50 protein-coding genes and 1 pseudogene (1 of these 51 cut by a window edge) are annotated in these 57,325 nt (G+C 67.3%); 27 read left to right on the top strand and 24 right to left on the bottom strand.

Annotation, left to right across the window (positions count from 1 at the left end):
• From DIE03_RS32900 to DIE03_RS32885, 3 genes are all read left to right on the top strand, one after another.
• Positions 1–297 carry the end of a class II aldolase and adducin N-terminal domain-containing protein gene (locus DIE03_RS32900; protein WP_124456330.1) on the top strand. 426 nt of this gene lie to the left of the window's left edge, so only the last 297 of its 723 coding nucleotides appear in the window; its start codon lies beyond the left edge, outside the window; its stop codon occupies positions 295–297.
• A 552-nt stretch (positions 298–849) separates the two neighbouring features.
• A complete protein-coding gene (locus DIE03_RS32890) occupies positions 850–1,314 on the top strand; it encodes an STM2901 family protein (protein ID WP_124456329.1) in 465 nt (154 codons plus the stop codon).
• Positions 1,314–1,664, top strand: coding sequence for a DUF1493 family protein (locus DIE03_RS32885; RefSeq protein WP_124456328.1), 351 nt, complete (start codon positions 1,314–1,316; stop codon positions 1,662–1,664). Before DIE03_RS32890 ends, DIE03_RS32885 begins: the two co-directional genes overlap by 1 nt.
• Positions 1,665–1,692: 28 nt before the next feature.
• On the opposite strand, the gene DIE03_RS32880 is transcribed toward DIE03_RS32885, so the two are convergent.
• The 4 genes from DIE03_RS32880 to DIE03_RS32865 all read right to left on the bottom strand — a co-directional run bounded on the left by DIE03_RS32880 (position 1,693) and on the right by DIE03_RS32865 (position 5,692).
• Positions 1,693–2,100 carry a VOC family protein gene (locus DIE03_RS32880; RefSeq protein ID WP_124456327.1) on the bottom strand — a complete coding sequence of 136 codons (408 nt, stop codon included), beginning with the start codon at positions 2,098–2,100 and terminating at the stop codon, positions 1,693–1,695.
• A gap of 93 nt (positions 2,101–2,193) precedes the next feature.
• On the bottom strand, positions 2,194–3,114 hold the full coding sequence (locus DIE03_RS32875; protein WP_124456326.1) for a bestrophin family protein: 921 nt from the start codon (positions 3,112–3,114) through the stop codon (positions 2,194–2,196).
• 166 nt (positions 3,115–3,280) lie between these two features.
• Entirely contained in the window at positions 3,281–4,288 is a 1,008-nt protein-coding gene (cydB, locus tag DIE03_RS32870) for a cytochrome d ubiquinol oxidase subunit II (protein WP_124456325.1), read from the bottom strand.
• Between the two features lie 3 nt (positions 4,289–4,291).
• Positions 4,292–5,692, bottom strand: a complete 1,401-nt coding sequence (locus DIE03_RS32865; protein ID WP_124456324.1) for a cytochrome ubiquinol oxidase subunit I — start codon at positions 5,690–5,692, stop codon at positions 4,292–4,294.
• Between the two features lie 407 nt (positions 5,693–6,099).
• On the opposite strand from DIE03_RS32865, the gene fdhD reads away from it, so the two are divergent.
• From fdhD to moaD, 5 genes are all read left to right on the top strand, one after another.
• Positions 6,100–6,972: a formate dehydrogenase accessory sulfurtransferase FdhD gene (gene fdhD, locus DIE03_RS32860; protein ID WP_124456323.1), complete on the top strand. Its 873-nt coding sequence runs from the start codon at positions 6,100–6,102 to the stop codon at positions 6,970–6,972.
• Positions 6,969–8,183, top strand: coding sequence for a gephyrin-like molybdotransferase Glp (gene glp, locus DIE03_RS32855; protein WP_124456322.1), 1,215 nt, complete (start codon positions 6,969–6,971; stop codon positions 8,181–8,183). Before fdhD ends, glp begins: the two co-directional genes overlap by 4 nt.
• A gap of 199 nt (positions 8,184–8,382) precedes the next feature.
• Complete coding sequence (gene moaA / locus DIE03_RS32845; RefSeq protein ID WP_124456321.1) at positions 8,383–9,507, top strand: GTP 3',8-cyclase MoaA; 1,125 nt, start codon at positions 8,383–8,385, stop codon at positions 9,505–9,507.
• A 47-nt stretch (positions 9,508–9,554) separates the two neighbouring features.
• On the top strand, positions 9,555–10,127 hold the full coding sequence (locus tag DIE03_RS32840; RefSeq protein ID WP_124456320.1) for a molybdenum cofactor biosynthesis protein MoaE: 573 nt from the start codon (positions 9,555–9,557) through the stop codon (positions 10,125–10,127).
• Between the two features lie 59 nt (positions 10,128–10,186).
• Complete coding sequence (gene moaD, locus DIE03_RS32835; RefSeq protein WP_124456359.1) at positions 10,187–10,444, top strand: molybdopterin converting factor subunit 1; 258 nt, start codon at positions 10,187–10,189, stop codon at positions 10,442–10,444.
• Positions 10,445–10,520: 76 nt separating this feature from the next.
• On the opposite strand, the gene DIE03_RS32830 is transcribed toward moaD, so the two are convergent.
• Positions 10,521–11,867: an aminotransferase class III-fold pyridoxal phosphate-dependent enzyme gene (locus DIE03_RS32830; RefSeq protein WP_124456319.1), complete on the bottom strand. Its 1,347-nt coding sequence runs from the start codon at positions 11,865–11,867 to the stop codon at positions 10,521–10,523.
• Between the two features lie 125 nt (positions 11,868–11,992).
• Here DIE03_RS32830 and DIE03_RS32825 point away from each other — a divergent pair, with 125 nt between their 5' ends.
• The gene (locus DIE03_RS32825) at positions 11,993–13,039 is read left to right on the top strand and encodes a LysR substrate-binding domain-containing protein (protein WP_260434991.1); all 1,047 of its coding nucleotides are present in this window, start codon (positions 11,993–11,995) and stop codon (positions 13,037–13,039) included.
• Here the strand turns inward: DIE03_RS32825 and DIE03_RS32820 are convergent.
• Positions 12,961–14,385, bottom strand: coding sequence for a PLP-dependent aminotransferase family protein (locus tag DIE03_RS32820; protein WP_124456318.1), 1,425 nt, complete (start codon positions 14,383–14,385; stop codon positions 12,961–12,963). The genes DIE03_RS32825 and DIE03_RS32820 overlap by 79 nt on opposite strands.
• Before the next feature lie 580 nt (positions 14,386–14,965).
• On the opposite strand from DIE03_RS32820, the gene DIE03_RS32815 reads away from it, so the two are divergent.
• A complete protein-coding gene (locus DIE03_RS32815) occupies positions 14,966–17,140 on the top strand; it encodes a DUF4132 domain-containing protein (protein ID WP_124456317.1) in 2,175 nt (724 codons plus the stop codon).
• Positions 17,141–17,150: 10 nt separating this feature from the next.
• On the opposite strand, the gene DIE03_RS32810 is transcribed toward DIE03_RS32815, so the two are convergent.
• Entirely contained in the window at positions 17,151–18,563 is a 1,413-nt protein-coding gene (locus DIE03_RS32810) for a PLP-dependent aminotransferase family protein (RefSeq protein ID WP_124456316.1), read from the bottom strand.
• 231 nt (positions 18,564–18,794) lie between these two features.
• On the opposite strand from DIE03_RS32810, the gene DIE03_RS32805 reads away from it, so the two are divergent.
• Together DIE03_RS32805 and DIE03_RS32800 are read left to right on the top strand one after the other, a co-directional pair.
• A complete protein-coding gene (locus DIE03_RS32805; RefSeq protein ID WP_124456315.1) occupies positions 18,795–20,024 on the top strand; it encodes an FAD-binding oxidoreductase in 1,230 nt (409 codons plus the stop codon).
• Positions 20,025–20,062: 38 nt separating this feature from the next.
• Positions 20,063–21,214, top strand: a complete 1,152-nt coding sequence (locus tag DIE03_RS32800) for a branched-chain amino acid ABC transporter substrate-binding protein (RefSeq protein ID WP_124456314.1) — start codon at positions 20,063–20,065, stop codon at positions 21,212–21,214.
• A 30-nt stretch (positions 21,215–21,244) separates the two neighbouring features.
• On the opposite strand, the gene DIE03_RS32795 is transcribed toward DIE03_RS32800, so the two are convergent.
• Together DIE03_RS32795 and DIE03_RS32790 are read right to left on the bottom strand one after the other, a co-directional pair.
• Positions 21,245–22,162: a hypothetical protein gene (locus tag DIE03_RS32795; protein WP_124456313.1), complete on the bottom strand. Its 918-nt coding sequence runs from the start codon at positions 22,160–22,162 to the stop codon at positions 21,245–21,247.
• 69 nt (positions 22,163–22,231) lie between these two features.
• On the bottom strand, positions 22,232–22,555 hold the full coding sequence (locus tag DIE03_RS32790) for a TfoX/Sxy family protein (protein WP_124456312.1): 324 nt from the start codon (positions 22,553–22,555) through the stop codon (positions 22,232–22,234).
• Positions 22,556–22,765: 210 nt separating this feature from the next.
• Between DIE03_RS32790 and DIE03_RS32785 the strand changes: the two genes are divergently transcribed.
• Positions 22,766–24,796, top strand: a complete 2,031-nt coding sequence (locus DIE03_RS32785; protein WP_124456311.1) for an SMI1/KNR4 family protein — start codon at positions 22,766–22,768, stop codon at positions 24,794–24,796.
• Positions 24,797–24,847: 51 nt separating this feature from the next.
• On the opposite strand, the gene DIE03_RS32780 is transcribed toward DIE03_RS32785, so the two are convergent.
• The 3 genes from DIE03_RS32780 to DIE03_RS32770 form a co-directional block, all read right to left on the bottom strand.
• The gene (locus DIE03_RS32780) at positions 24,848–26,584 is read right to left on the bottom strand and encodes a phage integrase family protein (protein ID WP_124456310.1); all 1,737 of its coding nucleotides are present in this window, start codon (positions 26,582–26,584) and stop codon (positions 24,848–24,850) included.
• Positions 26,585–26,681: 97 nt separating this feature from the next.
• A complete protein-coding gene (locus DIE03_RS32775) occupies positions 26,682–26,873 on the bottom strand; it encodes a DUF2964 family protein (protein ID WP_059242109.1) in 192 nt (63 codons plus the stop codon).
• A 14-nt stretch (positions 26,874–26,887) separates the two neighbouring features.
• The gene (locus DIE03_RS32770) at positions 26,888–27,367 is read right to left on the bottom strand and encodes a universal stress protein (protein ID WP_124456309.1); all 480 of its coding nucleotides are present in this window, start codon (positions 27,365–27,367) and stop codon (positions 26,888–26,890) included.
• A gap of 297 nt (positions 27,368–27,664) precedes the next feature.
• On the opposite strand from DIE03_RS32770, the gene DIE03_RS32765 reads away from it, so the two are divergent.
• Both DIE03_RS32765 and DIE03_RS32760 read left to right on the top strand, forming a co-directional pair.
• On the top strand, positions 27,665–28,426 hold the full coding sequence (locus DIE03_RS32765; RefSeq protein WP_124456308.1) for a 2-keto-4-pentenoate hydratase: 762 nt from the start codon (positions 27,665–27,667) through the stop codon (positions 28,424–28,426).
• Positions 28,427–28,695: 269 nt separating this feature from the next.
• Positions 28,696–30,108, top strand: a complete 1,413-nt coding sequence (locus DIE03_RS32760; RefSeq protein ID WP_124456307.1) for a 3-deoxy-D-arabino-heptulosonate 7-phosphate synthase — start codon at positions 28,696–28,698, stop codon at positions 30,106–30,108.
• 5 nt (positions 30,109–30,113) lie between these two features.
• Here DIE03_RS32760 and DIE03_RS32755 read toward each other — a convergent pair whose 3' ends face one another.
• The 3 genes from DIE03_RS32755 to DIE03_RS32745 all read right to left on the bottom strand — a co-directional run bounded on the left by DIE03_RS32755 (position 30,114) and on the right by DIE03_RS32745 (position 33,190).
• Positions 30,114–31,166 carry an AraC family transcriptional regulator gene (locus DIE03_RS32755; protein WP_124456306.1) on the bottom strand — a complete coding sequence of 351 codons (1,053 nt, stop codon included), beginning with the start codon at positions 31,164–31,166 and terminating at the stop codon, positions 30,114–30,116.
• Between the two features lie 146 nt (positions 31,167–31,312).
• The gene (locus DIE03_RS32750; protein ID WP_124456305.1) at positions 31,313–31,639 is read right to left on the bottom strand and encodes a hypothetical protein; all 327 of its coding nucleotides are present in this window, start codon (positions 31,637–31,639) and stop codon (positions 31,313–31,315) included.
• Between the two features lie 33 nt (positions 31,640–31,672).
• A complete protein-coding gene (locus DIE03_RS32745; RefSeq protein ID WP_124456304.1) occupies positions 31,673–33,190 on the bottom strand; it encodes a hypothetical protein in 1,518 nt (505 codons plus the stop codon).
• Positions 33,191–33,642: 452 nt separating this feature from the next.
• Between DIE03_RS32745 and DIE03_RS32740 the strand changes: the two genes are divergently transcribed.
• Entirely contained in the window at positions 33,643–35,814 is a 2,172-nt protein-coding gene (locus DIE03_RS32740) for a hypothetical protein (protein ID WP_124456303.1), read from the top strand.
• A 7-nt stretch (positions 35,815–35,821) separates the two neighbouring features.
• Complete coding sequence (locus tag DIE03_RS32735) at positions 35,822–36,529, top strand: DUF3142 domain-containing protein (protein ID WP_124456302.1); 708 nt, start codon at positions 35,822–35,824, stop codon at positions 36,527–36,529.
• A gap of 153 nt (positions 36,530–36,682) precedes the next feature.
• On the opposite strand, the gene DIE03_RS32730 is transcribed toward DIE03_RS32735, so the two are convergent.
• Positions 36,683–37,519 carry an alpha/beta fold hydrolase gene (locus tag DIE03_RS32730; protein ID WP_124456301.1) on the bottom strand — a complete coding sequence of 279 codons (837 nt, stop codon included), beginning with the start codon at positions 37,517–37,519 and terminating at the stop codon, positions 36,683–36,685.
• A 134-nt stretch (positions 37,520–37,653) separates the two neighbouring features.
• Complete coding sequence (locus DIE03_RS32725) at positions 37,654–38,487, bottom strand: oxidoreductase (RefSeq protein WP_124456300.1); 834 nt, start codon at positions 38,485–38,487, stop codon at positions 37,654–37,656.
• A gap of 94 nt (positions 38,488–38,581) precedes the next feature.
• Here DIE03_RS32725 and DIE03_RS32720 point away from each other — a divergent pair, with 94 nt between their 5' ends.
• On the top strand, positions 38,582–39,553 hold the full coding sequence (locus DIE03_RS32720) for an AraC family transcriptional regulator (RefSeq protein ID WP_124456299.1): 972 nt from the start codon (positions 38,582–38,584) through the stop codon (positions 39,551–39,553).
• A 36-nt stretch (positions 39,554–39,589) separates the two neighbouring features.
• Here DIE03_RS32720 and DIE03_RS32715 read toward each other — a convergent pair whose 3' ends face one another.
• Positions 39,590–40,225: a CoA pyrophosphatase gene (locus tag DIE03_RS32715; RefSeq protein WP_124456298.1), complete on the bottom strand. Its 636-nt coding sequence runs from the start codon at positions 40,223–40,225 to the stop codon at positions 39,590–39,592.
• Between the two features lie 397 nt (positions 40,226–40,622).
• On the opposite strand from DIE03_RS32715, the gene DIE03_RS32710 reads away from it, so the two are divergent.
• Positions 40,623–41,483: a PhzF family phenazine biosynthesis protein gene (locus DIE03_RS32710; RefSeq protein ID WP_124456297.1), complete on the top strand. Its 861-nt coding sequence runs from the start codon at positions 40,623–40,625 to the stop codon at positions 41,481–41,483.
• Positions 41,484–41,559: 76 nt separating this feature from the next.
• Here the strand turns inward: DIE03_RS32710 and DIE03_RS32705 are convergent, their stop codons facing one another.
• Positions 41,560–45,339 carry a hypothetical protein gene (locus tag DIE03_RS32705; protein WP_124456296.1) on the bottom strand — a complete coding sequence of 1,260 codons (3,780 nt, stop codon included), beginning with the start codon at positions 45,337–45,339 and terminating at the stop codon, positions 41,560–41,562.
• 476 nt (positions 45,340–45,815) lie between these two features.
• Here DIE03_RS32705 and rbsK point away from each other — a divergent pair, with 476 nt between their 5' ends.
• The 3 genes from rbsK to DIE03_RS32690 are packed head-to-tail and all read left to right on the top strand — an operon-like array spanning position 45,816 to position 49,211.
• Positions 45,816–46,742 carry a ribokinase gene (gene rbsK / locus DIE03_RS32700; protein WP_124456295.1) on the top strand — a complete coding sequence of 309 codons (927 nt, stop codon included), beginning with the start codon at positions 45,816–45,818 and terminating at the stop codon, positions 46,740–46,742.
• A 40-nt stretch (positions 46,743–46,782) separates the two neighbouring features.
• A complete protein-coding gene (fucP, locus tag DIE03_RS32695; RefSeq protein ID WP_124456294.1) occupies positions 46,783–48,156 on the top strand; it encodes an L-fucose:H+ symporter permease in 1,374 nt (457 codons plus the stop codon).
• 2 nt (positions 48,157–48,158) lie between these two features.
• Positions 48,159–49,211, top strand: coding sequence for an aldose 1-epimerase family protein (locus DIE03_RS32690; RefSeq protein ID WP_124456293.1), 1,053 nt, complete (start codon positions 48,159–48,161; stop codon positions 49,209–49,211).
• A 34-nt stretch (positions 49,212–49,245) separates the two neighbouring features.
• Here the strand turns inward: DIE03_RS32690 and deoR are convergent, their stop codons facing one another.
• A complete protein-coding gene (gene deoR / locus DIE03_RS32685) occupies positions 49,246–50,016 on the bottom strand; it encodes a DNA-binding transcriptional repressor DeoR (protein ID WP_059242175.1) in 771 nt (256 codons plus the stop codon).
• 146 nt (positions 50,017–50,162) lie between these two features.
• Between deoR and deoC the strand changes: the two genes are divergently transcribed.
• The 5 genes and pseudogenes from deoC to DIE03_RS32660 form a co-directional block, all read left to right on the top strand.
• On the top strand, positions 50,163–50,843 hold the full coding sequence (gene deoC / locus DIE03_RS32680; protein WP_124456292.1) for a deoxyribose-phosphate aldolase: 681 nt from the start codon (positions 50,163–50,165) through the stop codon (positions 50,841–50,843).
• A 165-nt stretch (positions 50,844–51,008) separates the two neighbouring features.
• A complete protein-coding gene (locus tag DIE03_RS32675; RefSeq protein WP_124456291.1) occupies positions 51,009–51,920 on the top strand; it encodes a phytanoyl-CoA dioxygenase family protein in 912 nt (303 codons plus the stop codon).
• Between the two features lie 186 nt (positions 51,921–52,106).
• Positions 52,107–52,313 (top strand): hypothetical protein, encoded by a 207-nt coding sequence (locus DIE03_RS38470; RefSeq protein WP_185658270.1) that lies wholly within the window; start codon positions 52,107–52,109, stop codon positions 52,311–52,313.
• A 115-nt stretch (positions 52,314–52,428) separates the two neighbouring features.
• Positions 52,429–52,818, top strand: coding sequence for a hypothetical protein (locus tag DIE03_RS32665; protein WP_124456289.1), 390 nt, complete (start codon positions 52,429–52,431; stop codon positions 52,816–52,818).
• Positions 52,703–52,966 (top strand): annotated as a pseudogene (locus DIE03_RS32660) (integrase core domain-containing protein); the annotation flags it as partial. The gene DIE03_RS32665 and the pseudogene DIE03_RS32660, both read left to right, overlap by 116 nt.
• A 45-nt stretch (positions 52,967–53,011) precedes the next feature.
• Here DIE03_RS32660 and DIE03_RS32655 read toward each other — a convergent pair.
• The 4 genes from DIE03_RS32655 to DIE03_RS32640 form a co-directional block, all read right to left on the bottom strand.
• Positions 53,012–53,317 carry an H-NS family nucleoid-associated regulatory protein gene (locus DIE03_RS32655; RefSeq protein ID WP_124456288.1) on the bottom strand — a complete coding sequence of 102 codons (306 nt, stop codon included), beginning with the start codon at positions 53,315–53,317 and terminating at the stop codon, positions 53,012–53,014.
• A gap of 173 nt (positions 53,318–53,490) precedes the next feature.
• On the bottom strand, positions 53,491–53,859 hold the full coding sequence (locus tag DIE03_RS32650) for a hypothetical protein (RefSeq protein ID WP_124456287.1): 369 nt from the start codon (positions 53,857–53,859) through the stop codon (positions 53,491–53,493).
• 259 nt (positions 53,860–54,118) lie between these two features.
• Positions 54,119–54,796 carry an OmpA family protein gene (locus DIE03_RS32645; protein WP_124456286.1) on the bottom strand — a complete coding sequence of 226 codons (678 nt, stop codon included), beginning with the start codon at positions 54,794–54,796 and terminating at the stop codon, positions 54,119–54,121.
• A 119-nt stretch (positions 54,797–54,915) separates the two neighbouring features.
• A partial coding sequence (locus tag DIE03_RS32640; RefSeq protein WP_185658266.1) for a YadA family autotransporter adhesin occupies positions 54,916–57,325 on the bottom strand: 2,410 nt, incomplete at its 5' end.

Genomic DNA, 57,325 nt, shown 5'->3' with positions numbered 1-57,325 from the left:
GAAGGCGCCCGCCTCGTGTCGCTGCTCAAGGACAAGTCCCGTTTGCTGATGGGCAATCACGGCGTACTGGTGACCGCGCCGACAGTCGGCGAGGCGTTCGACGACATGTACACGCTCGAACGCGCGTGCCGGATCCTCGTCAACGCGTACGCGACCGGCAAGCCGATCAATGTGCTGTCCGACGAAGTGGCCGAGAAGACCGCGCGTGACTGGGAAGGATTCCGTGACTTCTCGATCGCGCATTTCGACGAGATGAAGCGCATCCTGGACGTCGAGGAGCCGTCGTATCGGGATTGATGCGTTCGGCCACTCCTCGTCAGATCCGTCTCGTCGATTCCGGGCAGGGGCTCGGCGGCCAGCGACCGCGTCGTCAAGCGTGCGCTGATCGGGCCGGTCCGCGCGCGCCGCCGCCGGGGCAAGGCCGACGAGGCCGAAGTTAAGGCGATCGCGAAGCGCGGCACGTTGCATGCACGGGAAGTGGCAAGCGCGACGCTCGTGGCCGTGAAGAGTGCGATGGGGTTCACGTATTTCGATTGAGCGGCGACGGCGACTTGCATTGGATCCACCACACAATGCACGCTCGACATGAACGTCGACGTGGAGCGTAATCGGCAACAATTCGACAACCTTCCGTCCCCGGCATCACAACGAAGAAAATGATCGTCCGCGCGAGCGTCCCGTGCCGCTCTTCCGTCACCACACGGCGAGCAACGGCCTTCGTGTCGTTTTTGCGTGAATCGCTCGTCAGCGCCACCGCAGCAGCCGGCCTCCCTCCGATATTGCCCCGCAAAGACCACTTCGCTAACGTAGCCCGCCAACGACAACGACGGCGAACGGGACGTGCAGCGAATGCGGCCTGTGTCGCCGGCATCCCGAGGGCACCGCGTGAATACTTACCACTACCGGAACGAACCAGACCTGACTCCGATCGAGTTGTTCTTCCTGATTGCCGCAGACGAAACCTGCAAGCAGATCGGCATCGACGATGTCGAAGCGGTTGTTCTGATACTGTCGGGTCTTCCCATTCTTCCAACCCGAGCCAAGCCGGCCGGCACGACCCGCGGCACGTCCGTCGCATCGGTCATGTCGAGGTCGATATTTCGGTATGAATTCAAGCGCAAGGTATTGCCGACCGTTACGCTGAAAAGCATCAAGAGATTGCGGGTAATCCTGACCCATCGACTGGCAGTGTTCGTCGGACGAACCATACCGGGTGTCGGATGGGTGGTACTTGGGACGGATGTATTCCATATTGTCCGGAACACCGTTTACCAGTACAACCGGATTGTGAAACCAGAGGACAGGATTCTCTAATGGACGACCGACACAATTGGGAAGCGCTGGAAGCGTTCGTTCGCAAGGAAGCCGCTGCCTCGGACAAGCACCGCATTACGGAGCGCACCTCGATCTCGGACGACCTGGGACAGACCGGGGACGACGCCGACATCTTCATGGAACGCTTTTTCGACCGATTCGGCGTCGACCGAGGAGACTACGATTTTGGGCGTTACTTCCTGATGGAGGGCGAGGGGCTGCTATATCACGTCTTGCGAAAATACCTGCTCGGAAAACCCCATACGTTCCAGCGACATGCATTGACCGTCGGCATGCTGAGCAAAGCGATATCCCTCGGGACGTGGGACTCCGAAGCAGTCGAAAACTAACGACCGCCGGACCTCACCACCGTTACGGCTACTCGTGCTCCGCCACCGCTGCGTGACACACGGCCTCGACCTGGTTGCCGGCCGGATCGACGAGAAACGCCGCGTAGTAATCGCCGTGGTAGTGCGGCCGCAAGCCGGGGTCGCCGTTGGACCGGCCGCCCGTAGACAGGCCGGCCTCGAAAAACGCATGCACCTGCTCGCGGGAAGCGGCCTTGAAACACCAGTGCCGCTTGTTCGTCCCGATTTCGGCGGGATCCAGATACACCGCGAGGAAGGTCGATGCAGGGTCGTTCGCGCTGCAGCGTTCGCCATAACCGAGCGCGGTGGCCCGGTCATAGACCTTGGTCGCGCCCAGCGCGGTCATGACGGCATCGTAGAAGGGGCGTGCCTGGTCGATATCCGGCACGCCGATCGACACGTGATCAAGCAGTTGCATGGTGTGGGCTCCATTGAACGAGCCCGAGTCTACACAACCTCTCCCGATCCGACCGATCAACCTTACCGGCGACTACACTACCGAACCGGCGCCCTACGTGATCTGATACGTCGACGCCGGCGCGAACTCCTCCGGCATCGGCCGATCGCCGAGTTCGAGCACCGACCGCTCGATCGTGCGCGTCATCGCATTGAGCGCGAGCGCATTCGGCGCGAGGCCGAACGGCTCGGCCACTTCGTTCGCGATCGCCTCGAGCGCGATCAGCGTGTACGAGATGAACACGCAGATCAGCGGCGTGAAGAACTCCGTCGAGTCGACGAGCCCGAACGGCAGCAGCACGCAATACGCATACACGGTGCGATGGAGCAGCACGCTGTATGAAAACGGGATCGGCGTCGACAGGATGCGCTCGCAACCCCCGACCGACTTGCCGAGCTCGTCGAGCTGCGTCTCGAACATCCAGCAGGTCGCGTCGCTGCCGTGCGCTCGGCCCAGCGCACGGACGATGCCGCCGCGCAGTTCGTCGAGGATCGCGACCGGCTTGTAGCATTTGCCGCCGAGCGCGGCCGTGCGCTCCGCGCCGAGAATGCGCAGCAGGTCTTCGGTCGGATCGGTATGGCGCAGCTGGTGCTTCAGCGCATACGCGAGCGCGATCAGCAGATCGGCGAGCCGGTTGCGCTCGGCGTCGCTCACGCTGTCGGGCAGGTAGCGATGCAGTTGCGACGTCACCGCGCGCGCCGCAATCAGCAGGTTGCCCCACAGGTGCCGCGCCTCCTTGAAGCGCTCGAAGCTCGCGTTGTTGCGAAACCCGAGGAAGATCGCGAGCGCGAGCCCGAACAGCGTGAACGGCGCGGTGTTGAGCGGAATCTTCTCGCCGAAGATGCGCCCGTTCGTGAAGACCGCCAGCGTGCTGACGATCGCCATGAACACGAGCTGCGGAATGATCGATTGCAGCACGGAGCCGTTCCATACGAACAGCATCCTGAGCCAGTTTTGTCGTGGTCTGACGATCATGGTGTTTTCTCGACTGCCAAAGGAATACGCAACGCAACCCGTTGCGCCCGCACCCGATGCGCAGCGGCCCGCGCGTGGCGGGCCGCTTTCGCATCGGGTGCCGTGCCGGGCGCCGCGCTGTGCGTGATGATACGCGCACGCCGCGCCCCGTCACTTCGCATGCCGCTCAGTGATAGCCGATGTCGCCCTCGCGCACCTTGCCGCGGAACACGCGGTACTGCATCGCGTTGTACACGAGGATGATCGGCAGCACGATCACGGTGCCGACGAGCGCGAACAGCTGGCTCGAATGGCTCGACGATGCATCCCAGATCGTCAGCGAAGGCGGCACGATGTTCGGCCAGATGCTGATCACGAGCCCCGTATAGCCGAGGAACACGAGCGCGAGCGTCAGCAGGAACGGCGTGGCTTCGTGCGTGCGCTTCACCGAGTGGAAGATGCCCCACACGCATGCGACGACGAGGATCGGCACCGGCAGGAACCAGCCGAGGTTGCCGCTGCCGAACCAGCGGTGCGCGACGGCCGGCAGCCCGATCACGGTCCACAGGCTCACGACACCCATCACGGCGAGCAGCACGCCCGCGAGCGGCTTCATCAGCAGCCGCATCTTGCGCTGCAGTTCGCCATCGACCTTCAGGATCAGCCAGCCGCAGCCGAGCGTCGCATACGTGACGAGCACGCCGATCCCGCAGAGCAGGCTGAACGGCGACAGCCAGTCGAACGGGCCGCCCGCGAACTGGTTGTTCTCGATCTTGATGCCCTGCAGCAGCGAACCGAGCACGATCCCCTGGCAGAACGCCGCGAGCGCGGAGCCGCCGATGAACGCGAGATCCCACATGTGTTGCGTGCGGGTAGCCTTGGCGCGCAGCTCGAACGCCGCGCCGCGGAAGATCAGTCCGACCAGCATCAGCACCAGCGGCAGGTAGTTCGCGGGCAGCAGCGTCGAATACACGACCGGGAACGCGCCATAGAGGCCCGCGCCGCCGAGCACGAGGAACGTCTCGTTGCCGTCCCACACCGGTGCGACGGTGTCGAGCATCACCTGGCGCTCGGCTTTCGCGTCGAAGAACGGAAACAACAGGCCGATACCGAGATCGAAGCCGTCCAGCATCACGTAGATGAATACGCCGAGGCCGATGATCGCGGCCCATACGACAGGAAGATCGATGTGCATGGCTTACTCCGCTTCGGTGACGTTCAGCGGCGTGGACAGCGCGCTCTTGCGCAGCCCCGGATGCCGGTGCAGCTCGATGTACCCGGCCTGGGCAGCCGGCCCGCGCCTCATCAGTTTCATCATGTAGTAGATACCCGTCCCGAACACCAGGAAATAGACGACCACGAAGATCAGCAGCGACACGCCGACCTGTTGCGCACTGAGCGGCGCGACCGAATCGATGGTGCGCAGCACGCCGTAGACGGTCCACGGCTGCCGCCCGACCTCGGTCGTGATCCAGCCGGCGAGCAGCGCGACGATGCCGGACGGCCCCATGCAGACCACGAACCACTGGAACCAGCGCGTTTCATAGAGGCGTCCGCCCTTTCTCAGCAGCAGCCCGAGCAGCGCGGTCAGCAGCATCAGCATCCCGAGGCCGGCCATGATCCGGAACGTCCAGAAGATGATCGGCGAATACGGGCGATCCTGCGGCGGGAATTCCTTCAGCCCGCGAATCTCGCCGTCCCAGCTGTGCGTGAGGATCAGGCTGCCGAGGTGCGGCACCTGGATCGCATAGCGCGTGGTTTCGGCCTGCATGTCGGGCAGCCCGAAGAGGTTCAGCGCGGTGCCGCCCTTCTCGGTTTCCCACAACCCCTCGATCGCCGCAATCTTCGCCGGCTGGTATTCGCGCGTGTTCAGCCCGTGCGCGTCGCCGACGACGATCTGGATCGGCGCGAGCACCAGCAGCATCCACAGCGCCATCGAGAAGCTGCGCTTCACCGGCTCGTCGCGGCGCCCCTTCAGCAGGTGCCAGGCGCCGCACGCGGCGACGATGAAGCCTGCGACGATGAACGCCGCGATCGTCATGTGGACGAGGCGGTACGGGAACGACGGATTGAAGACGATCTTGAACCAGTCGACCGGTACGACGAGGCCGTTCTCGATCTTGTAGCCCTGCGGCGTCTGCATGAAGCTGTTCGACGCGAGGATCCAGAACGTCGAGATCAGCGTGCCGACCGCAACCATCAGCGTCGCGAAGAAGTGCGCCCGCGGGCTGACGCGCTGCCAGCCGAACAGCATCACGCCGAGGAAGCCGGCCTCGAGGAAGAACGCCGTCAGGACTTCATACGTCAGCAGCGGCCCGGTGATGTTGCCCGCGACGCGCGAGAAGCCGGCCCAGTTGGTGCCGAACTCGTACGCCATCACGACGCCGGAGACCACCCCCATCCCGAAGCCGATCGCGAAGATCTTCGACCAGAACTGGAACATGGATTTGTAGGCGGCGTCGCCGGTGACGAGATAGCGCCACTCCAGGACCGCCAGGAAGCTCGCCATGCCGATGCTGATCGCGGGAAACACGATGTGGAACGACACCGTGAATGCGAATTGCAACCGGGCGAGATGGAACGCATCGAAGATTTCCATGACCGTAATTTGCTCGTGGTTGTGAGGACGTACGCCCGAAGCAGGAAATCGCGCGACGGCTTGGCGACAACACATGCGAACACAAACAGTCACTCGCATGGCATCGAAGCGTGAATGACGATATCGCGTTTGCAACGATACTCGCAATCACTCGAACGCGCGCTGAAACTGTGCTGCTCCCGTCGCCGAAGATGTGTGCACGGAAAACACATTTCGTGCCTGCGGGGTGGTCAGCTGTACTGCTTTCCGCGTCGCGGCGCTGTGCCTGCGGCGCGCTGTTCACTCCACTTAACATGTTATGCAACGCCTGCCCGTGGCGGTAGTGCGCCGCCCCCGGCACCCGCCCGGCAGCATCGATTCCCGTCGTCCGGCGTACGCGCCGGCCGATCCGCCTGGAGAAAAACCGCATGGAGTCCTGCACCCGCGTCGACGATCCGACCGGCAGCACCGCGTGCCACGTGACGCGCCATCGCGCCGGCGAAGCGCGCGACACCGTCGATCGCGTCGTCGACGAAACGCCGGTTGCACTCGTGTTCAACGGCATCTCGCACACGGTCATGATGGCGACGCCGATCGACCTCGACGCGTTCGGCCTCGGCTTCGCGCTGAGCGAAGGCATCGTCGAGCGTGCATCTGACGTATTCGACATCGAAAGCGAATGCCGGCCCGGCAGCGCCGAAGTGCGGCTCACCGTGTCGCAACAGGCGTTCACGGCGCTAAAGGCGCACCGGCGCGCGCTGGCCGGCCGCACCGGCTGCGGCGTCTGCGGGATCGAAAGCATCGCGCAGCTCGACCTGCACCCGCCGCGCATCGCGGCCGCCGGCGCGGCGGCCGGCATCGGCGCCGACGCGATTGCCCATGCCGCGCGCGCGCTGCCGGCCCGCCAGACGCTGATGCGCGAGACGGGCGGCATCCACGCGGCCGCGTGGTGCGACCGCGACGGCGCCGTGCTCGACGTGTTCGAGGACGTCGGCCGCCACAACGCACTCGACAAGCTGATCGGGCATCTCGCGCGGCGCCGCGCCGACCTGCGTGCGGGCTTCGTGTTCCTGTCGAGCCGCGCGAGCTACGAACTGGTGCGCAAGGCCGCGCGGGTCGGCATCCCGATGATCGCGACGATCTCGGCGCCGACGTCGCTGGCGATCGACGTCGCCCGCGAAGCCGGCGTGCGGCTGCTCGGCTTCTGCCGCAACGACGGGTTCGTCGAATATGTGTCGCCGGCCGCCGTTCACCCCGACCAACCGGCGCTTGCGCCCGCGCACCCGGCCCGCTCGTCATGAAACACCTGTTCGATTTCGATACCGCGCAGCAGCAATTCGCCGGCGCGTTTGCGCCGCTTGCCGCCACCGCTTCCCTGCCGGTCGCCGCAGCAGCCGGCCACGTGCTGGCCGCGCCGCTGACCGCCGTGCTCGACCAGCCGCCGGCCGACCAGAGCGCGATGGACGGCTATGCCGTGCGTCACGCGGATCTCTCGCAGGGCGAACCGCTGCGCGTCGCGCAACACTGCTATGCAGGCGACATGCCGGCGCCGCTGGCCCCGCGCACGGCCGCCCGGATCTTTACCGGCAGCCTGATTCCGCCCGGCGCGGATACCGTCGTGATGCAGGAGCATGCCCATGAACAGGACGGCCGCGTCACGTTCGACGCGCCGCAGCGCAGCGGATCGCACATCCGCCGTCGCGGCGAGGAAGTACGCGCCGGCGACCTGCTCGTGCCGGCCGGCGTGCGGATGGGCGCGATGCACGTCGGCGTGGCCGCCGCGCAAGGTTTCGCGCGCATCGATGTGCGCTCGGCGCTGCGCGTCGGCATCCTGACGACCGGCGACGAGCTCGTCGCATGCGGCCAGCCGCGTGCACCGCAGCAGATCTACAACAGCAATGCGCCGATGCTCGCCGCGCTGGTGTCCGGAACCGGTGCCGGTGTCGCGATGTGCGTGCATGCGGCCGACACGGCGGCGGCCGTCGATCGTGCGCTGCGCGACCTGCACGCGGGTTGCGACCTGGTGATCTGCGTCGGCGGTGCATCGGTCGGCGACAAGGACCTGCTGCGCCCCGTGCTGACCGCGCTCGATGCATCGTTCATCGTCACCGGCGTGCGGATGAAGCCGGGCAAGCCGGTTGCGCTCGCGCGGCTCGACACGCGGCCCGTGGTGCTGCTGCCCGGCAATCCGGGCGCCGCGATGACGGCGTTCGCGCTGTTCGTCGCGCCGCTGATCCGCCGCCTGCAGGGTCGCGACGCGTGCCTGCCGGTCGTGCCGTCGCTGCCGATCGACACCGGCTTCGAGCCCGATGCGCAGCGCGAACGCTTCGTGCGGGTGCGCTGCACCGTCGGTGCCGATGGCGCGCCCGTGCTCGATACGCTGCGCCAGCAAGGCGCCGGCACGCTGCAGTCGCTCGTGCAGGCGAGCGGGCTCGCGCGGTTGCCGGCCGGGCGAGCCATCGCGCGCGGCGACTCGGTACCGTATTACGAATTCGCGCCCTGGCTCGCATGAGCGCGACGCCGATCACGCGCCCGATGCGCCCCCTGCGCCGCGCCCGCCGCAAGGAGAACTGTATCCCTGCAATTCGGGCGCGATTGTGCCTCTGCCGGCAAAACCCGGCGGACTATGCTCACGATGAGGCTCGTCACGACCTGTGCGCCGACACGTCGGCACACGCGCGGCCGACCGGCGACGCCCCTCCGCTTACTTCATGCAGGCCGACGAACCGATCGTGAATGCCATCGTTTCAGCCGCGCCGGCCGCCGCCGCTTCATCCGGCGGCGTATCGCCCGGCGCCCTTCCCCGCACGTCCGACACGCTCGGGCGCCCGCTGCGCGACCTGCGCCTGTCCGTGATCGACCAGTGCAACTTCCGCTGCGGCTACTGCATGCCGCGCGAAAGCTTCGGTTCCGACTATGCTTTCATGCCGTCGTCCGAGCGGCTGTCGTTCGCACAACTCGAAAAGATCGCGCGCGCGTTCACGTCGCTCGGCGTCGAGAAGATCCGCATCACGGGCGGCGAGCCGCTGCTGCGCCGCAATCTCGAGGCGCTGATCGAACGGCTCGCCGCGCTGACGACCGTCGACGGCAAGCCCGTCGAGATCGCGCTGACGACCAACGGTTCGCTGCTTGCCGCGAAGGCGCGCTCGCTGCGCGACGCCGGGTTGTCGCGCGTGACCGTGAGCCTCGACGCGCTCGACGACGCCGTATTCCGCCGGATGAGCGACGCCGACGTACCGGTGTCGCGCGTGCTCGCCGGCATCGAAGCCGCGCACGCAGCCGGGCTCGCACCGGTCAAGGTCAACACGGTGATCGAGCGCGGCGCGAACGACGACCAGATCCTGCCGCTCGTACGCCACTTCCGGAACACGGGCGTGGCCGTGCGCTTCATCGAATACATGGACGTCGGCGGCGCGAGCTTCTGGTCCGGCGACAAGGTCGTGCCGGCCGCGCGAATGCGCGAACTGATCGACGAACGCTATCCGCTCGTGCTCGTCGGCGAACCGGGGCACGACGCGACCGCGATCCGTTGCGCGCACATCGACGGTGCGGGCGAAGTCGGCTTCATCGCGAGCGTGTCGCACCCGTTCTGCGGCACCTGCTCGCGTGCCCGCGTGTCGGCCGACGGGCAGCTCTATACATGCCTGTTCGCGACGCAAGGCACCGACCTGCGGCCGTGGCTCGACGATGCGGCGTCGACCGGCGACCTCGCGGCCGCCGTGCGCGATCGCTGGACGCGGCGCGACGACCGCTATTCCGAGCGCCGGGCCACACGGCCGGCCCGCGCGCCCGGCAAGACCTATCCGACCGTGCGCATGTCGCTCGTCGGCGGCTGACCGGCCGCCGCGCCACACAGGACGCACCGCCCACTGGAGAACCTGTCATGACGACCTTCACCGAATCTCGCGCCGGGTTGCCGGACGATCCGTTGCGCGCCGGCGGCCACCCGCCTCCCGCCGACGCGGCCGACCCGCACACCGAACCGCCGCCCGCCATCACCGCCGGCTTCGAAGTGCGCGTGCAGTACGCGCCGATCGATGCGGGCGCGGAGCTCGCGCCGATCGTTCGCAATCCGAATGTCGGTGCCGTCGTGAATTTCCTCGGTGTCGTGCGCAAGGAGGGCGACGTCGACGACGTCGTCGCGCTGGAGGTCGAGCACTACCCGACGATGACCGAACAGGCGCTGTGGGGCATCGTCGAGGAAGCGAGCGCGCGCTGGCGGCTCGAAGCGGTCAAGATCGTGCACCGCGTCGGCCGCATTCCGCTCGGCCAGTCCGTCGTGCTGGTCGTGGTGGCCGCCGCACATCGCGCGTCCGCGTTCGATGCGTGCGAATTCCTGATGGACTTCCTGAAGACGCACGCACCGTTCTGGAAGAAGGAGATCCGGCACGACGGCGAATCCGGCTGGGTCGAGGCGAAGGCGCACGACGACCAGGCGATGCGGCGCTGGGGCTGACCCCAGCCGCCTTGCACGCTGCGCTTTCCGATCCCGTCGACTCCATTCAAGACCTCGCCATGAAACTGACGATCAAATACTTTGCGAGCATTCGCGAACAACTCGAACGCGACGAAGAAACCATCGAGGTCGATGCACACGAACTCACCGTCGATGCGCTGCGCAGCACGCTGGCTGCGCGCGACGCGCGCAGCGCGGATGCGCTGCGGATGGACCGCCCCGTGAGGGCGGCCGTGAACCTCGAGATGGTGACCGGGGAATTCGTCGTGCGGGAGGATAGCGAGGTCGCGTTTTTCCCGCCGGTGACGGGTGGGTGACACCATCACGCGCGAGACACGTTTCGATGTCGATCCGTCACGCCGCGCGCCTCTCGATACAGAATGTCCTCGCAGGTCATCGCGCAGCCTCCAGCGCCGTCAGCGCCGCGTCGAGCGCATCCAGTCCCTCGTCCAGCTCCGTGCGCGAGATGACGAGAGGCGGCGTCACGATCACCACGTTGTAGCGCCCGTAGGCGTGAACGCCGCGCCTCAGCAGCTCGCCATAGAAAACCCGCATCGGCGCCGATCCCGCCGGGTGATGCCACTCGACGAGCGGCTCGCGCGTTTCCCGATCGCGTACCAGCTCGATGCCGAACTGCGCACCCATGCCCCGCACGTCTCCGATCGACGGATGACGCTCCGCCAGTTCGCCGAGGCCGTCGCGCAGCCAGCCCTCGATCTCGCGCGCCCGCTCGAACAAGCCCTCTTCCAGATAGACCTTCAGCGCGGCGAGCCCGCCGGCGACCGCCAGCACGTGGCCCGCATGCGTGTGACCCACATCGAAGAGTTCGGTATCGAAGTGGCGGGCCACGCTTTCGCGCACCAGGACACCGCCGAGGGGCGTGTACGAAGAGCTGGCCCCCTTGGCGAACGAAATCAGGTCCGGCAATACGCCGACACGCTCGGCGCAGAACAATGCCCCCGTGCGCCCGAAGCCCGTCATGATCTCGTCGAAGATCAGCAGGATGCCGTGCCGGTCGCACAGGTTCCGAACACCTTCGAGATACCCCGGCGGGTAGACGACGACCCCGCTGGATCCGGTCATCGGCTCCAGCAGGATCGCGGCCACGTTTTGTGCGCCTTCATACGAGAGGACGCGCGCCAGGTGATCGAGGGCACGGCGTGTCTCCTCGGCCGGATCCGATGTATGGAAGGGGCTGCGGTACGGATACGGCGCAAAGAACTTCACCATGCCCGGAAGCGCCGGAAAAGGATCGCGCCAGCGGTCCACGCCCGTCACCGCGCTCGCGCCGAGGGTGCTGCCGTGATACGACCGATGAGCCGTCAGCACCTTGGGCCTGCGTGTCACCAGCCGCGCGATCTTCACCGCGTCGTCGTTAGCCTCGGCGCCGCCGCAGGTGAAGTGCACGCGCAGTCCCTCCGGCCACGGTGAAACGCTGTTTAGGAGTGCGGCATATTCGGCGCGCACGTCGTTGAAGTAACTGGATGCGACCCAGCACATGCGCCCGGCCTGCGCCTGGATCGCCTGGACCACCTTCGGATGGCCGTGACCCAACGACACCGCGACATAGCCGCTGGTGAGGTCCAGATAGCGCTTGCCGTTCGCATCGTAGAAGTAGCACCCCTGCGCGTGCGTGATGACCGGTGGATTGAGCCCGCCCTGGACCGCCCAGGGAACGAGCACCTTTCGAAACGACGGAGCGAGCGCGGAATTCGGCTCGCCGTGAATGCTTAGATCCATGTTGACTCCGGAAATGGCATGGCCCACTATTTCTGAGCCTCGTGATGTGAGGCGTCCAGATTAAGCACGCATTTCCGGCGCGACAAATCAAACATTTACATACTGAGCCTGAATTTAACTGAGTCATGCCGCGACAACTTCCGCCCCTGCTCTCCGTACGCGCATTCGAGGCGGCTGCGCGCCATGGCGGCTTCGCCCGTGCGGGTGAAGAGCTATGCGTCACGTCCGGTGCAGTGGGACATCAGGTGCGGCTACTCGAGGAGTGGCTGGGAACGCCGTTGTTCATGCGCGGCGCCCGGTCCGTCCAGCTGACGGACATCGGACGGCGGTACTTCCTCGAAATCGAGCGCTTGATGGACGAGCTCGAGCGCGCGTCGCTCGGCATCCGGCAAGCTGCGGATTCCCCCGAGGTGACGGTCACCGCGATGCCGTCGTTCGTGACGCGTTGGCTGATGCCGCGGCTGGGCGAGTTCCGGCAGTTGCATCCCGACATCGAGGTGCGCCTGCTGGCCTCGGTGCCGGCCATCGACTTCAGCCGCGAGCGCGTGGACGTCGCGATCCGCCTGGGGTTGGGCCCTTATCCGGGGCTCGTCGCGGAAAAGCTGATGTCGGAGACGTTCCTGGCGGTCGGGCAGCCTTCGATATGCGCGCCGCTGCGCACCGTGGACGATGTGTTGCGTGCAACATTGCTGCATGACGAATCCGAGGCCCGCATTCCGGAGCAGGTGGACTGGGTGCGCTGGTGCCGGATGCAGGGCGTGCACGCCGGCGCGGCCCGGTTGCGACAAGGGCCGAGCTTCTCGCATACCTATCTCACGCTCGATGCCGCGATAGCGGGCCAAGGCGTGGCCGTGGCGTCGGATGTCCTCGCCGCCGATGCGGTCAGGCAGGGGCTGTTGGCCATTGCACCGGGCAACCCGGTGCCGGGACCCTACAGCTATCATCTGCTGACGACGCGCGCGGCCGCCAGTCGACGCCTTCTGCCGTTGGCTACGATCGGCGGCACGGTCGTTTTCGGAAGCCGGTTGGGCTTGAACGACCTGAGTCGCCACGCGGCAGGTCCCACCGCCCGCGACTTGCGTCGCCCGCCCGCTCACCGCATGCACGCCGCAGCCAGCTTCCCGACCGCGATCACCGCCTGCTCGATCTCCGGCGACCACGGGCTGCTGTAATTCAACCGGATGAAGTTCCGATAGTTGTCGGTGATCGAGAACATGTAGCCGGGCCCGATCGTGATCCCCTGCTCCAGCGCGAGCTGGTACAGCCGCATCGCATCGACCTGCGCGGGCAACTCAACCCATAGCACGTAGCCGCCGGCCGGGCTCGACATGCGCGTGCCTTCCGGGAAGAACCGCGACACCATCGCTCGCATCAGGTTCGCCTGCTGCGCATACGCCTTGCGCAGACGTCGCAGGTGATGCTCGTAGCCGTCGCGCTCGAGAAACTCCGCGATCGCCAGCTGCGGCAGCGACGGCGTTGCGAGCGTATTCAGGAACTTCAGCTTCTCGACCTGATCGCGATAGCGGCCCGGCAGCGCCCAGCCGATCCGGTACGCGGCCGTCAGGCTCTTCGAGAACGACGAGCAATGCAGCACGACACCGGTCCGGTCGTAGGACTTCAGCGAGCTCGGATGCGTATCGCCGAAATACAGTTCGTTGTACACGCCGTTCTCGATGATCGGCATACCCGTCTTCGTTGCGAACTCAACCAGTTCGCGCTTGCGCTCGTCGGGCATCTGGAAGCCGAGCGGGTTCTGGAAGTTCGGCATCACCATGCATGCCGCGATCGGCTGCGACTTCGCGATCGCGGCCAGCGCCGCGATGTCGATCCCGTATTCCGGATGCGTCGCCACCTCGATCGCCTTCATCCCCATTCGCTCGATCGCATGCAGCATCGCGTAGAACGTCGGCGACTCCACCGCGATCGTGTCGCCCGGCTTCGCCACCGCCTGCAGGCACAGGTTGATCGCCTCCGTCGCGCCGACCGTCACGATGATCTCGTTCGGGTCCACCGACATCCCGTTTTCCAGGTAGCGGCGCGCGATCTGCCGGATCAGCCGCGGATGGCCCGGCGGCAGCCCGTCGGTCACGCCCCACAGCGACTTGTCGCGGCCGGCCGCGTACGCATAGCGATTCAGCTTCTCGAACGGGAACAGGCTCGGGTCCGGGTACGGCGAGCCGAGCGGCACCGCGTCGTCGGTACCGATCGAGCGCAGCGTCGACAGCACGAGCCGGCTCACGTCGACCGACGACGAGATCGCGATCGGCTTCGACGGCCGCAGCTCGCGCACCGGCGCGTGGCTGTCGTCGCGCCGCAGGTTCACGAAATAGCCCGACTGCGGGCGGCTTTCGAGCAGCCCGCGGCTTTCCAGCAACAGATACGCGTGCAGCACGGTCGTGATGCTGATCCGGTGCTGCTGGCTCGCCTGCCGCACCGACGGAATCCGGTCGCCGTGCCGGTACACGCCCTGGCGGATCAGGCGCTCGATGTCGTCCGCGAGTTTTTCATAGAGTTTCATCGTGCGTCTCCCGCCGGCATGTGCCGCCGCGCTGCCCTGCCGTGTGCGTTCCGCACGCACGTGTTTCGCCTGCCGCCCGGGCCGTCGTGATTCCTGATCTTTCCCTCCGGTTTTGCCTTTTCCATCGCACTGGCTCTCTCTTGAAGATGCGCCGACAGGGTTCCGGTACGCCTGGATCTGCGGCACTGTGCACTTGATGATGGAATCTTAAGAGCAGAACAGTTGACGGCGAGTACACACATCGACCACGCGAACAAGAGTACAGTTCGACGCGAATCGCGCATGGCGGGAGAACTGTACGTCTTATGAAATGGCCGGACGGCCGGAAACCTGGCTCGACGTAGCCGGATCGGCCCGGAACGCCCGCCGCACGGACATTCGTCCGACTGTCTCAATGGGGGTGCAATACTGTGCGACCGCCCGATATTCATTGCCGGAGTCAGGCTCGTGCCGCACACGATCGAACCAACAGCCCACCCTGGCAGCGCAGTCCGCGCTGCCCGACAAGTACAGATGATGAAATGGTGTCAGAACGTTACGACCGACCGCGAATCGCGCGCCGCCGGCAAGGAAACCGCAGATGACTGATCGCGACCTCGTCGCGCGGCTCGTCGCGCGACTGACCGGCACGGCCGACCATCCACGCTTCACCGGCGCGCCGATCGACCTGTCGGCGCTCGATGCACACACGCTCGGTACCGTCTGGCCGGCGCTGCGTCGCGTCGAGCACGAGATCATGCTGCGTGATCACGCGTACGACGACCCGCGCGCCGAATTCGCGCGCTGGCTGCGCGGGCAGATCGATGCGCTCGGCCTCGTGCCGCTCGTCGACGCCGATGCCGCGCTCGAACTGTTCCGCGACATTCCGCCCGGCGGATGGAAACGCGCGCTGGAAGACCTGCCCTGCCTCGATGCGCTGCCGTCTCCCGCGCTGCAGGCCGAGCTCGCGCGCATCGCGGGCGAGCCGGAAGACGACGAGATCGGCGCGACGTCCGCGTATGGCGCGTATGCGCTCGACTGGTTCGCCGGCCGCCGCGACTTCTCGGCACGACGCGAGGCCTATGCACAGGCGCTCGCGGGCTCGCCGTTTCGCGTACGCGAACTCGACGTACTGCCCGAACTCGGCGCGGCCGCGCTGCTCGCGCTGGCCGCGACGAACGACGGCTATTTCGCGCCGAAGCGGCTGTGGCTCGACTTCAGCGATCCGGCCGTCACGCTCGCGGAAGACGCTGCATACGTCGCGTTCGCACGGGACGCGCTGACCGCGGCCTCGCACCGGGTCGCCGCGCTGCATGCCGGCGCCGTGCCGTACGAGGCCGATCGCGCGTTCACGACCGACGACGCGCAGGTCGTCGCGCGCGCCGCGCGGGTGGCCGCCTATCGCGACGAAGCGTGGCTGCGCCCGCTGATCGGGCCGCTGCTGACCGGCGTATGCGTCGCGCCGACAACCGCGAAGACGGCGCCGTCGCAGTCGCTCGCGATCGCGCTCGGCCACGCGGTCGAGACGATCCCGACGCCCGAGGGCGTGCGCGCGCTGCGCGACGCGCTGGCCACGGTGCGTCACGCCGGTGTGCAGAAGAAGCTCGCGCGCAACCTGAAGCCGGCCGAACGCGCGCTGGGCGAGCGGCCGCGCACCGCGCTGCGCATGACGCTCGATGCGAAACCGGACAAGAAGCAGCTTGCGATGCTCGCCACGTGCATGGAAGCCGGCTTCTGGCAGCCGATGTCGCTTGGCCAGGCGGAATGGCGCGAGCGGCTCGTCGATGCGCCGGCCGGCGCCGCGTTCTCCGCACGGATGATCTGGCAAGCGCGCGGCCGCGATGGATCGACGCAATCGTTCATCCCCGACATCGCGAAAGGCAAGGTCGTGCTGCGCGACGCGGCCGGGCACACGTGCAATCTCGCCGACGATTGCGAGATCCGTCTCTGGCATCCGCTGCTGGCCGACGCGGACGAGCGGCTCGCGTGGCAGCGCGCGATCGTGCGCCGCACGCTCCGGCAGCCGGTCAGGCAGGCGTTCCGCGAGTACTACGTGCCGGCCGACAGCGACGCGTCGGCCAGCGATTCCGCGATGTTCGAAGGTCACGTGCTGTCGAGCCGGCCGCTGCTCGGCGTCGCGCGCCGCGAAGGCTGGTCGATCCGCGCCTACGATGACGGGCTCGCCCGCGAATTCGGCGACGTGCGCGCGACCTTCCTCGTCGATGCGCGGCTCTATCCCGGCGCGCAGGGCCACGGCACGTCACGCCGGCTGTACTTCGAACGCCGGCACGACCGGCGCTGGGTGCCGCTGCCGATCGGCGAGATCGACGCGGTCGTGTTTTCCGAAGTGGCACGCGCGGTCGACCTGCTCGTCAGCGTGGCCGCGTTCGCGCTCGACGACGATGCGACACACGCGGCGACCGCTTCGCTTGCGGCGGACCCGGTCCGCCTGCGCGACCTCGAATCCGAACGCCGGCAGCGCCTTGACCGGTTGTCGGATCTGCCGCTCGGCGTGATGGCGCGGCATCGCAAGCACGTGCTGTCGCTCGTGTTCGCCGAACCGGTTGCGCAGGGGAAGATCACGATCGACGAACGCCACGTGCGGGTCGGCGCGTGGTCGGTGCATTGCGCGACCGGCCGCGTGACGCGCGACGGCGAGCCCGTCGATGCCGCGATCGAGCCGCCGCCGTCACCGCTGCGCGCGGTGCCGTGGTTGCCCTACGACGAAGCGCTGCTGCAGCGGATCGTCGACGTCGTCGCGGCTCTGCTCGATTGAGCGGCCGCCGTCAGATCGACCCGAACAGCGCGCGCGGCCGGTCCTTCAGCGTGCCGGACAGGATCCGCAGCCCGTTGACGAGCTCGTCGCGCGTGGCCGGGCACGCGAGGTTGATGCGCACGCCGTGCTCGATTTCCGCGCGGTCGACCGCGAACGTCGACGACGGCATCACGATCACGCCGCGCGCCTTCGCATTCGCGGCGAAATCGTCGGCGCGCCACGGCGGCGGCAACCGCAGCCACACGAACATGCACGCCGGGTCCGACTTCAACTGCCCGGCCGGCAACAGCTCCCGTGCGAGATCGACGCGTGCGCGGATCTCCGCGAGTTGCGCGGCCATGATCCGCTCGGCGGTGCCGTCCTCGATCCATGCCGTCGCGATCAGCATCGACGTCGGCGCCGGCATCCATGCGGTCGTGCGCACGGCCTCCGCGCACAATGCGACGCTGTCGCGCGGGCAGCTCAGGTAGCCAAGGCGCAGCCCCGGCGCGAGGATCTTCGACGTCGCGCCGATATGGAACGTCAGCTCGGGACACAGCCCCGCAATCGCCGGCAGCCGGTCGCGCACGAGCGGCCCGTATACGTCGTCCTCGATGATCGTCACGTGATGGCGGCGGGCGATGTCGACGAGCGCCATCCGGCGCGCGAGGCTCATCGTCGTCACGGTCGGATTCTGCAGGTTCGGCACGACGAAGATCGCCTTGACCGGCATGCGCTGGCAGATTCGTTCGATCTCGTCGGGGAGCAGGCCATCGTCGTCGGCCGGCGCGCTGACGATCTCGAACTGGAACACCGGCGCGAGCGCCTTGAGGCCGTAGTACGTGAGGCGATCGGCGACGATCACGCCGCCGGTGCCGATCAGGCTGTTCAGCACTGCATAGAGCCCGTGCTGCGCGCCGCTCGTGACGACCACCTGGTCAAGCGACGGCGTGAAGCCGGGCGCGGCGAGCCACTGCGCACCCGCCGCGCGCGCCCAGTCGGGGCCCTGCGGCGGCTGGTATTCCTGCAGCGCGGCGAACCGCGGGTCGCTCGGCAGCGTGCCGAACGTCTGCGCGAGGCTCGCGAGAAATTCGCCGGTGGCCGGGCGGTTGACGGTCAGGTCGATCACGCCGTTTCCGGCCGCGAGCGACGCGCGGGCCGGCGCGATGCTCGGCATCGCGCCGCCGGTGACGAGCGAGCCGCGCCGCTTGCTACCGATCACGAGGCCGCGCAGCTGCAGCTCCTTATATGCACGCGACACCGTCGACACGTTGATGCCGAGCTCGGTCGCGAGCTGGCGCTGCGGCGGCAGGCGGCTGCCCGGCGGATACGTGCCGTTGCGGATTTCCGCCTCGATCGAGCTCGATACCTCGACATAAGTCGGCCGCTTCGCCTGCGCCGGCAGGCCGCTGTCACGCTCGCCGGAAAGTTTGTCTGATGCCATTTGTCGCCCGTGACCACACAAAAAGCGTTTGTCTGCCATTTTGGCTTGCCCAGCGATTGTATATGACATCCCCACCCCGTCAAACCATTGCGAAAAAGTCTGCAGAATCAATGGGCTGAAACCGGGTAAACACTATCACCACACAATCGTTTTTTGATTGCACACAAAAAATTACTGTGTGATTCTTAATCGCAGCTTTGTGTGAATCATGTGGACCGGAGGGGAAGCGTCATGGCGAATGTCGCCATCGTGGGTGCAGGCTTCATCGGGCTCGGCGCGGCGGCATGGCTGCAGCGCGACGGGCATCGCGTGACGCTGTTCGATCCGGCCGGTGTCGGCGAAGGCGCGTCGTTCGGCAATGCCGCGACGTTCGCGCCCTACGGCTGCGTGCCGGTGAACGGCCCGTCCGTGTTCCGCAACATGCCGCACTTCCTGTTCGCCGCCGACAGCCCGCTGCGCATCCGCTGGCCCTACCTGCTGCACGGCGCGCCGTGGCTCGCGCGGTTCCTGCTCGCATCGACGCCCGCGCGCCACGCGCGCAGCGCGAGCGCGCTGGCCGCGCTGCTGTCGCGCGCCGCCGACGCCTATGCGCCACTGCTCGCGTCGGCGCGGCTCGCGGCATTCGTGCGGCCGCGCGAATGCCTGTACCTGTACGCGCGGCAGGCGTCGTTCGATGCCGCGCAGCCGTCGCTCGCGCTGCGGCGCCGGCTCGGCGTGCCGTTCGAGACGCTCGACGCGAGCGCGATCCGCGCGCTCGAGCCCGCGCTTGCACCGATCTTCGCGCGCGGCGTGCTGTTCGTCGGCAGCTGGCACTTCTCCGATCCGCACGGCTTTCTCGGCGAACTGTTCGCGCAACTCGCCGCAGGCGGTGCGACGCTCGAACGCGCCCGCGTCGAGCGGATCGCGCCAGCCGGCGACAGCGTGAACGTGCAGGCGGCCGGCACGGTGCGCGCGTTCGATCACGTCGTCATCGCCGCGGGCGCCCGCTCGCGCGAATTCGCGGCCGCGTGCGGCGACGCGGTGCCGCTCGATACCGAGCGCGGCTATCACGTGCAGTTCGGCGCGCCCGATCCGATCGTCACGCGGCCGGTCGGCTGGGCCGAGCGCGGCTTCTACATGACACCGCTCGACGAAGGGCTGCGCGCGGCCGGCACCGTCGAACTCGGCGGCTTCGACGCGCCGATGAACCCGTCGCTCGTCGCGCTGCTCACGCGCTCCGCACACGAAGCCGTGCCGTCGCTCGGCACGCCGACGCGCAGCTGGCTCGGCTTCCGGCCGACGTTGCCCGACGGCGTGCCCGTCATCGGCCACGCACGCCACAGCGCACGCGTGATCCACGCATTCGGCCATCAGCATCTCGGCGTGACGCTCGCCGGAATCACCGGGCAGATCGTCGCCGACCTCGTCGCCCGGCGCACACCGCCGCTCGACCTCACGCCGTACCGGGCCGCGCGATTCTGACGCGCGCCACGACTTCCACCCACGCAAGGAGAGGCATCATGAATCGTCGTCACTGGCTGGTATGGCTGGCCGTCTGCTCGATCGGCACGGCTTCCGGGATCGCGCAGGCCGCGGACCCGGAAACCGTCAAGATCGGCTTCGCCGGCCCGCTGACGGGGCCGGTCGCGCGCGTCGGCAAGGATCTGCAATACGGTGCGCAGCTCGCACTCGACGAGGAAAACGCCAAGCATCCGACCATCGGCGGCAAGCCGGTGCGCTTCGTGCTCGACGTGCAGGACGACCAGGCCGATCCGCGCATCGCGATCCAGGTCGCGCAGAAGCTCGTCGACGACGGCGTGGTCGGCGTGATCGGCCACTACAACTCGGGCTGCAGCATTCCCGCGTCGGCCGTCTACAAGCAGGCGAACGTCGCGATGATCACGCCGGGCTCGACCAATCCGCAACTGACGATGCAAGGCTTCAAGAACGTGTTCCGCACGATGGGGCACGACGGCGTCGGCGGCGTGGTGGCCGGCCGCTTCGCGGTCGAGCAACTGAAGGCGAAGCGGATCGGCATCATCGACGATCGCACCGCGTTCGGCCAGGGGCTGGCCGACGCGTTCGAGAAAGGCGTGAAGGACGCGCACGGCAGCATCGTCGGCCGCGAATACACGAACGACAAGGCCGTCGATTTCCGCGGCATCCTGACGACGATGAAGAGCAACAACGTCGACCTGCTGTTCTTCGGCGGGCTCGACGAACAAGGCGCGATGCTCGTCAAGCAGATGCGCTCGCTCGGCATCCGGGCGCAGCTGTTCGGCGCGGGCGCATTGAAAAGCAACGCATTCCTGAAGATTGCCGGCACCTCGGGCGAAGGCACGCAGGATCTGGAGCCCGGCCCCGCGCTCGACAAGCTGCCGTCCGCCGTCGCGTTCGCGCAGCGCTACAAGGCGCGCTTCAACCAGGACGTCGAGCTGTATGCGCCGTTCGCGTACGACGCGGCACTCGCGATGATCGCGGCCGTCCGCAAGGCCGATTCGCTCGATCGCGGCAAGGTCGTCGCGAGCCTGCTGGGCGTGTCGGTGACCGGCGTGACCGGCAAGATCTCGTTCGACGAGCGCGGCGACCTGATCAAGCCACCGTACACGCTGTTCCGCGTCGAACAGGGGCAATGGCACAGCATCCGCACGGTCGGCGGCGCGTCGAACTGATGCAGGGCAGCACGGCGACGGATCGCACCGTCAGCGCGCCGCCTGCTGCCGCTGCACCTCCTGCGCTTTCATCTGCAGATACGCGCCGCGCTCGACTTCGTGCAGTTGCTGCGGATACTGCTCGGTCGCGTCGAACCAGCGCGCGAGGCGCTGGTCGAGCGGCTTGTCGAGCGTCGCGAGATACGTGTCGATCGCGAGGTAGTAGCGCATCGTGTTGCGCTCCAGCAGCCCGCGCACGCCGCCGACGTACTGCGGCTGCGCGGCCGATGCGCCGACGTTCGTGAACCCGACCTTCTCGCTGCCGACCGTCGCGAGATAGGTCTTCATCGCCATCCTGCCGACCGCGCCGAAGCCATACGAATACGTGAGGTGCAGGAACGTGCGCGACGCGCCGACCGGCACGGCCTCCAGCGCGATCCGGTAATCCTTCGTACCCATCGGGCCGCTGTCGGCGGTCAGGTCGACCTGGAAATAGTCGGATGTCGCGGCCGCCACGCGATAGCGGAACTGCACGCGATAGGTATCGGACAGCTGCTGCTGGATCTTGCGGCCGAGGTTCACGTCGAGCACCGGGCCGTTGCTGCCGCTCGACGCATGACAGTATTTCGTGTTCAGGTGCAGGATCAGCACCGCGCACCAGTTCGCGGGGCCTTGCGCGGGGTCGTTGAACTGGCCGTTCACGACCGCGAACGGATAGTCGACCACCGCGTAGATGTCGCCCTTCAGCGACGACGACGCCTCCGCCGATTCGAGGTAGAGCGGCCGGTGAAACGCGTTGTCCTTCAGTTGCGCGCCGAGGCTGCGATAGCGATCGAGCAACGCGGCGGCGCCGTTCGCGCCGTCCGCGCCGAACGACAACGCGCTCCAGCCGACACACAGGGCCGCGACGAACGCTTGCCACGCGCGGCGGGCATGCCACCGGCCGCGCGGATGTCCGGATGTCTCCATTCTTGTACTCCCTGCCGCGCGATGGTCGCGCGCATGTGTCACAGAATACGCCTGCATGTCACGCTGCCGCTATCGGCTCCGCTTCACCGGCATCGGCAATTGCGCGGCGGTGATCCGGATCAGTGCGGACAGCCATTCGCGGTCGTCCCAGCGATCGCCGGCGATGACGAGGTGCGGCTTCGCGGTCGGATACGGCGGCGCTTCTTCGCAGGCGCCGAGATACGCGCGCCCTTCCGGCGTCGGCTTGACGAACAGCCGGTCGTCGCAGACGAGCGCGACCATCCTGCCGTCGCAATAGATGCCGTATTCTCCGAACATCTTGCGGGCCGATACCGTACCGGCCGCCGCGATCTGCTCGACGATGAAATCGACCGTGCCCTGGCTCGATGCCATTCACTGCTCCTTGCGAAAAAAATTTATGACCGTCATGTGCACCGACCGTTCCGCTCCATCGGCAGATGCGCTGCGGCGCGTCATCGATTCGTCGACGGAAAGCGTATTGCCGCACGGGCCCACTTCGCTGGCCGACAATCTCCTGACACACCTGACAGTTACATCGCAGCGCGATGAATCGTCCAATGGCGCTTCACGACGAGGAACCCGATGAGCGTACCCGCCCACTATCCCGCATGGCTCAGGCAGGCCTATGAACCATGCCGGCGTCTCGTTCCCGGTGCGATGCTGAGCGAGTCGATCGCGATCGACGAAGCGGCATTGCGCGTCACGGCGGAGGACATCCTCGCACCGGACGACGTTCCGTCCGTTCCGCTGGCCGCCTGCGACGGCTACGCGCTGCGTGCGGCCGATACGGCAACCGCTTCTGGCCGCGAACCCGTCGAGCTCGACTGCAAGGTCGCGCTGGGCGAACTGGCGTCGCGCACGGCCAGCCCGGCCGCCCGCGCGCTCGGCGAACGGCAAGCGGCCAGCATTCCGGCATACGTCGCGATGCCGGATCACGCCGACACGGTTGCGCCGAAAGCCGAGCATCAGTGGATCGACTCGAACACGGGCGCACGCCTGCGGTTTCATGCGCCGCTGGCGGAAGGACAACACGTGATCGCCATCGGCAGTGAGTTCCGGAAAGGACAGCTGCTCCTCGCGAAAGGGTCGCGGATCACGCCTGCGCGGCAGGCGGCGCTGATCGCGGCAGGTGTGCGCGACGTTGCCGTCACGAAGCGGCCGCGTGTCGGCGTCGTGATCGCCGGCTACGATGGGGTGCCGCCGGGTCACGCGCGCGAGCCCTGGCAACGATTCGACTCGATGGGCCCGTATCTGCGCGCGGTGCTGCGGCAATGGGGCTATGACGTCCCGGCGGTCGAATATCTGCCGCTGCACGCGTCGTTTCCGTGGTCGTCCGACGTGGAGCGCAACGAACGGGAATTCAGGCAGCAGCTGGGCGCGCTTTCCGGCCGCTACGACCTGATCGTCGGTGCCGGGTTGCCGGCCGGCGCGCCGTTCGGGATTCACGGGCTGAATGCGCAGACGATGTATCCGAACAGTTCCGAGCGGATCGCGATCAAGCAGGCACCCGGCGAGCGGTTCAATATCGGGCGAAGCGACAACCGTTCGCCGCCGACGAAGTGGACCGTCAAAACCCCCATGCCGTCCGGCGTCGCTGACCGCACCGAGGCATTCGTCAGCTACGACCAGGCCGTGCTGGTCAACCTGCCGGGACATACGAGCGGCGTCGCCGTGCTGCTGCACACGATCGTCCCGCACGTGCTCGATTCTCTGGAGCATGTCGCGGCGCCGGGGCCGTACTGGGAAACCGCACTGACCGCGCACGACGTCGAACCCGATGCCGAATGCAACGGGATGCGATGGGGCAACCTGTCCGCCACCGAGCGCGGCGAATCGCGCGTCCGCCTGCTGCCGTTCCAGGGTGACGGGCCGATTCGCGGTGTCGCGCAAGCCGACGTGCTCGTCGCGATCCCGGCGGGCGTCGATGTGCTGCCGGCCGGGACGCCCGTCCTGTTCCTGCGGCTGGACGGCACCGGCACGCGCACGTCGCCCACCGGCGTGACGGCGGACGAAACCGCGAACGTTCCGGCGCAGCCGCAGCAGGCCGCACCCTCCCCCGACGCACCGGTTGCCGGCACGGCGACGCCTGATGTTCGCGACACGTGGAAACGCATCGAACACGCGATCGCCGCCCATCCCGCCAGCTTGCCGGGCGGCCTGAACGGACCGGCCGACGATCATGTGCTTGCCGAATTGCATGCCGCACTGGGTGCGATGCTGCCCGACGACGTGATCGACAGCCTCCGGCTGCACGACGGGCAAGCCGATCCGGACGCCGTATTCACCGAAAGCGACGCGTTGCTCAGCGCGCAGGAGATCGTCGCGCAATGGTCGATCTGGCGGAAACTCGTTACCGGCGGCGACTTCGACGAAATGACGTCGGAGCCCGACGCCGGCATCCGCGACGACTGGTACAACCTCAAGTGGATTCCGTTCACGCACGACGGCAACGGCAATCATCTGTGCATCGACCTCGATCCCGCGGAAGGCGGCGTAGCCGGCCAGGTGATCCGCGTGTGGCATGACGACGAGCTGCGCGAGCGCGTCGCCTCGAGTTACGCGGAATGGCTCGCACGCGTGGCGGCGGAACGCGACGACCCGGCCGGCGACTGACCGGCCTGATCGGCTCGCGCAAGCGCGCAGGTGTGCCGCCGCTCGCGCCGCTTACTTGTCGGCCGCGAATGCGCTCGACATCTGCCGCGCGCGCTTCACGTCGTCGCCGTGCAGATAGATCGACGTCGTCGAGATCGACGCATGCCGCAGGTTGTCGCGCACCGTCGTCAGCTCCGCCCCGCGCGCAAGTGCGTGAGTTGCATGCGTATGCCGCATCCAGTGCGGGCTCGCCTGGCGCAGCTTCTGCGCGAGTGCCGGGTTATCGGCCTCGACGGCATCGGCCGTCTGCGCAAAGAAACGCTGCATCACCTTCCACAGCCGCACGCTCGTGATCGCGGCTACACCGTCTTCCGCGAGACTCGCGATCAGCGGCGTATCGGGCCGCCAGCGCACCGGTGTCACCGGCAGCCGGCGCGCGACCAGATAGCGATCGAGCGCCGAGCGCGCAAGCGGCGGCAGCGCGACGCGTGCGGCCTTGCTCCCCTTGCCGATCACCTTCAGCCATGCGTCGCCGTGCGCGTCGGTCTCGATGCCGCCGAGCGTCGCGCCGACCAGCTCGCTCGCGCGCAGCCCGGTCGCGTAGCCGAAATCGAGGATGAAGCGCAGCCGTTGCGCGGCTGCCGGCGTCCAGCCCGGCTGCGGCGCGCCGACCGGCGTGCGCTTCTGAAACTCGAGCCCGTCGGCGATCGTGCGGACCAGCAGCCACTCGCCTTCGGTAAACGCATGCGACGTGTCGAGCGCGTTCGCGCCGCCCGTGTCGCGCACCTTCACGCCCGCGAACGGATTCGCGAGCAGGTAGCGCTGTTCGATCAACCAGCGGAACAGCGCGCCGAGCACCGACAACGTATACGCCGCCGACCGCGCGGACAGCGCGCCCGAGAACGGCCGCCAGTCGGGCGCGCCGCGCGGCCGCACCGGCCCGACCCAGCGTTCGTGCGGTGTCGGGCGCCGGATGAACGCGCGATAGGCGACCGCATCCTCGGTCGTCAGCGACGACAACGCGCGGCCGCGCTCGACGATTGCCCACAGGATCAGCCGCTCGGCCTCCTTCCGGTATGCACGCCGCGTCGCGGCCGATTCGTGCAGCGACAGCCAGGCGTGCACGGCCGCGTAGTCGTTGTCCGCGTCGAGCGTGCTGGTCGCGCGCGGCGCGCGGAACGTGCCGGCCGAGCCGTCGACTTCGTGCGGCAGCTTCAGCTGCTCCCACGGCACGATGCTGCCGCGCGGCGTCGCGGCGATCAGTGCGCGCGCCCGTTCGGTCAGGTCCGGATGCCCGGCGAAGAATGCCTCGATGCGCCGCGCACCGGCCGCGCCGAGGCCCGCGATCGCGCGCCACCACTGGCGCCGGCGCGGAATCCGCACCGTCAGGTCGGCCAGCGTCGCGATGCCATGCGCACGCAGCGCGACGACCGCGCGGGCGGGCAGCCACAGACCGACGTCGTCGCTGATCTGCGGGATTGGCGCACGCGCATGACGCAGCAGGGCGATCGCTTCGGCCGCGGCTTTCGCCTCCCGTAAACGCTCACCGTCGGCATGGCCGAGCCGTTCCGCGAGATCGGCCCGGCCGGCCTGCCGCGCGACGCGCACGAGGCGGCGGCGAATCGCGCCGATCGCGCCGCGCGCCGACCGCCCTTCGCCGAGGCGATCGGGCAGGTAGCGCTCGACGGCCTGGCGCACGGTCATGCCCGCGTACCACGCGCGCAGCGCGGCCAGTTCGTCGGCGTCGGGAAAGCCTGCGGGCGCAGGCGCGGAATCGGGGGAAGGCGGTGAAGCGAGGCGCGGTTTCATGGGCGCCAGTTTGACAGAAGCGCGTGCGGTCGGAAACGGCCTGCGCGAAGCCTGTGCGACCGGGTTGACGCACACGCGCGAGATGCGGCCTCCCGCGTCACTCCTCGCCTTTCGCGCCCGGATTGAGCATCACGACGAAGCCGGCCACGCCGACGATCAACGCGATGGCGCCGCCGCGCAGCGCCATCGCTTCGTCGAACAGCAGCCCCGTCACGACGGCCATCATCCCCACGAGCGACACGAACACGGCAATCGCCGCGACGACGATGCGGTACTGGCGACGTATCATCGCGTGCCGCCGCGTCAGGCTGCTGCGGCAGCGGCCGGCTCGTCGGTGTCGTCGCCGCGAATCAGCAGCACCGGGCAATTCGAACCGCGCACGAAGCGCTCGGCGACGCTGCCGAGCAGCATGCGCCGCAGGCCGCGGCGTCCGTGCGTGCCGACCACCGCGAGATCGATGCCGCGCTCCCTCACATAGCGTTGCAGGCGTTCCGCGATGTCCTCGCCGATACTCTCGGTATCGACGAGTTCGGCCTCGCCTTTCGCGCCGGCCAGCGCGACGATCTGTTCGGCTTCGCGCAGCACCTTGCGCCCCTCGTCGCGGATTTCCTCGACGAGCGCATGCGGATCGAGACGGCCTGCGTACGTGAACAGCACCGACTTGTCGACCACATACACGACGCTGACGTGCGTATCGCCGGCGAGCGCCATCTTCACGGCCTCGGCAAGCGCCTGTTTCGACGAAGCGCTGCCGTCGACGGCCACCATGATCTTCTTGTACATGCGAACCTCGCTGGGTGAACTGCCGCGCGCCCCATCGCGCTCGGCCATGACACCATCATCGGCCGGCGACGGCGACGGACGTTGACGATCGTCAAGCCCGGCCGGAGCCGCGCATGCGGCAAAGCGACGCGACGTGAGCTCGGTCATCGCGTTTTCGGCGACGCCCGGAACAGCAGCCGACAGCCGGTCCGCCGAAGGGGCTTTCGAGCAGCCATCGCGCCGAAGGCGCTATCATCGACCATGCGACTTTCGTCCGGCCCTTTTTTGCCGGCCCCACTTTCAACTCGCTCAACCGACATGACAACGACTATCGAACGCGTGGACGGCGCCGCCCAGCATCTCGTCGCCGCCCGCCATGCCGGCTCGCCCGGCCCGCTGTTGCCCGATGCGCTGCGCCCCGAGGACGTCGACACCGCACTCGCGATCCAGCAGCGCGTGGCCGACCTGCTCGGCGAACCCGTCGGCGGATGGAAATGCGCGCTGCCGCCGCCCGACCGCGTGATCCTCGCGCCGATCTTCGCGTCGACGATCCGCGAAGCCGATGCGCCGTATCGCGTCGTCGGCGGCCCGATCGTGCGGATCGAGCCGGAAATCGCGTTCGTGCTCGATCGCGACCTGCCGGCACGCGAGCAGCCCTATGAAGAAGGCGACGTGCGCGCGGCGATCCGCGAAGTGCGCATCGTGCTCGAGGTGCTCGGCTGCCGCTATGCGGAGCCGGCGCGCGCGTCGAAGTTCGAGCTGCTGGCCGATGGGCAATTCAACCAGGGGCTGTGCGTCGGCCCCGTCGTGCCCGACGGATTGAACGTGCCGCTCGCGACGCTGGCGCTGTCGTTCGAAGGCGCGCTGAACCGCACGATCGACGGCCGCCATCCGGACGGCGATCCGCTGCAGCCGCTGGTATGGCTCGTCAATTTCCTCGCGTCGCGCGGCGACGCGGTGCGCGCCGGGCAGATCGTGACGACCGGTTCGTACGCGGGCGCGATCGACGTGCCGCTCGGCGATGCGCTGACGGTCCGCTTCGGCGAGCTGGGCAGCCTGTCGGTGACGTTGACCGCGTGACGGTCAGGTGCGTGGCTGCGCGGGCTTGCGCGACGGCAACGTCATCGCGGCCGGCGGGCGCCAGCCGCGTCGATGCCGATCGGCACGCGCAGACAGACACGCACTGACCGAAGACATCCGACGCAGCTGACGCCGTATGCGGTCGCGTCTCGCACCGCCACGGCAGCCCCGTGATCGATCCGCCGCGCCCCGCCGTGATAACGTTGCACATCATCGCGCTCGCGGCCCAAGTGCCGCGCACGCGAACCGCTTTCACGCCGATACCCGCCATGTCGCTGACACCGCTTCCCGCCCTGTTCGACGAAACCCTGCGCATCGTCGCTCGCCGCTACCGGCTGCCGCCGCTCGACAGCACGCTGTCGCTGACCGACGGCACGAATCCGGCCACCGCCCTCGCAATCGTGATCGAGGAAGCGCGCCGGATGCAGACGGAGGGCCAGGCGCCCGGTGCGGCATTACGGCAGCGCTTCATCGATGCGCTCGCGCGGATGATCCGCGACGCGATGGATCCTGAATCCGGCGATCCGTCCTTTCAGGCGTCGGTGCTGCGGCACGATGCGCCGAGCGTGCGCGAATATGCCTCGCTGGCCGCGCACGCCGAGCAGGACCGGCGCGCGCTGCACTCGGCGGTCAATGCGGTCGCACACCCGGCCAAGCTCGAACGCAGCGCGCAGGCATGGCAACGCGACGGCCTCGCGCGCCTGCATGCGGCCGCGACCTCTGCGTCGTGGGCCGAACTGCATGCGGCGCTCGCGCAACTGCTCGCACTGCCCGAGATGGCGACCGACGAAGCGTTCGAGCAGGACATCGTCAGGCTCGAGGACAGCCCCGCGCTCGAACGCTTGCTGCGACTCGATGCGCTGGCCGCGGACGAGGACGTCCGTCGCTACCGCGCGCTGTGGGTCCGACAGGGGCCGCTCGTCGGCAGCACCGTCGCCGTCGCGCAGGGCGCCGCGTCCCAGCAGCGCGGCGCGGCCGTCGAGGCGCTGGCGGCACAGGCGCTCGACGCACTGGCGCGCAGGCTCGACGCGGTGGACGAGCAACGCACCTACCGCGTGGTCACGTCGATGCGCGTGCCTTCGTCGATCCCGGGCCGGCACGATCGCGCGAAAACCGAATGGGACGCGATCCTGCTCGAACGCGCGCGGGGCAGCGACCCGGCGTCCGCATGGAACGTGCGCTTCCTGGTCGAAGCGAAGGCCTCCGCGGATGCCGCAACGACCGATCTGCCGCGCCTGCTGCGCGGCCTGAACCTGCTCGCGCAGGCCGCGCCCGACACGGTCTATGCATTCGAGACGCATCAGGGCACGGTGCACGTGCATGGCGCATCGCTGCATGCATTGACGACCGACGAAGCGGCGCTGCCACGCGAAGTGCTGTATTGCTGCGACGCGTCCGCGGACACCACGCCGCGCCTGCTGGGCGCCGCAAGCCGGATGCAGTTGCTGTCCGCACAGGCGAGCCTCGAATACGCGAGCGCGCTCGCGCAACGGCCGGATACCGATCCGGACGGCCTCGGCGTCATCTGGCACGCGCTGCTGACCCTGCCGCAATGGCAAGCCGTGTTGCATCAGTACCCGTCGTTGCGGCAGGTCCGCGAGCTGATGGTGGCCATCGACGACTTGCGCGCCGTGCTCGACGAAATGGACGACGGAGGCATCGCCAGCAGCGTATGCGCATGACGCGCTCAGTTGGTGAGCACCCCGAACGGCAGCGTCCATCCCGCCAGCCGGCCGCCGTCGCCCCAGCGAGCATCGGTTGCACCGCACGGCAGCAGGATCGGCGCGGCCGCGCACTCGAGCGTCTCCTTCGGCGTGTGGCCGAATTCCGCCTTGAACAGCCGGTGGAAATACTTCTCGTCGGGAAAGCCGTGCGCCCATGCGATTTCCGCGATGCGCTGATGCCGGCGCTGCGGATCGCCGAGCACGTGATACGCGTGACGCAAGCGCCGCCGCGTGATCTGCCGCATCACGCCGCCCTCTTCCTTGAACAACTGATAGAGCCGCGCCCGCGACACGCCGATGTCGCGGCAGATCCGTTCGGGCGTGAGATCCGGCTCCAGCAGATGCACGTCGATGTAGCGACGCACGCGGTCGGCCAGCGCATGTTCGATCGGGCCACGTGCGTCGTTCAACGCCTGCGCGGTCGGCGACACCGCCGCGGCCAGCAGCAACAGCATCGATTGCACGATGCTCGGCACGTCCTGCATGCGCACGTTCGGCAGGTTCCGGAACAGCGACAGCATCTGGTCGGCGACCAGCCGGCCCACGCCGCTCGTTAGCGTCTGGCCATGCATCTGCGCTGCATGGCTCGGCAGCAGGTATCTGGGCACGACGAGGCTGATCACTTCGCCGGCCTCGACCTTGCTGTCGTTGATCTGCGCGACGTCGTAGACGAACAGGTCGCCGGCGCCCTTGATCAGCTCGGGCCCGCCGGTATGGCTCGCGACCCGACCGCCGCGCAGCAGCGTGAAGCGGATCGAATCCTGCCCGTCGAGCCGGATCCGCCGCGGCGTGCGGCGGACCGTATAGGTCGGCGCGCGCGAGTGCCAGTGCCTGCCCGACAAGATCAGTGGGCCCAGCGCCGCGCCGCTGGCTTCCGCGTCGCATGCGCCGTGGCCGCCTTCGTCGTCGAGCCGGTAGTCGCACAGCATGTCCTTGACCCAGACGTGGAACCGGTCCGGCTCGGGGTAGTCGATGGTGCGAAACTTGAAAACAGGGACAAATGCAGCTTGATCCATGACAGTTTTTTATCGAACCGGCGGGACAGGAAGAATCGGTTCGTCGATTATCGGACCAAATTGCGCGAGCGCAAGGCCCGCGCGGTGCATCGTCCCCTAAGCGATCGACCGACGCCCGACGCCGGGCGTGGTCGTCATCGCGGCCATCAGCGTTGCGGATGGCATTCCCAGTTGTTGTACGTCGGCCGATCGATCGGCGTGAGCCCCGGAATCATAAACACCGTACAGCCGAAACGCCGCCCCTTGCCGGTCGTCGCGTCGTAACTCACCTTCTGGCCGCCCAGCCCATCCTTCTTCCCGTACTGGACGTTGGCGATCGTGATCTCGTCCGACGACGCGAGCCCGAGCGTCTTCGCGGTCGACGTCTGGACGTCGATCATGTTCATCTGCGTCGTGCCGCACGCGGCAAGCACGAGGCCGGCGGCCGTGACGCCCAGCGCGGTCCGTACGGTGCAATGCAAGGTTTGCTTCATGGTTTCTCCTTCGATTTCCCCAACGCGAGGTGCTTACGTGCCCGGCGTATAAAAGCTGGCCTGTACCTGGCTGCCGATCGTCGCGACGTACGATTGCCAGAGCAGCGCCATCGCCCCCGTCGCGTTGACGGCCAGCGCGGGCCACGACGCGCTCTGCGGCGCCACCGTCGACGCGCTCCACGCGCCCTTCCGGTAGCTGGCCGCGATGACGGCCGACGCACCCGGCAAACCGGTGTCCTGCCACGCAGCCGTCACGTTGCCGCCCGCATCGACCACGAGCGGCGGGTACTGGATTGCGGCGCCGTTCAGGTGTTCCGTCAGCCGCTGCAACGGCCCCCAGTTGCCGCTGGCATCGGACACGCTCACCTGCAGCGCCGCGCCGCCTTCCGCCCACATCGCGGCGGCCACGCCGTTTTCGGCGACGGCCAGCATCGGCGTCGCGATGAAACCGGTCGGCTCGACGATGGCAGGCGCCACGGGTTGCGACGGCTGCCACCCGGTGCCGGACACATAGCGTTGCGACATCGTGGTGGTAGTGAGCCTCCCGCCCGTCACGTCGAGTTGCCCCCAGAGCAGCGTGATGTTGCCCTTCGCGTCCATGCCGGCCACCGGCGAGATGATCGTCGTGAACAGGCTCGTGTTCGATACGGCCTGGTTGACGTCGGTCCAGCCGTTGGCCGCGTCGTACGTGGCCGTCCACAGCGCCGAGTGCGTATGGTTGGTCTGCCGCCACGCGAGCACGGCGCGGCCGGACGGCAGCACCGAGATCATCGGCCCCACGTTGTCGGTGTCGCCGGTCACCGCGCCCGGCCCGGTCTGCACCGGCATCTGGATCAGCGCCGTCGGCGACCACTGTCCGGCCTGCGTGTAGCGCGTCCACGCGATACGCGTATCGAGCAGGCTGATCGACTGCGTCCACGCGACGAGCGCGTTGCCCTGGCCGTCGATCCCGGCCGAATAGGTCGAACCCGTCACGTCCGGCGCGACTTCGAACGCCGCGCCCCATCCGCCGGCCGGGGTGTACGGGCGCGCCCACAGCGCATACGTGTTCGGGCCCGGCATCCATTCGGTCCAGAACGCGACGGCCTGCCCGCTCGCGTTGCCGACCACTCTCGACGGGCTCGAGCTCGTCGTGTTCATCGAATGCGAACCGTCGCCCGTGTCGAGCCGCGTCGCGGGCCCCCAGCCCGAGCCCGCGGCATAGCGCGCGCCCCACATCTCGTTGCCGTTCGCGCCGGCCGGCCCGTTGGTCATCCACGTGGCGAGCGCATTGCCGCTCGCGTCGAGCGTCACGCTGGGGGCGGCCTCCGGCCCCTTGCCGTCCACCGCGGCGGCCGTCGACCAGCCGGCCTGCGGCTGCGTGGCGCCGCCGCCCGTCGGGCCGCCGTTCGACCCGCCGCCCGAACCGCCGCCGGGGGATGTCGAGCCGGACGGCGAGCCAGGATTGCTCGGCGTCGACGACAACGCGCCGCCGTTCGTCGTGACATCGTCGCCGCCGCATGCGGCCAGCGCGAGCGCAGCCGCCATGACCATCCATGTAATGGGTTTCATCGGAATCCTCTTGTTTTCATGTTCCGGCGCACTCTCGTCTGCCGTTGGCCGATACGACGTAACGTGTCGCCCTTGAGATTGTTAAGTTGTGCTACCAAATAGGCATGGAAACCGGCATCCGTTCGCGTCCGCTTCATGATCGATTCCATCGTTCGGATCGACGCGAACACCGCTTTCGCAGACCTCCCCCGTCGTGCAGCGCGGCCCCCCGTCAGATCGTCTATCGCCGGACGTCCGCCGCTGCCGGCTGCATCTTAATTCAAGCGATCCGGATTCAAGGTGGCGTTGCGTCCACACTGAGTGGATTTCCGTTTCACGGCGGCCGGGCTTCGGCCCGGATGGCGACCCTGCGCACTGCCAGCCGTTACGCCCCGTGAGGTACGATACGCGCCGGGGCAAAGCGCCCCCCTGAGAGAACCGGCCGTCGCGGCCACCCACCCAGCACAAGAAAAATGCGAAGAAACCCGACGCTGCACCGAAACCTGTTCGCCGCGCTGGCGGCCAGCCTGCTCTGGATTCCGGCCGCCCATGCCAGCGGGGACGACGGCTGCTATGCCCCGACCACGCTCCGGCAATCCGGCTACTCGTGCGCCAACCTGCCGATGCTGAGCCCGGCCAACGACACGCGCGTCAACGCGATGCTGCTGATGGTCGACAGCGCCAAGGTCGCGCAGGTGTTTCCGGACCCGAAGACCATTCCGGCGAAAGACCGGATCAACCAGATCATCGTGCCGTTCCCGATGGATTTCTCCGGATGGATCGATATCGGCCAGAAGGCGCCCGAGAAGTCCGGCGACACGGCGGATGCCGACGCATCGTCGAACCGCTACGCCGACGGCGAAGGCAGCATCTGCCGCAGCATGAGCGCGGGCGCCGATGCATTCACCGAGGCGCTGACCGGTGCCGGCGGCCTGCCCGCCGACGAAGCCGCGCGCCTGCGCGCGGCGCGCACCGACATCGCGCAGAAGACCTGTGCCGCCGGCGGCGCGAGCGCCGCGTGGACGAAGCCGCCGGTCAAGTCGCCGCTCGGCCAGCAGTTCGCCGCGTATCTCGACGGCACGAACGCGTTCTACCGCGCCGACTTCCTCACCGCGACCCAGTCGTTCGCGAAGGCTTCCCACAGCGCGAACCCCTGGCTGAAGGAAACCGGGCTCTACATGGCCGGCCGCGCGCAGCTGAACGCCGCGCAGGCCAACGTGTTCGACAACGACAGCCCGACGCCGACGCGTGCGCGCGTAATGAAGGTGTCGCTCGACGCCGCGAACACGGTGTTTCGCACCTACCTGAAGGTGTATCCGCAGGGGCGCTATGCGGTGTCCGCGACGGGGCTGTTGCGACGTGTCGCGTGGCTCGGCGGGAACGTCACGCAGCAGGCCGACCTTTACGGCCACGCGCTCGCGCGCTGGTCGCCGGCCACCTCGAACGTGCCGCTGATGCAGCTCGCGAACGAACTCGACAGCAAGCTCCTGTTCGGGCCGGAATTCGACGCGCGCCAGATCCAGTCGCCCACCGTGCTCGCGACCGTCGACCTGATGCGCATGCGCGTGTCGGACAGCGGCGATTCGAGCAGCAGCAAGCCGATCACGCTGGACGAGCTGCAGGCGCAGAAGCCGCGCTTCGCGAACGCGCCCGCGCTCTACGACTATCTGCTCGCGACCTGGTATGTGCAGGTCGGGCACAAGCCGGATGCCGCGCTCGAACTGCTGCCGCAGACGCCCGCCGCACCGCTCGACTACTTCGGCCTGAGCCAGCAGGCGCTGCGCGCGTTCGCGCTGGAAGACAGCGGCCAGCGCGACAAGGCGCGCCAGCTGTGGCGCGACCTGATCCCGCTCGCGACATTCCGCTTCCAGCGTGAAGCGCTGGAACTCGCGCTCGCGATCAACCTGGAGCAGGCCGGACTCGTCAACGACGTGTTCGCCGACGATTCGCTCGTGCAGAACACCGCGATTCGCGCGGTCCTGCTCCGGCGCGCGGCCAATGCGGACCTGCTGCGCGCGCAGGCGCAAAACCCGGCGGCAGGCGGCGCGCTGCGCGACACCGCGCTCTACACGCTGCTGTACAAGGAACTCACGCGCTCGCACTACGCGGAGTTCATCGCCGACACCGCGCTGGTGTCCGGCACGCCGGCCGATCCGCTGAAGCCGTTCATCGCGGCCGGCCCGAGGAAAGACGACGGCTATACGTGTCCATCCGCACGCGACATCGCGACGACGCTCCAGCAGAATCCCGCCGACGCGAAAGGGTTGAACTGCCTCGCCGATTTCGTGCGCCTCAATCCGCTCGTGGCCAACCTCGAAGGCGATTCGACGCCGTGGGTGCGTTATGCGGCACCGGCGAGCACCCCGCGCACGCCGCCGCCGACCCTCGGCAACGCGCCGTCGCAGTTCGCGGGCAAGCCGTACGAGCGGATGGCGAGCTACGTGACGGTGATGGCCGATGCGCAGGCGAACCCGACCGACCGCGCGTACGCGTTCTACCGCGCGATCAAGTGCTATGCGCCGGCCGGCTCCAACGAATGCGGCGGCAAGGAAGTGTCGAAGAGCACGCGCAAGCGCTGGTTTGACACGCTGAAGACCGCCTATCCGGGCAGCCCGTGGGCGCAGAAGCTCCGCTACTACTGGTGAGCACCGCATGAAGCGCATCGCGTGCATCGCGCTGCTGCTGGCCGCACGCGTCACGCTGGCCGGCACCGTCGATGCCGCCCGGTACGACGCGTTCTGGCTGTGGGCGGGCGTGAAACCGCAGGCGGTCGTGCGCGGCGCGCGCACCGTCTACGTGCTGCAAGGGCAGATCGAGGCGGCACCGCGCGACGAGTCGCAAGTCCGCGTGATCGCGCAGGGCGTCGCGCTGCCGCCGGCGCCCAACGCACGCGTGTGGCTCGTCTATCGTGCGCACACGCTGCGCTGGACGCCGCGCGTCACGCAGATCATGCTCGCGCAGCTCGAGCGCTGGCGCGCGTCGGGCCGCACGATCACCGGCATCCAGATCGACTTCGATGCGCGGACGCGCCATCTGCAGGATTACCTCGAATTCCTGCGGACGCTGCGCGCGACGCTGCCCGCCGATTGCCGGCTGAGCATCACGGGGCTGCTCGACTGGAGCAGCCGCATCGAACCCGACCAGGTCAACCAGCTCAGGGGAATCGTCGACGAAGTGATCGTGCAGACCTACCAGGGGCGCAGCACGATTCCCGACTATGCGGACTACCTGCCGCGCGTCGCGCGGCTGCAGCTGCCGTTTCGCGTCGGCGTGATCCAGGGCGGCGAATGGGACGCGCCGCCGTACCTCGCGTCGAATCCGTGGTTCCGCGGCTACGTCGTGTTCCTGCGCAACGATTAGCGGGCCGAAACGGGCCGACGGCGAGCCGGTTGCCACGCCTGGTGCATCCCGGCGTCCGCTTCAACGGCTTGGGCTGAAACACGCGGCAGGCGGTCGCGCCGCCTGCCGCCCGTCACGGCGCAGCCCGCCGAAGCAGGCAAGCGCCCGACATCGTCAGGCCTGCACGAATGCCAGCAGGTCGGCGTTCAGGACGTCCGCGTTGACCGTCAGCATCCCGTGCGAGTAGCCCGGGTAGGTTTTCAGCGTGCCGTTCTTCAGCAGCTTGATCGACTTCAGCGCGGCGTCCGCGATCGGCACGATCTGGTCGTCTTCGCCGTGCAGCACGAGCGTCGGGACGGAGATCGACCTCAGGTCGTCGGTCTGGTCCGTTTCCGAGAATGCCTTGATGCCTTCGTAGTGCGCCTTCGCACTGCCTTCCATGCCTTGGCGCCACCAGTTGCGGATCACGCCCTGATGCACGGTTGCGCCCTCCCGGTTGAACCCGTAGAACGGGCCGCTCGGCACATCCAGGAAGAACTGCGCGCGATTGTCCGCCAGCGCTTTGCGGAAGCCGTCGAACACCTCGAGCGGCAGGCCTTCGGGGTTCGATTCGGTTTTCAGCATCAGCGGCGGCACCGCGCTGACCAGCACGGCCTTCGCGACGCGGCCGGCCGGCTCGCCGTGCTTCGCGACATAGCGCGCGACTTCGCCGCCGCCGGTCGAGTGGCCGATATGCACGGCATTGCGCAGGTCGAGCGCTTCGACGACCGCGAACGCATCCGCGGCGTAATGATCCATGTCGTGGCCGTCCGAGACTTGCGCCGAGCGCCCGTGGCCGCGCCGGTCGTGTGCGATCACGCGATAGCCCTTCTGGACGAAGAACAGCAGCTGCGCATCCCAGTCGTCGCTGGACAGCGGCCAGCCGTGGTGGAACATGACGGGCTGCGCGTCTTTCGGACCCCAATCCTTGTAGAAAATCTCGACGTTGTCCTTCGTGGTGACGTATGGCATCGCGATGCTCCTGTGAGGTGGATGAACGTGGCGAACGGGCCGCAGCCATTATCGGCCATTATTGTGAAACCCCGGTGCCATCGTGCGTCGCGACAATCGATCATCCACCGGCAGGAAAGGAACGGTGCCGCGCGTCAACCGTCCGTCGAGACCGTCACGGCTTCCCACTCGCGGATTTCGTCGTCCAGTGCGGACAGCTTGTTCCGCACCAGCCGCAGTGCATCGCTACCGAGCAGCAAATGCGCGGGCGGGTGTTCGGCTGCGATGACGGCGAGCATCGCCCGCGCGGCCTTCGCGGGGTCGCCCGGCTGCTTGCCGCTCTTCTCCTCGCGCGCCTGGCGGATCGGGTCGAAGAGCGCGTCGTAGTCGGCGATCGAGCGCGGCGTGCGGGCCATCGAGCGGCCGGCCCAGTCGGTGCGGAACGATCCCGGCGCGACGGCCGTCACCGCGATGCCGAACGGCTCGAGCTCCTTGCCGAGCGATTCGGAAATGCCTTCCAGCGCGAATTTGCTGCCGCAGTAGTAAGCGATGCCCGGCATCGTGATGTGGCCGCCCATCGACGTGATGTTCAGGATGCGTCCGCGCCGGCGTTCGCGCATGAACGGCACGACGGCCTTCATCATCGCGACCGCGCCGAACACGTTCACGTCGAACTGCCGGCGCATCTCCGCGAGCGGCGCTTCCTCCATGATCCCTTCGTGCCCGTAGCCCGCGTTGTTCACCAGCACGTCGACGGGCCCGACGTTCGCCTCGATCTCCGCGACGACGCCGTCGATGCGGTCGAAGTCGGTCACGTCGAGCACGCGCGCGAACGCCGCCTGCGCGGACAGCGCTTCGAATTCCCGCGCCGCCTGCTCGCTTCGCACCGTACCGACCACCGTGTGACCGGCCGCCAGCGCCTCCTGTGCCAGCGCGCGACCGAACCCGCTGCTGACGCCCGTGATGAGCATGATGTTGCCGGATGCCATGTGTGCTTCTCCCAAATGTCGATTGGAGCATGCATACTAGTCTGGCGAGCAACGCCGAATAAGCCCGATTCCGCTGATTTTCTTGCACAAAACTATGAGCGCCGCCCCCACCTCCGCCCAACCACCATCGCCGTCTCCGCGCGACCGGAAGCGCCTGGCGACGCTGCTGCGCGCGCTGGCGCCCGACGAGGGCTACAACCTGACGGCACTGCCGAGCGTGCGCATCCTGCGTTCGAACCGCGCGCTGTCGCGCACGCCGGTGCTGTACGACCCCGGCATCGTGATCGTGTGCCAGGGATCCAAGCGCGGCTACTTCGGCGGCGAACGCTACCTGTACGACGAACACCACTACCTGGCCGTGTCCGTGCCTGTCCCGTTCAGCATGGAAACCGACGCGACGCCCGAGCGCCCGCTGCTCGCGCTGTACCTGCACCTCGATTTCACGCTGGCCGCCGAACTCGCGGCGCAGATCGACCGCGCAGGCAGCGCGGAACCCGTGCAGGCGCCGAAGAGCATGATGTCGACGCCGATGGATCACGCGATGCACGCATCGGTGCTGCGTTTCGTCGAGGCGATGCACCGGCCGCTCGACGCCGCGGTGCTCGGCCCGGCGTTGCTGCGCGAGCTGTATTTCCGGGTGCTGACCGGCGCCCAGGGCAGCGCGATGCGAAGCGCGCTCGCGATGCGCGGGCAGTTCGGCCGGATCGGCCGGTCGCTGCGCGTGATCCACGCCGACTTCGCGCAGCCGCTCGACGTGTCGCAACTGGCCAACGAAGCCGGCATGAGCGTGCCGAGCTTTCACAGTCACTTCAAGGCGATCACGCGGGTCTCGCCGATGCAATACCTGAAGTCGACGCGCCTGCATCAGGCCCGGCTATTGATGGTGCGCCAGGACCTGACGGCGGAAGCAGCCGGCTACGCGGTCGGCTATACGAGCCCGTCGCAATTCAGCCGTGAATTCAAGCGCCTGTTCGGCCTCACGCCGGCGAAGGAAACGCAGCGCATGCGTGAAAGCTTCGCGATTCCGGAGGCATTCGACGACGCGGTGTTCGTGTCGTCGCATTGATGGTCGAGCGACGAAATCCGGCCGCGCCGCACGCACTCAACGTGCGGCATCGAGCGCCAGGCCGGCCAGCGACTTCAGGATGAACGCGGTCACGCCCCAGATGTCCTGCGGCTGGTCCGCCCAGTACCAGCCGCCCGCGCGTTCGCCGTCGCTGTACTGCCGCGGCAGGTCGGGATTCAGCAGCGCCGAGAACGGAAACTCGAAGATCTCCTCGACTTCGACCGGCGCGGCCTCCCATGCGGCGGTTTCCGGCACGATGCCGATCACGGGAAAGATTGCGTGATTGCGCTTGCGGGTTTTATGAATCGGCAGGCTGCCGACCACGCAGACCGCAGCGGGATCGAGGGCGATTTCCTCGAATGCCTCGCGCAGCGCGGTCGCGCCGATGCTCGCGTCGGATTCGGTCGGACGCCCGCCCGGAAAGCTCACGTGCGATGCGTATTCGCTGAGCCCCGACGATCGCTTGGTCAGCAGGATCGTCGGCTCGCGCCGTGTGACGATCGCCACCAGGACCGCGGAGAATTTCCACTGGCCGTCGTTATCCGCGAGGGTCTGCTTCGCCGTCGGCCAATCCGTTGCGGCGGGAATGCGGAAGCCTTCCACACCTCGCACGATCGCTTCCAGTGCAGCCTGCCCGCCGGCGTGACTCGGCACGCTTCCGTCGGAATCCATGTCTTCCCCCTGCCTGCCTGAATCGGCACGCGTCGAGCGACACTGAACCCGACACGTGTTACCTGGGCGCGGCGTCGTTGTCTTGGTCGTACAACCGGATGAATCGGCATTCGAATGCGATCGCGGATAGCATGCGCGAATGCGCGAATGCCTGCTCCAGCGCAAGCGCATCCGCCATCGTTGCGGAAATCAGGATGCCTGGACCGGATCGCTGTCGGCGAACCGGATATCCCCGATGATGCATGAAAAGCGGATCGCAGGTACGCCGCCCCTTCATCGCATCTTGCGGGCACAATGACGTACCGCATGACAACGCCATGCATCGATCACGCCGGCGCAAACCGCCGATCAACCCTGCTCCAGAATCGGGCAATCGCCGCCCCCACGCGAGATTCCAATGACGCCGTATGCCTTCCGCCTGCTGAATGTCTTCGCCGAATCGACGTTCGGCGGCAACCCGCTTTGCGTATTCGAAGACGCGCGCGGCATGGACGACGCGACCATGCAGGCGCTGGCCGTGCAGTTCAACCTGTCGGAAACGACCTTCGTGCTGCCGTCCGACCATGCACACGCGCGGGTCCGCATCTTCACGCCGGGCTATGAGATGGCCTTTGCGGGCCATCCGACGCTCGGCACCGCGCATGTCGTGCGCGACCTGCTGAAAGCGGGCGACGCGCTGGCGCTCGAATTCAAGGCCGGCGTCGTCGACGTCGATGCGCGCGACGACGTGTGGACGTTCGTCGCGCCGCACGCGGGCATGCCGAAGACGGCACCGTGCGAATTGTCCGGCGCACGGACGGCGGCACTGCTGGGGCTCGCCGAAGATGATCTGCTCGCGCCGCCGATCTGGGTCGACACGGGCGCCGATCAGTTGCTCGTCGCGCTCAAGGACCCGGCTGCCGTGCGGCGCGCACGGCCCGACGGCGCTCTCCTCGACAGCTGGCCGCATAGCAGCCTCGGCCGCAGGACCGCGTATGTGTTCGCGTTCGACGCCGAACGGCCGGGGACGGTGGTGTCCCGTTACTTCTTCGTGAAGCAGGGCGGCGGCGTGTCGGAAGATCCGGGTACCGGCTCGGCCTGCGCGAACCTGGGTGGCTGGTTGCTTGCCGCCGGACGCGATCTGCCTGCCGCGTTTCAGGTCGAGCAAGGCGAAGCCGTCGGGCGGCCCTGCCTGCTGCGGTTGTCGGTCAGCGCGCATGGCAGGATCAGCGTCGGCGGGCGCGTGGTGGAACTCGGGCGCGGTGTCGTCAACGTGTAGCGGGCGGTATCTGCCGAGCGGGGCGCAGCGAGAAACCGGCCAGCGCACCCGCGATCGAACCATTCGCGGCTCGCCGTCAATCCGCCACGTATAGCGGATTCATTTCAACTGGCGCACCGCGCCGAACGAGGTCGGCGAGCGCCTGCGCCGGGTCACCGCCTCCCGACGACATCCGATCGACAAACGCGTCGGCATCTTCGATCTTTACCCATCCAACGATGGCCTCGGCCGAAACGCCCGTTGCATTCACCTCGTGCCCGGTTGGATCATCACCGTCCGGTGCAACGGTCATGTGACCGTTCGCGACCATCGTCTTCGTCATGTCGTACGCGTGCTGTCCTTCGCCCAGCCGCCGCGTGTCGATCACGTAGAGATACCCGGGCCCGGAGCCTGCGCCGTTTGCACAGTAAGGCAAAGCGTGCGCCGCAGTTTTCGCGGTCGATACTCCCGATTGCCCCGTCGCGCCCTTGGTCCGCGCAAGCCCCTGCGCCTCCAGCAGGTGCGCGTCGACGTCAAGCGGATTCCGGCTCGCGAACCCGCCGGCCCCGACCACTTCGCTCGGCGAGCGCGAATCGCCTCGGAACACCATCCCGTGATAGGCAAACAGCGCTTCGTTCGCCGGCGACACGGTCGAGCGCCCCGCCGCAGCCGTCACGCCGTGCGGCTGCGCCCCGACGACGAAGCGCGTCAGATCCGCCGGGCTCCGGATCGCGAGCGCCCCGCCGTCGGGCGTTCGGCCTTCGACCGGCATGTCCATGCCCAGCGTGCCCATGACCTCCGCAGAGAAGTCGCCGACGCCCAGATCCGGCATCGGCAGCTCGAACGCGCCGCCCGATGTTGCGTCGGCGGACGCCGATTCCAGCGCACCGGACGTGTGCGCGCCTTTCTCCGTGCGCGATGGCAGCGCGCGCGCATCGCCGCCGTGCAGCACGAACGTGCAGTTGCTCCGCTGATCGTGGCACAGCACCGCGTCGACGTGCGAAGCCGGGCTGCCGGCAGCAGCAGCCGCTCCGCCGACAAGATGCGGCGCCCCCTCGCCGGTCGCATCGACGATTTTCACGTTCGCGCCGGGCTTGCCGAACACGTCCGCCGCAATGCGCACGATCGCGTCCCGATCGCGCACCACGTCGACGTGGCGATCCGGCTGCGCGGCCGTTATCTCGGCCAGGATGCGGCGGCGTGCGCTCATCACCTTGCGCGACGCGATGTTCGTCGGCATTTCGCTGTGTCCACCGAGTTGCTGATGCAGCGCATACAGCATCGAGTCCAGTCCCGGCGAGCCATGGTTGCCGATCACGCTGACGCCGGCCTGTTCCAGCTTCAGACGCCACGTCAACGGCTCGGCGGCCGACACGCCCTGCTCCGGCATCCGGTCCGCCACCGCCGAGGCCGCGTCGACGCCGCGCGAATCCAGCACCTGGTCGGAAAAGCGGCGCCGCAGGTGCTCGCCGAACAGGTGCGATTCGAGCCACGCGGCCGCCTTGTGCTTCGGCATCGCTTCCAGCTCGCCGATTTCCGTCTCGGTGAAGCGAAAGTCGCGCAACGTGTTGCGCGCGGCCACCGCGGCAGGGCCGCCGCCGCGCAGTTCCGCGGCGAACAGCCGTGCGGCGAACACGGGGTTGTCGGCCGCGAAGCGCGTCGCCAGCATGCCGGTCACTTCCGACGCCGGCCGGCCGCGATACGGCGCCACGTCGAAACCGACAGTCGCCGGCGCGTCGCCGCCGGCCACGCGTGCGCCGAGCGCGGCGAGCGCCGGCCCGGGCGTATAGGCAGCCTCTTCAAGACAATGCGCCTGCAATGCGTCGTAGCTGTCGTCCGGCTGCGACATCGGCGTGATGCCGGCGAGTGCCGTGTAGCTGTCGCCGCTGCCGAGCGCGGCTTCGCGCGCGACAAACGCGAGTGCATCGCGCTGCTGTGCGTCGGTGCCGAGCCCGCTGCATTCCTCGGCGAGCACACGCAGTGCCAGCTTCGCGCTCGCGTCCGGAGCATGCGCGGTCAGCAGCGCACGCGCGTCGTCGAAGCGGTCCGCGCGCTCCAGCGCATTGAGCTTCGCGATGTCGCCGGGCGACATCTTCAGCGTGTTCGCAAGGAAATGATCGGCATTGCGCAGCCGCATCGCACGTGCGCCGCCGTTCGCGATTCTTGCATGGAGATCGGGCAACCCGCGCAGCAACGCCTCCTCGCGCATCGCCGCGGTAACGGGAATCGCATTGCGCCGGTTGATGTCGGCGGCAAGCGAACGCCGGCCGGCATACGCGAGATAGACGGGGCTCATCACCGCGCGCGTCGCGCTGACGCCTGCCGCCGCACCGGGATTCGCCGCCAGTTCCGCGATGGACAACGCGCCGCTTACGGCTCCGTAGCCGACCTGCACCTTCGCATGACGCTTCTCCTCACGGAGCGCGTCGAGGGCGACGTCCTGATGCGCGAGGATGTGCTTGCGCAGCGTGTCGGTCGTGTCCATGTGCGGATGCGTGCGGCCGGTCTGCAACGGCAGCACCTTCTGGTTGTAGCGCGTCCGCAGCTCGCCGAGCCGGTCGAGGTCGGTGCCCTGCGAGAATTGCCTGACGAGCGCGGCGCGAATATCGGCCCGCTGAGGGCGCGTGGTCGGCAGCGTCGCGTCGGCCTTCCAGAAGCGCCACGAGCCGAAGTGCAGCGTCGCGTGGAAGCGCTCGCGGTCCGCGGCCGGCAGTGCCTGGTAGCGCGCGATGAAGGCCGGCACATCGCCGGCCGCGGCGATCGCGCGCAGCGTCGATGGCGGGAACGCGTGCAGGTCGATGCCGGCCTTGCGCAGTTGCGCTTCCGCGGACGCGACGGCCGGCGAACTCCTGGCACCCAGCGCCTCCGAGCGGGCGGTCTTCAGCGCATCGAACACGGCCTCGCTGCGGCCGGGCCGCACTTCGGCCTCGATCAGCGCGTCGATCACGGCCTCGCGGGCGCCGCGCCGCATGCTCGCACTGTTCAGGTTGGTCGTGCGCCCCATGTTCAGCACCTGCACCGCATTGCGCGTACTGGGGAAGTGCAGCAGGTTGAGCAGCTTTTTCTGGCCAACCAGACCGAGGGCGTTGAAATGCTTCACGAAGCGCGCGACCTCCGCATCGCTGCGCGTGCGCAGGATCGCGTAGGCGTTCGAGCCGATCCGGCCGGACGCGTGCAGATCGTCGAGTTCACGCAGCGCGGCGCCGGACGAATCCGTACGCGCGCTGACCGGGTTCCTGACCGCCGCACGCAGCAACTGGATGCGATCGACGCTGCGGTCGACCTTCGCGCTCGTCATCGCACCGGCCGCAACGTACATCGCGCTGCCGGCCAGGCCGATCGCGCCGTCGGCAGTCACCGCGTGACTGCCGTACATCGACTGCCCATGATGCGCGGCACTCTCGCCGCGCCCGACCTCGCCCAGCACGCCGAGCCCGACGTCGCGGATCGCGCCGGGCGCGGCACGCGCGGCGTTACCTTTCGCGAGATCGTACGCGACCCGCGCGTCGTTGCCGGCGAGCGTGCCCGGCTTTGCATCCTTCGCGGCGCTCGCGGTCTTGGCCAGCGTCACCGTCTTGTTGGTCATCGAGACCGCGGTCGCGGCAACGTCGAGCGCCTGCGGCAACATGCCGATACCGGTGGTCGCCTCGCCGACCACGTGCGTCTGCTCGGTCGCGCCGTGGAACGTGCTGACGAGCCCGCTACCGGCGGCGGTCGCATTGGACGCAGCCCACAACTCGTAGCTGGCCGCCGCCGCCGCGCCCACTTCCGGCTCGGCTTTCTCGAGCCCCTTCGCGACCTTGCCGCCTAGCCGGCGCGGAACCTTCGACAGTCCGTCGAGCAGCGTGTGCCGCGCTTGTGCCGCGGGTTTGTCCACGTCGGCGTGAGTGGTTGGCGCGTCGCTGCTCGTGCTGGTGGTATCGGCGCTCGATGAGTGAAGCCGGCCAGGAAGCCGCAGGGGCATGGGGAGATCCTCGAATCATGACGGCGACCGCGCGTCGGCGGCGCCGTCATCACGAATACGGTATCGGATTGATTCGGGTAGTAGATCGGAGATCGCCCGCATGATGAAACATGATCGGAATTCATGTCGCGAAATGCGAAATGAGTCGCAGCCGGCACGCGTGGCCGGACAGGAAACTGTCACAAACAACAGGATCGGCCGCGCGCCGGGCGCAGGAAGAAATGGCGGCCGCCCGCCACATGCCGCCCCCCTCCCCGGACGGCCAGCCCAAATAGTGATCAATTTCACATTTCAAGATTGCATTCTCACATTTTATGTGATTTTATTATCACCTGTTGCGGCCGCCAGCGACCACGCGCGGCCCACCTCATACCAAGGAAGAGACCCAGATGGAGACAATCGCCGTTATCGGCAGCAACATGGTCGACCTCGTGACCTATGTCGAACGCATGCCCGCCCGCGGTGAAACGCTCGAGGCGCCGAACTTCGAGCTCGGCTGCGGCGGCAAGGGCGCGAACCAGGCCGTCGCGGCCGCCCGCCTCGGCGCGCGCGTCGTGATGGTCACGAAGGTCGGCGACGACGTGTTCGCCGACAACACGATCCGCAACTTCGAGCGCGAAGGGATCGACACCACGCACGTGCGCAAGGTCGCCGGCGTGCCGAGCGGCGTCGCGCCGATCTTCGTCGAACCCGATTCGAGCAACAGCATCCTGATCGTCAAGGGTGCGAACCGCCACCTGAAACCAGCCGACATCGACGCGGCCGCGCCGGCGCTCGCCGAATGCGCACTGATCGTGCTGCAGCTCGAGATCGAACTCGATACCGTCTATCACGCGATTGAATTCGGCGCGCGCCACGGCATCCCCGTGCTGCTGAACCCCGCACCTGCGGTGGCCGGCCTCGATTTCGACCGGATCCGTTCCGTCGAATTCTTCGTGCCGAACGAAACCGAGCTCGCGATCGTGTCGGGCATGCCGGTCGATTCGCGCGAGAGCGCCACCCGCGCCGCCGAAGCGCTGGTCGCACGCGGCCTGAAGCACGTGCTCGTCACGCTCGGCAGCAACGGCTCGCTGCTCGTCTCGCGCGACCGCGTGCAGCACGTGCCGGGCGTCCCGGTCGACGCGCGCGACACGACGGGCGCCGGCGATGCGTACATCGGCTGCTTCGCGCGCTGCTACGCCCAATCGCGCGACGCAGTCGACGCGATGCGCTACGCGTCCGCGTATGCCGCGCATTCGGTCACGGGCCTCGGCACGCAGAAGTCGTACGCCGACGCCGCGACGTTCGAACGCTTCCTCCACGACGCCGGCTTCTGATCGGCGCCTTCATCGACGAGACATTGGGAAGGAGACACCCATGAGCCGAGCCAGGATCGAACACACCTCCGACGGCTATTACCTGAACCGCACGCCGCTCTTCGCGTTCACGCTGCTGTGCTGCCTGTTCGCGCTGTGGGGCACCGCCGCGAACCTGAACGACGTGCTGATCGCGCAATTCAAGAAATCGTTCTTCCTGTCCGACTTCGAATCGGCATTCGTGCAGTCCGCGTTCTATCTCGGCTACTTCTTCCTCGCGATTCCGGCCGCGACCGTCGTGAAGAAGTTCAGCTACAAGACGACGATCCTCGTCGGCCTGCTGCTCTACACGACCGGCTGCCTGCTGTTCTTCCCGGCCGCGTCGATGGCGAAATACGGGATGTTCCTCGTCGCGCTGTTCGTGATCGCGGCCGGCCTGTCGTTCCTCGAAACGGCGTCGAACTCGTATTCGACGCTGATGGGCCCGCGCGACACCAGCACGCGGCGGCTGAACATCTCGCAGACGTTCTATCCGTTCGGCGCGATGGCCGGCGTCTACATGGGCAGCCTCCTGATCTTCAAGGAAGGCGACGCGTCGCACGCGCAGCTCGCGGCGATGTCGGCGGCCGACGCGCGCGTGCACCAGCTCGCGATGATCCAGGCCACGCTCGCGCCGTACAAATGGCTGATCGCCGTGCTCGTCGCCGTGTTCATCGTGTTCGCGCTCACGCCCTACCCGGCCTGCAAGGGCAACGGGCCCGGCGCGATCACGCACCGGATCGACGCGCGCGGCACGCTCGCGCGGCTGTTCGGCAACCGGCGCTTCGTCGCGGGCGTCGTCGCGCAGTTCCTGTATGTCGGTGCGCAAGTGGGCGTGTGGAGCTTCACGATCCGGCTCGCGATGCAGATCGGCGGCCTCACCGAGCGCGGCGCGTCGCACTACCTGCTCGCGACGTTCTTCGCGTTCTTCGTCGGCAAGCTGGTCGCGACGCTCGTGATGAAACGCGTCGGCCCGGCCAAGGTGCTGATCGTCTACGGCATCCTGTGCATCGCGCTGCTCGCGTACACGATCAGCGTGCACAACATCACGGCCGTCTATGCGGCCGTGTGCGTGAGCGTGTTCCTCGGCCCGTGCTGGCCGACGATCTATGGCCTGACGATCGACGGTCTCGGCAAGGACACCGAATACGGCGGCTCGATCCTCGTGATGAGCATCGTCGGCGGCGCGGTCGTGCCGCTGATCCAGGGGCTGATCTCCGATCACACCGGCGGCAACATGCAGCTCGCGTTCGTCGTGCCGCTCGCATGCTTCGTCGTGATCGTCTACTACGGCTTCTACTGCCTGCGCCACCTGCCGGCCGCGACGCCCGACGCCGCCGCCGACGGCCGCGCAACCGCGCGCTACGCCGCGTCGCGCAACACGTCGGGAGCGTGACCATGCGAGGCGAGATCGAACTGCGGCGCGACGACTTCCGCGAAGCGCCGCGCACGCTGTACCGCACCGACGGCCTCACCGTCACCGCGTTCGCGTATCCGTCCGGCGTCGAGGCGCTGCGGCTCGAGAACCGTCGCGGTCACCTCGTCGTGCTGCCGTATCTCGGCCAGATGATCTGGGCCGCCGAATTCGACGGCCGCGACCTGACGATGAAGCACATGTTCCGGCAGCCGAAGCGCGCAACGTCGATCATCGATACCTACGGCTGCTTCATGTTCCACAGCGGGCTGCTGCGCAACGGCTGCCCGGGGCCGGACGACACGCATGCGCTGCACGGCGAGATGCCATGCGCGCCGATGGACCGCGCGAGCCTCGTCGTCGGCGCGGATGCGCGCGGCGCGATCGTCGAAGTGACCGGCGAATACGAGTACGTGCAGGGCTTCGGCAGCCACTATGTCGCACGTCCGTCGGTGCGGCTCGCCGAGCACGACGCGCGGATGACGATCACGATGGCCGTGACGAACCTCGGCGGCACGCCGATGGACCTGATGTACATGGCCCACCTGAACTACGCGTACGTGCCGGGCGGCCGCTTCACGCAGTCGCTGTCGCACGGCGGGTTGCGGCTGCGCGACAGCGTGCCCGCGCACGTGAAGCCGACCGCTGCATGGCGCGACTACACGGCCGCGCTCGCGCACGAACCCGAGCGGCTCGCGACGCTCGATACGCCCGCGCTGTACGATCCCGAGATCGTGTTCTTCATGAACGGTGCGGAAACGGACGCCGACGGCGTCGCGCATTTCCGGCTCGCGCATCCGGACGGCGGCGCGTTCCACACCGCGTATCGCCCGGAGCAATTTCCGCATGCGGCGCGCTGGATCCTGCACAACGCGGACCAGCAGGTCGCCGCGTTCGCGCTGCCGTCGACCTGCGAGCCGGAGGGGTATGAAGCCGAACGCCGCAAGGGCCATGTCGCGGCGCTCGCGCCGGGTGCGACGCGCCGCTTCGAAGTGCTCACCGGCTACGTGAGCGCGACGGAAGCACGTGATGCTTGATGCGATGCAAGGCGCGATGCATGGCCGCGCGGCATCAGGTCACGAGCGCGATCCCGTGTTCGCGGATCGCCGTTTCGTAGCGGCGACTCAGTTGCCCGTCGGAGATCACGTAGTTGAAATCGGTCAGTTCGGCGAAGTAGGCCGCGCGCACTTCGTCGAACTTCGTGTGATCGACGAGCAGGAAGCGGTTCTGCGCGCGTGCCATCACCTTCTTCTTCGCGTCGACTTCGTGGAAATTGAAGCACGTAACGCCGCAGCGGTCGCTGACGCCGGCCGCCGAGATGAACGCCTTCGACACGCGCACCGAGTCGAGAATCCCCGTTTCGGCGACCGATTCGAACACCATGTTCTGGCGGTGATACGCGCCGCCGCACAGGATCACGTTGCAATGCGGCTTCTGCTGCAGCTTCGCGAACACGTTCAGCGAGTTGCAGACCGCCGTGAATTCGAGGTCGTCGGGGATGAAATCGACGATGAACGGCGTGGTCGAGCCGCAGTCGACGAAGATCGTGTCGCCGGTCGTCACGAACTGCGCGGCCAGCTTGCCGATGCGGCGCTTCTCCTCGGTCTGCCGGTTGTTCTCCGCGCTGATCAGGTATTCGCCGATGTCGCTGCGCTGCGCGGCGAAATGGCGCGTCACGTAGCCGCCGATCAGGCTGAGGCCGTGCGGGTTGTCCGCGAGATCGCGGCGGATCGTCATCTCGGACACGCCGAACAGCTCGGCGACTTCCTTCAGATGAATCGCGTTCTGCCCTTGCAGCACGTTCATCAATGTCTTGATCCGTTCGCCCTTCTTTGTTTCCATGCCTGTATCCTGCGTGCCCGTCGCGTGAGTCGCTCGTCGTGCCGGGCGCGCAGGCCCGGCCGGAATGTCGTATTTGTAACAAACCGATGTGAAAACATCAACTTTCCGTGTGCCCTTCCGGCACACGAACCGTGGAGTCCTGACACATGCCGCTTTCCAACGCCCAACTCGCCCAAACCATCGATCACACGCTGCTCGCGCCCGATGCGAGCGACGCGCAGATCCGCGAACTCTGCCGCCAGGCGGCCGAGCATCGCTTTTACTCGGTCTGCGTGAATTCGGCGAACGTGCCGCTCGCCGCGCGCGAACTGGCAGACACCGGCGTGCTCGTCTGCGCGGTGGTCGGCTTCCCGCTCGGTGCGGGGCTGTCGGCCGCGAAGGCATTCGAAGCCACCGCCGCGATCGACGCGGGCGCCGGCGAGATCGACATGGTGATCAACCTCGGCGCGCTGAAGAGCGGCCGCGCCGACGACGTGAAGGCCGACATCGCGGCCGTGCACCGCGCATGCGGCGCGGTGCCGCTCAAGGTGATCCTCGAAACGGGGCTGCTGTCCGACGACGAGAAGGTGCGCGTGTGCGAGATGTGCCGCGATCTCGGCGTCGCGTTCGTGAAGACGTCGACCGGGTTCGGCCACGGCGGCGCGACGCTCGCGGACGTCGCGCTGATGCGCCGCACGGTCGGGCCGACGCTCGGCGTGAAGGCATCGGGCGGCGTGCGCGACCGCGCGGCCGCACTCGCGATGCTCGAAGCCGGCGCGACGCGGCTCGGCACGAGCTCGGGGGTCGCGATCGTCACCGATCAGGGTGGTGGCGGGTCGGGGTACTGACGCACGAACGGCCGGCCTTCGCACGCGTGCATCACGCGTCAGGACCGGCCGTCGGCAACCAACGTAAGATATCGAACAGAAGCGTCCCGCGCGAAAATACGAAAATCGAAAATCAGAGCTCATCTGCATCGCTTCGCGATCCCCGAACTTATCGTCAAGGCGCCAATGCAAGCCAATCTTCGGTCCCGGTTCCATCGCGAAGGCTTTGCGGTTATCGACCGGCTGATCGACACATCGGAGATCGAGGACTTGCGCGAAATGGGCCATCGTCTGCTCGGCAGCCGCACCGGCTATGCGCAGGGCCTGATGTTCGATTTCTATCCCGAGTCGAACGGGCGTGATGCCGGGCCTCAACTTCTCCAACTCCACTGGGCATCCTATTTCGAGCGTCGGCTATCGAAACTCCGTATCCGCCGTGCCGCGTTCGATATCGCCAGGGCGCTGCTCGGCCCGGATGTTCGCTTTGCCGGCGACAGCTTTTTCCTGAAGCAGTCGCGTACGGACACCGTGACGCCCTGGCATCAGGACGACGCGTTTACCGACGCGCGCATCGACCATCGCGAAGTCAATTTCTGGATTCCGTTACAAGCCGTCTCGATCGACAACGGATGCATGCAGTTCATCCCCGGATCCCATCTGTACGACGTCCTTCCGCATGTCCCGCTCGGCGGCGACGTGACCGCACATGGACTCGAGTGTGTTGGCGGATTCGATCCGGCGCGCGCCGTGGCGTGTCCGTTGATGCCGGGAGACTGCACCGTGCATGCGGGACGCACGCTGCATGCCGCGGGGGCAAACTTCTCGGACCAGCCGCGGTTCGCGTATTCGCTCAATTTCCGGTTGCCGCGACGGCGCTCGACCAGGGCGACGAACTTTCCCTGGCACGACACGTGGCGGCCCTCGCGCATCGAGCGCTCCCGGGCGTCCCGGAGCCTGCGTGGGTACTGGCCGCACCTTCGACGCGAGCTGTACACGTTCGATTTCCGCAATCCGTTCGAGTGGCAGCTCGCGGGCGGCAGGATCGCGCGTTGGCTGAACGTGTCGCGGCAGCCGATGCGCGAACCCGAGCCGGAATGAATCGTGGCGGGATCGGTGCAGAGCTGCCACCTGTCCCATACGCGTGCGTCACGCGTGAAGACCGGCCCGCTGGATCCAGCGCACGATCGGCACCATGCGTGCGGTGCCCGGCAAATGCACGCGGTTCGGCCAACGACACTGCCCCGCCTCTTTCGCGCATGCGACAACCCCGGCACAATGCCGCCCATGCGCTACGACAACGCCTTCGCCTACCCGTCCACCGGCCTCGCCGGGCGGCTCGCCAACCGGATCGTCGCGAGCGGCCCGCTGCTGCGCGCACGCCGCGCGCTGCTGTCTCGGCTGCCGTTCCTGCAGCTCGCGCGGCGCTCCACGCATGGGGTGCGCGACGCTTTGGCTGACAAATATTGTGAAAATTTCCGCCCAAAGAACTAGCGCTCACTCATCATGGCTTGGAATGCGAGTCCGGCGATCTATCCGTCACGTCTTCGCTCCCGCATGCGCCGCGGTTCCGGGATAGGCATAGGTCCAGATTACCGATCATGACGCCATGATCAAAGTATCCGGCGGAAAAGAAACTTCGGCCTATGTCCGTGAAATTAAAATCGACCGGATCTACCCGCTACTCAGCGAGAAGGAAACAGCCCGTGCTTATTTTCTGGGACGGTGCCGATCCATTATCGACATCCGGGAACACCGGCCCATCCTGGATCGCGATCGTATCTTGCAGTTTTCTCAACAATGTGACGTTCGTCATCCGTTCCACGACGGCGCACCGGAACCGTTCACATTGAATTTTCTCGTTACAGAGCTGATGACAAGGGGCTTGCGTAGTCGGTGCCAGCCTGCGGTCGCACGACGTGATCCTGACGCTGTCGCGACTCGTGCGCTTGCGCAGCAAGCTGCGCGACGGATTGCTGAACCGCGAACGGTTCCGTAACCGTGCCGAGACAAAGCTGTTCATCGAACGCTGGCGGCAGCTCTTCAACGAGCGTCGGCCCCACAGCGCACCTCGCTACCAGCCTCCGGCCACGGTCCGTCGAGCCTGGATGGATTCCGATAACATCAACGCGAGACTCACTGCGTGACAGGTCACAACATTCCGCCGCAAGACAATCCTGCTCTCGTCATGCTCACTGGTCCGCATCGTCGCGCGGCACCCGAAACGTCTCGGGATCCTTACCTACGAGCCATCGCGGCGTTCTTCCCCTCCCCGACCACGTGACGCCCGTTTTCGGGTCCCAATACTTCGGCTTGATCCTTTTCCGCTCACGCGGTTTCGACTGCGTGCCGTCGACAATAGCCCGAATGTCGACCCCGCTTTCTGAAAGCAGTGCCAACACCCGCTCGGCTATCAGCTTCGCCTCGTACTCGCGTACGGCGTCGATATCCTGCTTCAGTTTCTCGAAGTCAGCGATCAACTCGCTATACGTCTTCATAGATGAAGCCCCCACATCGTTGACCACACAACCTTCATCGTTGAATACACAACCGTCATTCCATCGCACATGTGACGCACACCACGCAACCAACTTGATGAAGCCAGCCAAGATTGCCCGTGAAGGAACGGAAGCACGTCGGCTGCCATCCTTGTCATCCGGGCCAATCCCGCTTACGACGCTTCTATCTTGCTGTCCGCCGGCATCGCATGGTGCCCGATCATCGAGCGCATGAGCACCCCATGCTTCCGTCCCAACTCCTCTGCCTTGCCGAGCAGGTTCGATGACAGACGGATCGGCGATATGTGTACTGCGTCGTCAACGCCTTTCCTGATACCCACTGAGACGGCGGAATCCGGCCCGTAAAGCCCCTCCGTCACTCCGTAGTCGTAAACCATCAGATAGACCTTGCTTTCCACCTCGTCGAATACCGCACTCAATATCGCGTTCAGTCTTTTCCGGAAAGTCGACAACACCCGACTCAATTGCTCGTCGTTTGCTATTTCTTCCAGTCCGGCAAGCAGTTCATCCCGCACATCCATATCAGAGCCCCGTTCTCACCCGGCATCGAAAAGCTCGCCCGATACCCGACGGGCGAACACGAATACGTTCGACATCCAGGTCGAACGGTCATTGTCGCGGCGACACTCGGCGCCAGCGACATGCGCGCACTCTCAACGCGTCGAATAAAAAGGCGCGACATGTCATCGCGCAAATGCACCCCGAGGACTTTCAGGTTCAAGGTACAAAACATTCAAATACGACCTGCCTCGATCTCAAATGCATCGACTGCGTAGCCGGCTATCGAATGAGCGAAATTTCGACACGCCGATTGCTGGCGCGGCCCTCTGGCGTCGCGTTGGTCGCGGCCGGATCGACCTTGCCGCGGCCCGTAACCGACCATGAGCCGCCCCTCAATCCCTGCGCCTTCAAATAGCTCGCCACGGACTGTGCACGGCGCTGCGACAGCACGAGGTTATAGGCGTCGCTGCCGACGGAATCCGTGTAGCCGGTGACCACCACCTGCGAGTAGGTAATGTCTTCGCGTTCGCCAAGCAGCTTGTCGAGCGACGCACGGGCCGTCGGCGTGAGAGCAGCCTGACCGGTTGCGAACAACGTGTCGCCCGACAGTCGCAGGTGCTCGACCGGTACCGTCACCGGTGCGAGCGTTTCCGGTACAGCTGCTCGAGCAACAGGTGCCGGCGCCGCGCCGCACTGGAAGACCAGCATGGCCGGATCGGATTTGTCGCGCAGCGCGCGGGCCGAATCGACGGTACGCACGGGCTGGTCGCCGCAGATCTTGCGGGCGGCCTTCATGCAGGTCTGCGGGCCCGACAGCAGGCCGTGGCAGTCCACCTGGAACGTGCGCACGCCGTCGCTAGGCTGCAGTTCGGAGGCGCTGAAGGTCGGGCCGGAGGCGGTCGAGCACGCGGCGAGGGCCGTTGCGGAAAGCGCGAGCGCAAGAGCGAGTTTGTTCACGGTGACGTCCTTAAAGCTTGGGTTGACCGGGCCCGCCGCAGGGTGTGCGGCGGGCCCGTCCTGCTGTCGGGGCCGCGGGCCGTCCGGCGGGCGAGCCGGGCGGCGGGCGGCGCGACGCGTTACTTCCACTGGTACAGCATGCCGGCGCCGATCACCTTCTGACCGCCGCTGAAGCCGCCGTTGATCGACGCCTTCAGGTTCTCCGTGATGCGCGCCTGCATGTTGACCGCCATCGCCTTCTGGCCGAGGAAGGTCGACGTGCCCACGCCCATCCCGAAGTTGGCGTCGCGATCGAGCTGCGGGATCGACGCCATCGCGCCGACGGCCGCGATACCCTGCTTCGCCATCTGGTCGGTCTGCTGCAGTTGCGAACCCAACGAGTTGATCTGCGCCTGCTGGCCCGACAGTGCCGTCGACAGCGTCGTCTGCACCTGCGTCAGCTGGTTCACGTTCACCGCGTCGGTGCCTTGCGTACCCGGCGCGACGTTCGTGATCTGGCGCTGCTGCTGGTCGCTGCCGACCGACACCACGTTCGAGCGGCCGCCGTCGTTCGAACCCGCACCGATCGCCACCGAGTTCGAACCGGCCGTGACCACCGGAAGGTCGTTGCCCTTGCCGTTCATGTCGGCGGCGACGCCGTTGTTGTTCGCCGTACGCGTCGTGTTGTTGTTGATCGTCGTCGACAGCGAGTTCAGCGTGTTGTTGATGTTCGTCACGCCGGTCGACAGCGACGCCACGTTGCTGTTCGTCGTACTCAGGCCGGTGGACAGCGAACCGATGCCCGTCGAGGTCGACGTCGACAGCGAGTTGACGTTGCTGTTCGTCGTGCTGAGGCCCGTCGACAGCGAGTTGATCGCGGTCGAGGTCGACGTGGACAGCGACGCCACGTTGCTGTTCGTCGTGCTCAGGCCGGTCGACAGCGAGTTGATGCCGGTCGACAGCGACGCGACGTTCGACGCGGTGGACGTCGACAGCGTGTTGATCGCGTTGTTCGTCGCGTTCAGCTGGCTGCCGTTGATCGCGTCCGTGCTCGAAGCCGAGATCCGGCCCGCGGCGACGTTCGTGACCTGGCGTTCCTGGCCCGGTGCGCCGACGCTGACCACGCCTACCGGCGAGCTGCCCGCGAAGGAGTACGTGACACCGCCGATCGTGGCGCCCGAGGTGCCGACTGCCGCAGCCGTGACCGAATTCGCGCCGAGTGCGATCGAGTTCGCGACGTTCGCTTGCGCGTTCGTGCCGAAGGCGAGCGCATCGGCGGCCGTGGCCTTGGCAGCAGAGCCGTAGGCCTGTGCGCCGGTGGCGCTGGCCGTGGCCTGGCTGCCCAGCGCGATCGTGTTGTCCGCGGTGGCCTGGTTCGAGCTGCCGAGGGCGAGCGCGCTGGCGCCGGTTGCCGTGTTCGCGTTGCCGAGCGCCACTGCGCCGTTGCCGGTCGCCGTGTCGTTCGCGCCCAACGCCACTGCGCCAGTGCCCGTCGCGATGCTCGGGTCGCCGATCGCGACCGCGCCGTCGCCGGATGCCGTGTTGCCGGAGCCGATCGATACCGCCTTGCCGCCCGTTGCCGATGCGTTCTGGCCGATCGCGACTGCGCCCGCCGACTGCGCGTTCGAGCCGTCGCCGACTGCCACGCTGCTGGCGCCTGCCGCGCTGGCGTTCACGCCGGCGGCGAGGGCGTTGGTGCCGGTGGCGCCCGTGTTGTCGTAGTTGGCTTGCTGCACGCCGTTGTCGTTGACGCTGTAGTAGTGCGTCTTCGCGGCGTTGATCGCGGTCGAGGTCGAGGTGGACAGCGACGACACCGAGCTGTTGGTGCTGCTCAGGCCGGTGGACAGCGAGCCGATGCCGGTCGAAGTCGAGGTCGACAGGGACAGGATCGTGCTGTTGGTCGAGCTCAGACCGGTCGACAACGAGTTGATGCCCGTCGAAGTCGACGTGGACAGCGAGGTGATCGAGCTGTTGGCGGACGACAGGCCCGTCGACGTGGAGGTCGACAGCGACGACACCGAGCTGTTCGTGCTGCTCAGGCCGGTCGACAGCGAGTTGATGCCGGTCGAGGTCGAGGTGGACAGCGAGGTGATGGAGCTATTCGCCGACGACAAGCCCGTCGACGTTGAGGTCGACAGCGACGACACCGAGCTGTTCGTGCTGCTCAGGCCGGTAGACAACGAGTTGATGCCAGTCGAAGTCGACGTCGACAGCGACGTGATCGAGCTGTTGGCTGACGACAGGCCGGTCGAGGTCGACGTCGACAGCGAGGTGATCGAGCTATTGGCCGACGACAGGCCGGTCGACGTGGAAGTCGACAGGGACGTGATCGAGCTGTTAGCCGACGACAAGCCGGTCGAAGTCGAAGTCGACAGCGAGGTGATCGAGCTGTTCGCCGACGACAGGCCGGTCGACGTGGAAGTCGACAGCGAGGTGATCGAGCTGTTGGCGGACGAGAGGCCCGTCGACGTCGAGGTCGACAGCGAATCGATCGAGCTGTTCGCCGACGACAGGCCGGTCGACGTGGAGGTCGACAGCGAGGTGATCGAG

It is taken from the genome of Burkholderia sp. Bp8992 (genome assembly GCF_003853705.1).
GTDB lineage: Bacteria > Pseudomonadota > Gammaproteobacteria > Burkholderiales > Burkholderiaceae > Burkholderia.
This window is presented reverse-complemented; position numbering and strand designations above follow the sequence as displayed.

Coding starts and splice junctions, on each gene's coding strand:
- DIE03_RS32890 (WP_124456329.1), top strand. CDS start 850: ATGCGGCCTGTGTCGCCGGCATCCCGAGGGCACCGCGTGAATACTTAC.
- DIE03_RS32745 (WP_124456304.1), bottom strand. CDS start 33,190: ATGAAACCCATTACATGGATGGTCATGGCGGCTGCGCTCGCGCTGGCC.
- DIE03_RS32690 (WP_124456293.1), top strand. CDS start 48,159: ATGCGAGGCGAGATCGAACTGCGGCGCGACGACTTCCGCGAAGCGCCG.
- DIE03_RS32730 (WP_124456301.1), bottom strand. CDS start 37,519: ATGCCATACGTCACCACGAAGGACAACGTCGAGATTTTCTACAAGGAT.
- DIE03_RS32760 (WP_124456307.1), top strand. CDS start 28,696: ATGTCGCTGACACCGCTTCCCGCCCTGTTCGACGAAACCCTGCGCATC.
- DIE03_RS32735 (WP_124456302.1), top strand. CDS start 35,822: ATGAAGCGCATCGCGTGCATCGCGCTGCTGCTGGCCGCACGCGTCACG.
- DIE03_RS32885 (WP_124456328.1), top strand. CDS start 1,314: ATGGACGACCGACACAATTGGGAAGCGCTGGAAGCGTTCGTTCGCAAG.
- deoC (WP_124456292.1), top strand. CDS start 50,163: ATGCCGCTTTCCAACGCCCAACTCGCCCAAACCATCGATCACACGCTG.
- deoR (WP_059242175.1), bottom strand. CDS start 50,016: ATGGAAACAAAGAAGGGCGAACGGATCAAGACATTGATGAACGTGCTG.
- DIE03_RS32875 (WP_124456326.1), bottom strand. CDS start 3,114: ATGATCGTCAGACCACGACAAAACTGGCTCAGGATGCTGTTCGTATGG.
- DIE03_RS32820 (WP_124456318.1), bottom strand. CDS start 14,385: ATGAAACTCTATGAAAAACTCGCGGACGACATCGAGCGCCTGATCCGC.
- DIE03_RS32775 (WP_059242109.1), bottom strand. CDS start 26,873: ATGATACGTCGCCAGTACCGCATCGTCGTCGCGGCGATTGCCGTGTTC.
- DIE03_RS32780 (WP_124456310.1), bottom strand. CDS start 26,584: ATGAAACCGCGCCTCGCTTCACCGCCTTCCCCCGATTCCGCGCCTGCG.
- DIE03_RS32880 (WP_124456327.1), bottom strand. CDS start 2,100: ATGCAACTGCTTGATCACGTGTCGATCGGCGTGCCGGATATCGACCAG.
- DIE03_RS32665 (WP_124456289.1), top strand. CDS start 52,429: ATGATCAAAGTATCCGGCGGAAAAGAAACTTCGGCCTATGTCCGTGAA.
- DIE03_RS32825 (WP_260434991.1), top strand. CDS start 11,993: ATGCCGCGACAACTTCCGCCCCTGCTCTCCGTACGCGCATTCGAGGCG.
- DIE03_RS32650 (WP_124456287.1), bottom strand. CDS start 53,859: ATGGATGTGCGGGATGAACTGCTTGCCGGACTGGAAGAAATAGCAAAC.
- DIE03_RS32740 (WP_124456303.1), top strand. CDS start 33,643: ATGCGAAGAAACCCGACGCTGCACCGAAACCTGTTCGCCGCGCTGGCG.
- DIE03_RS32655 (WP_124456288.1), bottom strand. CDS start 53,317: ATGAAGACGTATAGCGAGTTGATCGCTGACTTCGAGAAACTGAAGCAG.
- DIE03_RS32810 (WP_124456316.1), bottom strand. CDS start 18,563: ATGGCATCAGACAAACTTTCCGGCGAGCGTGACAGCGGCCTGCCGGCG.
- fucP (WP_124456294.1), top strand. CDS start 46,783: ATGAGCCGAGCCAGGATCGAACACACCTCCGACGGCTATTACCTGAAC.
- DIE03_RS32805 (WP_124456315.1), top strand. CDS start 18,795: ATGGCGAATGTCGCCATCGTGGGTGCAGGCTTCATCGGGCTCGGCGCG.
- rbsK (WP_124456295.1), top strand. CDS start 45,816: ATGGAGACAATCGCCGTTATCGGCAGCAACATGGTCGACCTCGTGACC.
- DIE03_RS32815 (WP_124456317.1), top strand. CDS start 14,966: ATGACTGATCGCGACCTCGTCGCGCGGCTCGTCGCGCGACTGACCGGC.
- DIE03_RS32785 (WP_124456311.1), top strand. CDS start 22,766: ATGAGCGTACCCGCCCACTATCCCGCATGGCTCAGGCAGGCCTATGAA.
- DIE03_RS38470 (WP_185658270.1), top strand. CDS start 52,107: ATGCGCTACGACAACGCCTTCGCCTACCCGTCCACCGGCCTCGCCGGG.
- DIE03_RS32795 (WP_124456313.1), bottom strand. CDS start 22,162: ATGGAGACATCCGGACATCCGCGCGGCCGGTGGCATGCCCGCCGCGCG.
- DIE03_RS32710 (WP_124456297.1), top strand. CDS start 40,623: ATGACGCCGTATGCCTTCCGCCTGCTGAATGTCTTCGCCGAATCGACG.
- DIE03_RS32830 (WP_124456319.1), bottom strand. CDS start 11,867: ATGGATCTAAGCATTCACGGCGAGCCGAATTCCGCGCTCGCTCCGTCG.
- moaD (WP_124456359.1), top strand. CDS start 10,187: ATGAAACTGACGATCAAATACTTTGCGAGCATTCGCGAACAACTCGAA.
- DIE03_RS32865 (WP_124456324.1), bottom strand. CDS start 5,692: ATGGAAATCTTCGATGCGTTCCATCTCGCCCGGTTGCAATTCGCATTC.
- DIE03_RS32840 (WP_124456320.1), top strand. CDS start 9,555: ATGACGACCTTCACCGAATCTCGCGCCGGGTTGCCGGACGATCCGTTG.
- DIE03_RS32800 (WP_124456314.1), top strand. CDS start 20,063: ATGAATCGTCGTCACTGGCTGGTATGGCTGGCCGTCTGCTCGATCGGC.
- glp (WP_124456322.1), top strand. CDS start 6,969: ATGAAACACCTGTTCGATTTCGATACCGCGCAGCAGCAATTCGCCGGC.
- DIE03_RS32765 (WP_124456308.1), top strand. CDS start 27,665: ATGACAACGACTATCGAACGCGTGGACGGCGCCGCCCAGCATCTCGTC.
- DIE03_RS32715 (WP_124456298.1), bottom strand. CDS start 40,225: ATGGATTCCGACGGAAGCGTGCCGAGTCACGCCGGCGGGCAGGCTGCA.
- DIE03_RS32755 (WP_124456306.1), bottom strand. CDS start 31,166: ATGGATCAAGCTGCATTTGTCCCTGTTTTCAAGTTTCGCACCATCGAC.
- DIE03_RS32770 (WP_124456309.1), bottom strand. CDS start 27,367: ATGTACAAGAAGATCATGGTGGCCGTCGACGGCAGCGCTTCGTCGAAA.
- DIE03_RS32790 (WP_124456312.1), bottom strand. CDS start 22,555: ATGGCATCGAGCCAGGGCACGGTCGATTTCATCGTCGAGCAGATCGCG.
- DIE03_RS32725 (WP_124456300.1), bottom strand. CDS start 38,487: ATGGCATCCGGCAACATCATGCTCATCACGGGCGTCAGCAGCGGGTTC.
- DIE03_RS32720 (WP_124456299.1), top strand. CDS start 38,582: ATGAGCGCCGCCCCCACCTCCGCCCAACCACCATCGCCGTCTCCGCGC.
- DIE03_RS32750 (WP_124456305.1), bottom strand. CDS start 31,639: ATGAAGCAAACCTTGCATTGCACCGTACGGACCGCGCTGGGCGTCACG.
- DIE03_RS32675 (WP_124456291.1), top strand. CDS start 51,009: ATGCAAGCCAATCTTCGGTCCCGGTTCCATCGCGAAGGCTTTGCGGTT.
- fdhD (WP_124456323.1), top strand. CDS start 6,100: ATGGAGTCCTGCACCCGCGTCGACGATCCGACCGGCAGCACCGCGTGC.
- moaA (WP_124456321.1), top strand. CDS start 8,383: ATGCAGGCCGACGAACCGATCGTGAATGCCATCGTTTCAGCCGCGCCG.
- cydB (WP_124456325.1), bottom strand. CDS start 4,288: ATGCACATCGATCTTCCTGTCGTATGGGCCGCGATCATCGGCCTCGGC.